62 protein-coding genes and 5 pseudogenes (1 of these 67 only partly in view) are annotated in these 57,474 nt (G+C 40.6%); 31 read left to right on the top strand and 36 right to left on the bottom strand.

Annotated features, from left to right (window positions below; genetic code table 11):
• The 5 genes from ctaD to V7K97_RS01110 form a co-directional block, all read left to right on the top strand.
• A protein-coding gene (gene ctaD, locus V7K97_RS01130) for a cytochrome c oxidase subunit I (protein ID WP_334798866.1) crosses the window boundary here: on the top strand, positions 1–118 show its 3' end. The gene continues 1,568 nt to the left of window position 1, outside the view; 118 of the gene's 1,686 nt are visible here — the last part of the coding sequence; its start codon lies off the left edge, out of view; the stop codon is at positions 116–118.
• A gap of 284 nt (positions 119–402) precedes the next feature.
• Positions 403–999 (top strand): cytochrome c oxidase subunit 3, encoded by a 597-nt coding sequence (locus V7K97_RS01125; protein ID WP_334798865.1) that lies wholly within the window; start codon positions 403–405, stop codon positions 997–999.
• Positions 1,000–1,140: 141 nt separating this feature from the next.
• A complete protein-coding gene (locus tag V7K97_RS01120) occupies positions 1,141–1,626 on the top strand; it encodes a hypothetical protein (RefSeq protein WP_334798864.1) in 486 nt (161 codons plus the stop codon).
• A 199-nt stretch (positions 1,627–1,825) separates the two neighbouring features.
• Positions 1,826–2,437 (top strand): cupin, encoded by a 612-nt coding sequence (locus V7K97_RS01115; RefSeq protein ID WP_334798863.1) that lies wholly within the window; start codon positions 1,826–1,828, stop codon positions 2,435–2,437.
• Positions 2,438–2,493: 56 nt separating this feature from the next.
• On the top strand, positions 2,494–2,964 hold the full coding sequence (locus V7K97_RS01110; RefSeq protein ID WP_334798862.1) for an ArsC/Spx/MgsR family protein: 471 nt from the start codon (positions 2,494–2,496) through the stop codon (positions 2,962–2,964).
• 86 nt (positions 2,965–3,050) lie between these two features.
• Here V7K97_RS01110 and cysK read toward each other — a convergent pair whose 3' ends face one another.
• Positions 3,051–4,010 (bottom strand): cysteine synthase A, encoded by a 960-nt coding sequence (gene cysK / locus V7K97_RS01105; protein WP_334798861.1) that lies wholly within the window; start codon positions 4,008–4,010, stop codon positions 3,051–3,053.
• 1,020 nt (positions 4,011–5,030) lie between these two features.
• On the opposite strand from cysK, the gene V7K97_RS01100 reads away from it, so the two are divergent.
• From V7K97_RS01100 to V7K97_RS01070, 7 genes are all read left to right on the top strand, one after another.
• Positions 5,031–5,453, top strand: coding sequence for a hypothetical protein (locus tag V7K97_RS01100; protein ID WP_334798860.1), 423 nt, complete (start codon positions 5,031–5,033; stop codon positions 5,451–5,453).
• 35 nt (positions 5,454–5,488) lie between these two features.
• The gene (locus tag V7K97_RS01095; protein WP_334798859.1) at positions 5,489–5,770 is read left to right on the top strand and encodes a hypothetical protein; all 282 of its coding nucleotides are present in this window, start codon (positions 5,489–5,491) and stop codon (positions 5,768–5,770) included.
• 2 nt (positions 5,771–5,772) lie between these two features.
• Positions 5,773–6,084, top strand: a complete 312-nt coding sequence (locus tag V7K97_RS01090; RefSeq protein ID WP_334729052.1) for a hypothetical protein — start codon at positions 5,773–5,775, stop codon at positions 6,082–6,084.
• A 459-nt stretch (positions 6,085–6,543) separates the two neighbouring features.
• Entirely contained in the window at positions 6,544–6,906 is a 363-nt protein-coding gene (locus V7K97_RS01085; protein ID WP_334798858.1) for a hypothetical protein, read from the top strand.
• Positions 6,907–7,054: 148 nt separating this feature from the next.
• On the top strand, positions 7,055–8,062 hold the full coding sequence (locus V7K97_RS01080) for an LLM class flavin-dependent oxidoreductase (protein ID WP_334798924.1): 1,008 nt from the start codon (positions 7,055–7,057) through the stop codon (positions 8,060–8,062).
• Positions 8,052–8,426, top strand: coding sequence for a hypothetical protein (locus V7K97_RS01075; RefSeq protein ID WP_322667938.1), 375 nt, complete (start codon positions 8,052–8,054; stop codon positions 8,424–8,426). The genes V7K97_RS01080 and V7K97_RS01075 overlap by 11 nt, the downstream gene beginning before the upstream one ends.
• A gap of 155 nt (positions 8,427–8,581) precedes the next feature.
• Positions 8,582–10,048 (top strand): Fic family protein, encoded by a 1,467-nt coding sequence (locus V7K97_RS01070; protein ID WP_334798857.1) that lies wholly within the window; start codon positions 8,582–8,584, stop codon positions 10,046–10,048.
• A gap of 144 nt (positions 10,049–10,192) precedes the next feature.
• Here V7K97_RS01070 and V7K97_RS01065 read toward each other — a convergent pair whose 3' ends face one another.
• The 12 genes from V7K97_RS01065 to V7K97_RS01010 form a co-directional block, all read right to left on the bottom strand.
• Entirely contained in the window at positions 10,193–11,776 is a 1,584-nt protein-coding gene (locus V7K97_RS01065; RefSeq protein ID WP_334798856.1) for an alpha-amylase family glycosyl hydrolase, read from the bottom strand.
• A gap of 298 nt (positions 11,777–12,074) precedes the next feature.
• Positions 12,075–12,881, bottom strand: coding sequence for a hydrogenase nickel incorporation protein HypB (gene hypB / locus V7K97_RS01060; protein ID WP_334798855.1), 807 nt, complete (start codon positions 12,879–12,881; stop codon positions 12,075–12,077).
• Complete coding sequence (hypA, locus tag V7K97_RS01055; RefSeq protein WP_334798854.1) at positions 12,872–13,213, bottom strand: hydrogenase maturation nickel metallochaperone HypA; 342 nt, start codon at positions 13,211–13,213, stop codon at positions 12,872–12,874. Before hypA ends, hypB begins: the two co-directional genes overlap by 10 nt.
• A 20-nt stretch (positions 13,214–13,233) precedes the next feature.
• Positions 13,234–14,337 (bottom strand): hydrogenase expression/formation protein HypE, encoded by a 1,104-nt coding sequence (hypE, locus tag V7K97_RS01050; RefSeq protein ID WP_334798853.1) that lies wholly within the window; start codon positions 14,335–14,337, stop codon positions 13,234–13,236.
• A 57-nt stretch (positions 14,338–14,394) separates the two neighbouring features.
• A complete protein-coding gene (gene hypD / locus V7K97_RS01045) occupies positions 14,395–15,573 on the bottom strand; it encodes a hydrogenase formation protein HypD (RefSeq protein WP_334798852.1) in 1,179 nt (392 codons plus the stop codon).
• A 235-nt stretch (positions 15,574–15,808) separates the two neighbouring features.
• Positions 15,809–16,084 (bottom strand): HypC/HybG/HupF family hydrogenase formation chaperone, encoded by a 276-nt coding sequence (locus V7K97_RS01040; RefSeq protein ID WP_334798851.1) that lies wholly within the window; start codon positions 16,082–16,084, stop codon positions 15,809–15,811.
• Between the two features lie 70 nt (positions 16,085–16,154).
• On the bottom strand, positions 16,155–18,545 hold the full coding sequence (gene hypF, locus V7K97_RS01035) for a carbamoyltransferase HypF (protein ID WP_334798850.1): 2,391 nt from the start codon (positions 18,543–18,545) through the stop codon (positions 16,155–16,157).
• 63 nt (positions 18,546–18,608) lie between these two features.
• Positions 18,609–19,790: a hypothetical protein gene (locus tag V7K97_RS01030; protein ID WP_334798923.1), complete on the bottom strand. Its 1,182-nt coding sequence runs from the start codon at positions 19,788–19,790 to the stop codon at positions 18,609–18,611.
• A gap of 587 nt (positions 19,791–20,377) precedes the next feature.
• On the bottom strand, positions 20,378–21,217 hold the full coding sequence (locus tag V7K97_RS01025; protein WP_334798849.1) for a NifU family protein: 840 nt from the start codon (positions 21,215–21,217) through the stop codon (positions 20,378–20,380).
• A gap of 119 nt (positions 21,218–21,336) precedes the next feature.
• Positions 21,337–21,561, bottom strand: a complete 225-nt coding sequence (locus V7K97_RS01020) for a hypothetical protein (RefSeq protein WP_334798848.1) — start codon at positions 21,559–21,561, stop codon at positions 21,337–21,339.
• Positions 21,562–21,569: 8 nt separating this feature from the next.
• Positions 21,570–21,836, bottom strand: a complete 267-nt coding sequence (locus tag V7K97_RS01015) for a hypothetical protein (RefSeq protein WP_334798847.1) — start codon at positions 21,834–21,836, stop codon at positions 21,570–21,572.
• 58 nt (positions 21,837–21,894) lie between these two features.
• Positions 21,895–22,863, bottom strand: a complete 969-nt coding sequence (locus V7K97_RS01010; protein WP_334798846.1) for a hypothetical protein — start codon at positions 22,861–22,863, stop codon at positions 21,895–21,897.
• Between the two features lie 891 nt (positions 22,864–23,754).
• On the opposite strand from V7K97_RS01010, the gene V7K97_RS01005 reads away from it, so the two are divergent.
• From V7K97_RS01005 to V7K97_RS00990, 4 genes are all read left to right on the top strand, one after another.
• The gene (locus V7K97_RS01005) at positions 23,755–24,717 is read left to right on the top strand and encodes a hydrogenase small subunit (RefSeq protein WP_334798845.1); all 963 of its coding nucleotides are present in this window, start codon (positions 23,755–23,757) and stop codon (positions 24,715–24,717) included.
• A 357-nt stretch (positions 24,718–25,074) separates the two neighbouring features.
• Complete coding sequence (locus tag V7K97_RS01000) at positions 25,075–26,670, top strand: nickel-dependent hydrogenase large subunit (protein ID WP_334798844.1); 1,596 nt, start codon at positions 25,075–25,077, stop codon at positions 26,668–26,670.
• A gap of 86 nt (positions 26,671–26,756) precedes the next feature.
• A complete protein-coding gene (locus V7K97_RS00995; protein ID WP_100900550.1) occupies positions 26,757–26,966 on the top strand; it encodes a hypothetical protein in 210 nt (69 codons plus the stop codon).
• Positions 26,967–27,380, top strand: coding sequence for an HNH endonuclease (locus V7K97_RS00990; protein ID WP_334798843.1), 414 nt, complete (start codon positions 26,967–26,969; stop codon positions 27,378–27,380).
• Between the two features lie 182 nt (positions 27,381–27,562).
• Here the strand turns inward: V7K97_RS00990 and V7K97_RS00985 are convergent, their stop codons facing one another.
• Entirely contained in the window at positions 27,563–27,838 is a 276-nt protein-coding gene (locus V7K97_RS00985) for a hypothetical protein (protein WP_334798842.1), read from the bottom strand.
• A 167-nt stretch (positions 27,839–28,005) separates the two neighbouring features.
• On the opposite strand from V7K97_RS00985, the gene V7K97_RS00980 reads away from it, so the two are divergent.
• From V7K97_RS00980 to V7K97_RS00970, 3 genes and pseudogenes are all read left to right on the top strand, one after another.
• The gene (locus tag V7K97_RS00980) at positions 28,006–28,428 is read left to right on the top strand and encodes a hypothetical protein (RefSeq protein WP_114083647.1); all 423 of its coding nucleotides are present in this window, start codon (positions 28,006–28,008) and stop codon (positions 28,426–28,428) included.
• A 132-nt stretch (positions 28,429–28,560) separates the two neighbouring features.
• Positions 28,561–28,824: pseudogene (locus V7K97_RS00975) on the top strand (XisI protein); the annotation flags it as partial.
• Between the two features lie 18 nt (positions 28,825–28,842).
• Positions 28,843–29,313: a hydrogenase maturation protease gene (locus tag V7K97_RS00970; RefSeq protein WP_334798841.1), complete on the top strand. Its 471-nt coding sequence runs from the start codon at positions 28,843–28,845 to the stop codon at positions 29,311–29,313.
• Positions 29,314–29,367: 54 nt separating this feature from the next.
• Here V7K97_RS00970 and V7K97_RS00965 read toward each other — a convergent pair whose 3' ends face one another.
• From V7K97_RS00965 to V7K97_RS00945, 5 genes are all read right to left on the bottom strand, one after another.
• Positions 29,368–29,742: a hypothetical protein gene (locus tag V7K97_RS00965; protein WP_334798840.1), complete on the bottom strand. Its 375-nt coding sequence runs from the start codon at positions 29,740–29,742 to the stop codon at positions 29,368–29,370.
• Positions 29,743–29,760: 18 nt separating this feature from the next.
• On the bottom strand, positions 29,761–31,047 hold the full coding sequence (locus tag V7K97_RS00960) for a SagB/ThcOx family dehydrogenase (protein WP_334798839.1): 1,287 nt from the start codon (positions 31,045–31,047) through the stop codon (positions 29,761–29,763).
• Positions 31,010–31,498: an ankyrin repeat domain-containing protein gene (locus V7K97_RS00955; protein ID WP_334798838.1), complete on the bottom strand. Its 489-nt coding sequence runs from the start codon at positions 31,496–31,498 to the stop codon at positions 31,010–31,012. The genes V7K97_RS00960 and V7K97_RS00955 overlap by 38 nt, the downstream gene beginning before the upstream one ends.
• Positions 31,499–31,843: 345 nt before the next feature.
• Complete coding sequence (gene lysS, locus V7K97_RS00950) at positions 31,844–32,983, bottom strand: homocitrate synthase (RefSeq protein WP_334798837.1); 1,140 nt, start codon at positions 32,981–32,983, stop codon at positions 31,844–31,846.
• A 212-nt stretch (positions 32,984–33,195) separates the two neighbouring features.
• Positions 33,196–34,077, bottom strand: coding sequence for an AAA family ATPase (locus tag V7K97_RS00945; RefSeq protein WP_334798836.1), 882 nt, complete (start codon positions 34,075–34,077; stop codon positions 33,196–33,198).
• 450 nt (positions 34,078–34,527) lie between these two features.
• Here V7K97_RS00945 and V7K97_RS00940 point away from each other — a divergent pair, with 450 nt between their 5' ends.
• A complete protein-coding gene (locus tag V7K97_RS00940; protein WP_334798835.1) occupies positions 34,528–34,737 on the top strand; it encodes a TOBE domain-containing protein in 210 nt (69 codons plus the stop codon).
• A gap of 126 nt (positions 34,738–34,863) precedes the next feature.
• Here the strand turns inward: V7K97_RS00940 and V7K97_RS00935 are convergent, their stop codons facing one another.
• The 13 genes and pseudogenes from V7K97_RS00935 to V7K97_RS31880 all read right to left on the bottom strand — a co-directional run.
• Positions 34,864–35,115, bottom strand: coding sequence for a FeoA family protein (locus tag V7K97_RS00935; RefSeq protein ID WP_334798834.1), 252 nt, complete (start codon positions 35,113–35,115; stop codon positions 34,864–34,866).
• A 104-nt stretch (positions 35,116–35,219) separates the two neighbouring features.
• Positions 35,220–35,519, bottom strand: a complete 300-nt coding sequence (locus tag V7K97_RS00930; protein WP_334798833.1) for a 2Fe-2S iron-sulfur cluster-binding protein — start codon at positions 35,517–35,519, stop codon at positions 35,220–35,222.
• 221 nt (positions 35,520–35,740) lie between these two features.
• On the bottom strand, positions 35,741–36,112 hold the full coding sequence (locus V7K97_RS00925) for a HesB/IscA family protein (RefSeq protein ID WP_229553976.1): 372 nt from the start codon (positions 36,110–36,112) through the stop codon (positions 35,741–35,743).
• A 123-nt stretch (positions 36,113–36,235) separates the two neighbouring features.
• Complete coding sequence (locus V7K97_RS00920) at positions 36,236–37,039, bottom strand: HesA/MoeB/ThiF family protein (protein WP_334798832.1); 804 nt, start codon at positions 37,037–37,039, stop codon at positions 36,236–36,238.
• Positions 37,040–37,049: 10 nt separating this feature from the next.
• The gene (gene nifW, locus V7K97_RS00915; protein ID WP_334798831.1) at positions 37,050–37,367 is read right to left on the bottom strand and encodes a nitrogenase-stabilizing/protective protein NifW; all 318 of its coding nucleotides are present in this window, start codon (positions 37,365–37,367) and stop codon (positions 37,050–37,052) included.
• A complete protein-coding gene (locus tag V7K97_RS00910; protein WP_334798830.1) occupies positions 37,364–37,579 on the bottom strand; it encodes a CCE_0567 family metalloprotein in 216 nt (71 codons plus the stop codon). Before V7K97_RS00910 ends, nifW begins: the two co-directional genes overlap by 4 nt.
• A 155-nt stretch (positions 37,580–37,734) precedes the next feature.
• The gene (locus tag V7K97_RS00905; protein WP_334798829.1) at positions 37,735–38,211 is read right to left on the bottom strand and encodes a NifX-associated nitrogen fixation protein; all 477 of its coding nucleotides are present in this window, start codon (positions 38,209–38,211) and stop codon (positions 37,735–37,737) included.
• The gene (gene nifX, locus V7K97_RS00900) at positions 38,208–38,621 is read right to left on the bottom strand and encodes a nitrogen fixation protein NifX (RefSeq protein ID WP_334798828.1); all 414 of its coding nucleotides are present in this window, start codon (positions 38,619–38,621) and stop codon (positions 38,208–38,210) included. The genes V7K97_RS00905 and nifX overlap by 4 nt, the downstream gene beginning before the upstream one ends.
• A gap of 201 nt (positions 38,622–38,822) precedes the next feature.
• Positions 38,823–40,160, bottom strand: a complete 1,338-nt coding sequence (gene nifN, locus V7K97_RS00895; protein WP_334798827.1) for a nitrogenase iron-molybdenum cofactor biosynthesis protein NifN — start codon at positions 40,158–40,160, stop codon at positions 38,823–38,825.
• 160 nt (positions 40,161–40,320) lie between these two features.
• Complete coding sequence (gene nifE / locus V7K97_RS00890; protein ID WP_334798826.1) at positions 40,321–41,700, bottom strand: nitrogenase iron-molybdenum cofactor biosynthesis protein NifE; 1,380 nt, start codon at positions 41,698–41,700, stop codon at positions 40,321–40,323.
• A 118-nt stretch (positions 41,701–41,818) separates the two neighbouring features.
• Positions 41,819–42,166, bottom strand: coding sequence for a Mo-dependent nitrogenase C-terminal domain-containing protein (locus tag V7K97_RS00885; RefSeq protein WP_334798825.1), 348 nt, complete (start codon positions 42,164–42,166; stop codon positions 41,819–41,821).
• A gap of 175 nt (positions 42,167–42,341) precedes the next feature.
• Positions 42,342–43,877, bottom strand: a complete 1,536-nt coding sequence (nifK, locus tag V7K97_RS00880) for a nitrogenase molybdenum-iron protein subunit beta (protein ID WP_334798824.1) — start codon at positions 43,875–43,877, stop codon at positions 42,342–42,344.
• 215 nt (positions 43,878–44,092) lie between these two features.
• Positions 44,093–44,260, bottom strand: a pseudogene (locus tag V7K97_RS31880) (nitrogenase molybdenum-iron protein alpha chain); the annotation flags it as partial.
• A gap of 257 nt (positions 44,261–44,517) precedes the next feature.
• Between V7K97_RS31880 and V7K97_RS00875 the strand changes: the two are divergent.
• From V7K97_RS00875 to V7K97_RS00855, 5 genes and pseudogenes are all read left to right on the top strand, one after another.
• A pseudogene (locus V7K97_RS00875) lies at positions 44,518–45,850 on the top strand (site-specific integrase); the annotation flags it as partial.
• 747 nt (positions 45,851–46,597) lie between these two features.
• Positions 46,598–47,731, top strand: coding sequence for an AAA family ATPase (locus V7K97_RS00870; protein ID WP_334798823.1), 1,134 nt, complete (start codon positions 46,598–46,600; stop codon positions 47,729–47,731).
• A complete protein-coding gene (locus V7K97_RS00865; RefSeq protein ID WP_334798822.1) occupies positions 47,724–48,494 on the top strand; it encodes a hypothetical protein in 771 nt (256 codons plus the stop codon). The genes V7K97_RS00870 and V7K97_RS00865 overlap by 8 nt, the downstream gene beginning before the upstream one ends.
• A 160-nt stretch (positions 48,495–48,654) precedes the next feature.
• Positions 48,655–48,855, top strand: coding sequence for a hypothetical protein (locus V7K97_RS00860; protein ID WP_094327414.1), 201 nt, complete (start codon positions 48,655–48,657; stop codon positions 48,853–48,855).
• A gap of 7 nt (positions 48,856–48,862) precedes the next feature.
• Entirely contained in the window at positions 48,863–49,279 is a 417-nt protein-coding gene (locus tag V7K97_RS00855) for an aspartyl protease family protein (RefSeq protein ID WP_334798821.1), read from the top strand.
• A gap of 52 nt (positions 49,280–49,331) precedes the next feature.
• On the opposite strand, the gene V7K97_RS00850 is transcribed toward V7K97_RS00855, so the two are convergent.
• The 4 genes from V7K97_RS00850 to V7K97_RS00835 form a co-directional block, all read right to left on the bottom strand.
• A complete protein-coding gene (locus V7K97_RS00850) occupies positions 49,332–49,901 on the bottom strand; it encodes a Uma2 family endonuclease (protein WP_334798922.1) in 570 nt (189 codons plus the stop codon).
• Positions 49,902–50,527: 626 nt separating this feature from the next.
• Positions 50,528–51,175, bottom strand: coding sequence for a class I SAM-dependent methyltransferase (locus tag V7K97_RS00845; RefSeq protein WP_334798820.1), 648 nt, complete (start codon positions 51,173–51,175; stop codon positions 50,528–50,530).
• 124 nt (positions 51,176–51,299) lie between these two features.
• Positions 51,300–53,495, bottom strand: a complete 2,196-nt coding sequence (locus tag V7K97_RS00840) for an ATP-binding protein (protein ID WP_334798819.1) — start codon at positions 53,493–53,495, stop codon at positions 51,300–51,302.
• 565 nt (positions 53,496–54,060) lie between these two features.
• Positions 54,061–54,486 (bottom strand): hypothetical protein, encoded by a 426-nt coding sequence (locus V7K97_RS00835; RefSeq protein WP_334798818.1) that lies wholly within the window; start codon positions 54,484–54,486, stop codon positions 54,061–54,063.
• A gap of 416 nt (positions 54,487–54,902) precedes the next feature.
• Here V7K97_RS00835 and V7K97_RS00830 point away from each other — a divergent pair, with 416 nt between their 5' ends.
• The 6 genes and pseudogenes from V7K97_RS00830 to V7K97_RS31860 all read left to right on the top strand — a co-directional run.
• Positions 54,903–55,319 (top strand): hypothetical protein, encoded by a 417-nt coding sequence (locus tag V7K97_RS00830; RefSeq protein ID WP_334798817.1) that lies wholly within the window; start codon positions 54,903–54,905, stop codon positions 55,317–55,319.
• 204 nt (positions 55,320–55,523) lie between these two features.
• Complete coding sequence (locus tag V7K97_RS31875; RefSeq protein ID WP_335151615.1) at positions 55,524–55,700, top strand: SDR family NAD(P)-dependent oxidoreductase; 177 nt, start codon at positions 55,524–55,526, stop codon at positions 55,698–55,700.
• A 75-nt stretch (positions 55,701–55,775) separates the two neighbouring features.
• The gene (locus tag V7K97_RS00825; RefSeq protein WP_334798816.1) at positions 55,776–56,354 is read left to right on the top strand and encodes a hypothetical protein; all 579 of its coding nucleotides are present in this window, start codon (positions 55,776–55,778) and stop codon (positions 56,352–56,354) included.
• 371 nt (positions 56,355–56,725) lie between these two features.
• Positions 56,726–57,025 (top strand): immunity protein TriTu family protein, encoded by a 300-nt coding sequence (locus V7K97_RS31870; protein WP_442938892.1) that lies wholly within the window; start codon positions 56,726–56,728, stop codon positions 57,023–57,025.
• A 33-nt stretch (positions 57,026–57,058) separates the two neighbouring features.
• A pseudogene (locus tag V7K97_RS31865) lies at positions 57,059–57,326 on the top strand (IS66 family transposase); the annotation flags it as partial.
• Between the two features lie 4 nt (positions 57,327–57,330).
• Positions 57,331–57,474 (top strand): annotated as a pseudogene (locus V7K97_RS31860) (IS66 family transposase); the annotation flags it as partial.

Raw genomic sequence — 57,474 nt, 5'->3', positions numbered from 1 at the left:
TAGTTCACCACCCGCAATTGAAAACTGGGAAGTGTTGCCGGTTGTGACTCATGGACCTTATGACTACGGGCATAGTACTGAAATACAGCCATCTGCAACACCGCAAGCTAGTGCTTAGTTATGAAATAACTCTTGTGGGGTGGGCATCCTGCCCGCCGTTGATCTAGGGCATGAATTCAGTAATCAAAAACCTAACCCCCCAACCCCCTTCCCTTCAAGGGAAGGGGGAGCAAAACTCCCCTCTCCGCTTGCCTGACGGCAGGCTGATGCCAAGGTCGAGGGGTTGGGGGAGAGGTTTTTCTAGGATTAATGAATTGCTGCGGGTGAGACACCCATCCCACAAGCAAATCAGGACTGTGAGGAATTGAATTGCCCGACGCTTCACTTTTGAGGGTAAATAATATGACCATAGCTACGACAAGCGAAGATCGCAGTGCAGGACACGAAGAACATCCAGATTTAAGAATTTGGGGACTGTTGACGTTTCTCGCCTCTGAATCTTTGATGTTTGGAGGATTTTTTGCCACTTACTTGTTTTTCCGAGGTACTACAGCAGTTTGGCCTCCAGAAGGGAGTGAAGTAGAATTACTTGTGCCAACGATTAACACCATTATTTTGGTGTCTAGTAGTTTCGTCATTCACTTCGGAGATACGGCGATTAAAAAGAATAACGTCAAGGGAATGCAACTGTGGTATGCAATTACTGCACTTATGGGGGCAATTTTCTTGGGTGGTCAGGTTTATGAGTACTCAACATTAGGATATGGACTGACTACCAACGTCTTCGCCAACTGCTTTTATATCATGACAGGGTTCCACGGTTTGCACGTTTTTATCGGACTGTTATTGATCTTACGTGTATTGTGGCGATCGCGTCTTCCCGGCGAATATTCTGCAACCAATCATACATTCATCGAAATGGCAGAAATTTACTGGCACTTCGTAGACATTATTTGGATTGTTCTCTTTACCTTGGTGTACGTTCTTACTTTGTTTTAAATTGGGCATGGGGCAAAGCAAAGACGCGATAAATCGCCGTCTCTACAATAATCAATATTGCGATTTATTGCGTCTCTTGCCTTAAGCGAACCGTATTGCCTGATATCCCTGATCTTCCTTACCTCCATTCAGGAGTTAATTATGCAAGCTAATACAAACAAATTCTCATGGTTCCAGGTTCCAGAAGATATCAAAAATCTATTGATTTTAGCGGCACAAAACTGGGAGAATACATCAGAATCAGAAAAATATATTCAACAAGCCTTAGCACAAACTGGTGAAAATACAGATGTCTTGGTAGCAGCATATAGATTTTTCTATTATAAGAACAATTATTCCCTTGCACTACAAACAACAATCAAATTATTAGATAAAATTAAAGAACTAGAAAAACTCCCTGATGAATGGGAGCAACTTAAGCCGATATTAGTCAATCGCAAAGAAGACCCACAAATTCGATTGTACTTAAATGCTTATGCTGCTTCTGGATTAGTACTAGCCAAGTTAGGAGAAATTGAGCAAGCAAAAGAAATCAGTACTAGAGTCAAACACATAGACGAAAAGAATGATTTTGGTTCTGGGATTTTGCTAGATATTTTGACACGTCCGGCAGAAGAAGACGATTAATTAGTCAGCAATGAAAAGTCAAGGTGAAAATCATGAACAATTGGTTATCTACTAAATCCTATTCTCTATTAGGATCTGCTACTGATAGGAACTCTATCTTCCCTGTAATTACCATACCTACTAAACTTCCTGCGGGTAATATTCCTAATGTCTCACCGATCATTGTGCTCCAATCTTCTCCGTTATCAATTTAAAAGTTATGAAAGGTAGGGATTGGCTGCTAACAGGGGACGGTCAGCATCAAGCCTGTAAATCTGTAAGAGCCTGGGATTTATTGAGAGAAAATTACCGCCTTTATCGGTTTTTAACTGAGGTGGAAGATGTTCTCAATGGGAGTGACAATGAAGCAAATTGTCTCCCAGAAATTCGGATGCTTGTAAGGCGCTTGATTGTAAATTCCTACTGGGTGCAAAGTCAACATTTAGAGCCTTCACCCCAAACGGGAACCTCTGTTTTACTCCTATATGATGAATTGGGTTTTCCATTGACTGTGCAAACAGTAACATTTGCACCGGGAACCCGTTCAAACATTCATAATCATGGAACGTGGGGAATCGTGGCGGTGCTAAAAGGCCAGGAAAAAAATACTTTTTGGCGACGCACCAATAGCCCAGAATTTCAGGACAAAATTGAAGCAACGGGAGAGCTAACTCTCTTCCCAGGAGATATTATTAGCTTTACTCCCGATGCAATTCACAGTGTAGAAGCAGTGGGTGATGAACCAACTGTGACTTTTAATATTTATGGCGAAACCGATCCGAATGAGAGGTTTGAGTTTGACTTAGGTAGCCATAAAGCTAGGAATTTTTAATTTCATCGGTTCGTAGTTGGCGCTAAAGCGCTAAAGAGTAATTAGGAGATTGTTAAATGGCAAGGGTAATTTTCTATAGCAAACCAGGTTGTCAAGGTGGTACTAAGCAAAAAGTTTTGCTCACAGCTGCCGGTCATGAGGTAATAGCATACAACCTGTTAACAGAACCTTGGACAGTTGAGCGGTTGCGTTCATTTTTTGGCGATCGCCCCGTAGCCGAATGGTTTAATCGTTCCTCCCCCAAGGTAAAATCTGGTGAGGTGGTTCCTGAAACAATTGATGCAGAAACCGCTTTGATGCTGATGCTGAGGGAGCCACTGTTAATTCGTCGTCCCTTGTTAGAAATAGGCGACCGCCGCGAGGTAGGATTCGATGTAGAAAAGATTGATGCTTGGATTGGCTTAAAGCCTGTGGACGACTCCTTGCGAGAAATCAGCGAAAATCTGATGAAGGAGGATTTGCAAAGCTGTTCCCACGGTAAGGATCATAGTCATCAACACCATAAGAAAGGTGGCTGTAAGCATTAGGGGATGAGGGGGATGAGGGGGATGAAGAAGTATTTTCTTCCTCATCTCCCCCTACTCGCTCATCTCCCCCTACTCCCTCATCTCCGTCAGCGCACCCCAGCACTTTCTAAAGATAAATCTTGAAACATGGGTGTGCTGAGGTAACGTTCGCCAAAGGAAGGCTGAATCATCACGATTAAACGTCCGGCATTTTCTGGACGTTTACCTACTTGAATTGCAGCACACAAGGCGGCACCAGAGGATATCCCAGACAATAAGCCTTCTTCTTTTGCCAAACGTCGCCCATAAGCGATCGCTTGTTCATCGCTGACTCTAATTACTTCATCAACCAATTCTAGGCGGAGAACATCTGGGATAAATCCCGCCCCAATGCCTTGAATTTTATGTGGCCCGGCTTCACCACCAGAGAGAACTGGGCTATTGCTGGGTTCAACTGCGATCGCTTTAAAAGTCTTTTTGCGCTGCTTAAGTACTTCTGCAATCCCAGTAATCGTCCCACCAGTACCTACCCCAGCAATCACGATATCTACTTCTCCATCTGTATCTGCCCAAATTTCTTCGGCGGTGGTTTCCTGGTGAACCTTGGGATTAGCAGGGTTGCGGAACTGTTGCAGCATAAAAGCATTGGGAGTATTAGCCACAATTTCTTCAGCTTTGCGAATAGCTCCCCGCATTCCCTCAGCGCCTGGTGTCAACTCCAAAGACGCACCATAAGCTTTCAGCATAGCCCGTCGTTCTTGGCTCATCGTCTCAGGCATGGTCAAAATCAAACGGTAGCCACGCGCTGCTGCTACCATTGCTAGAGCGATTCCTGTATTACCGGAAGTAGGCTCTACTAAAATCGTCTTTCCAGGGGAAATTGAGCCAGCCGCTTCTGCTGAAAGTACCATACTTAACCCAATGCGGTCTTTCACCGAAGCCGCCGGGTTCATTCCTTCTAATTTGACAACTATCCTTGCTACTACTCCCTCAGCTTGAGGAATCTTGTTCAGTTGAACTAAAGGAGTTCGTCCGATCAGTTCGGTTACGTCTTGAGCAATCCGCATTTATTTAACTCCTTAAATCCTAAATCTTAGTACAGAGTATTTACTTGTAACAATAAGCTTTTGTATATTTAATTTGCAGTTTAGTGTCAATGAGTGCATATACTATGTATTCTAGCTAAAGCACAAAATATGAAAGTTTAGGAAGAACTTTTATCAGACGTTCCCATTGATTCTCACCTCAGCAGAGGTCTAACTTGCCATCCTGATATTTTACCATTGGGAATTGCTGATTATTGTCTCTGAGACTGAGATTAAATTTCTGAAATTCTGTATATATGAATAATTTTTCTAATTATTTCCTCTTTGTTATGGAAAGATAATTTACTTTCAAAATATTTAATTGCTTTTTTAAATTTATTAGTCTATCTTGATCGGGAGACATTGATAATTTCTTTTGAGTGCAGATTTTTTCAGGCCTAAATTGCATCAAAAACAGTCATTAACCATTGCCCACATTGCTTTTAGGTTGAGTGCAAAAACACCAGAACCCCACCTCGAAAACACTAGAACCCCGTCTGGAAAACACTAGCACCCATACCCCAATGAATTTTTATAAGACTTATCAGATGAGGATTACAGGCTTTGAGTACTATTCTAATGAATTTAATAATCTTAACGGGGCTGGGGTAAACTGTTTTGTGGAGAGCGGCTGATATAAATCGTATAGGATTTACGCAGAGATTCCCCTCTACCCCCCAACATTCCTGAGCGCAAGCTTAGTGAACTAGGGGGGACTTCTTAATCTCTCTTTTGAGAGCAGGATGAAACCAGGTTCTAGAATCTAAGTGCGTTATTTCTGACTGAATAATCCTACGTTTTGTAAAAATGTTGGTAACTTTTCATTAGTCAGTATTCAGTGGTGATTAGAAAAATAACTGATAACTAACAATTGTGAAAATTACCCGTTACACATATTTTAATATCAAAACTGTTTAAAAGGTAGAAATATATAGCTACTTTGGAGAAACAGCAAAAGATATTTTCTTACTGGGTGCATACTACCTAGCAAGGGAGGCCAAGATGAAAGCCAAACTTTTAAATGTTCTTACAGTTTGCGTCGTTACTTTAGCAGTGCTTTCACCAGAACTAGTAGTATTTGGCATAATTTGGGAGCGACATCTGGAGTTAGTAAAATCTCAGAATTTAGCTGCCGAAGTTAACAACACTAATACAGATGCTCTCACCTTGGCTCCCCAGACAGAGGGTACACATTCCCCTCAGACTAGCATTCAATCCTCTGATCGTAATGTGGTTCATCAAATGCTGACTGTTGCTGAACAATATAAATTTGCCAATATCCTGCAATGGTTCTTCTTGTTAACCCCGATTTGTGTTGGGTTAGGGATTCTCTTTTACGACAGATATCTTGTTCATCGTGCTGCTGTTTTAAAAGAACAAGTTGAAATGTTAGAAAGGCTTTGGCGGCAAAGTATCGAACAGTAACCAATTCACAATTTACTCAAATCAACAAAATTACCATGACAGAACAACGCCAACAACTGTATTTTAATCTGATTGATGAGTTACTCAGATGCCCAAATGGTCAAGAACCAGAAATTTTGGAATCTCAGCCAGAATTGATTGATTCTGGCTTAGTACAAACAATGTTACAAGTAGCAACTATGTTTGCCCATGAAGGCAATCAAGATGGTGCCCAATTTTTATTTTTTGTGGCGCGTGAGCTAGCTAAAGAATTGGGTTTATACCCCGAAGTTCCCAATACTGAAGTTGCAAATGCTGAAGTTGTAAATAAGGAGTAAAAATGCTGTTGACTTCAACGGATGCGGGACAAATAGCTTTAGAACTGCTAATGGCAGATTGGAATATTTCAGAAGAAAATAGAGAGTGGTTCACAATCTTTAACTCTCGTCTGATTGGCGAGAGTTGGTACACCGTAGAACTAGGTGTAGAAGGATTTCCTGATAGGTGGTTTCTTCAAGTCTATGACAATGGAGTGTGCGATCCAAACTATACATTTATTTCACCAATCCGTGGTTCTGAAGGATTTGCAGACTTTGTAAATGTACCGGATATCGTCGCAGAAGTCTTAGTTTGTGAACGCAATGCTCGGTAATAATAATTAAAATTCAAAAGTTAGAATTCAATATTGAGATGTGCTAGTTAAATGCATTCTATTTGAATTCATAATTTTCAACATCATAGTATTTGGGAGCATCTCACCTTAGTCTTGATTTCTCATGTAGAACCATAGATTTTGACCCCTCTCCAAACCTCTCCCCGAAGCGGAGAGAGGCAATGAGAAAGCTATTTATAGTTTTTCTCTATTTGTATGAAACCACCCTGCTTGTTAAGGGGGGCTAGGGGGGATCAACAAATATGTGATACTTCTCAGACATCCTCTTAAAACCAATACTTTGATATTTCATTGAATATAAAGATGCTTTACGCAAATCTGAGGTGATACCAAATAAGGTGCACCTCTTTTTTTATGTAATATTTAATATTTTATTTAAACCTAATCAGCTATTTTGTCATATTTAACTGATAAAATTATGTTATATTAAATAGCGTGATGGACGCTACAGAAATATCAGTTCCAATGATTGCTGAAGATATCTTAGCCAAAGAATTCACCAGAGTCCTCAACCACTATTACCCAAAAGTTGGGGAATTACTAGACGGGTGTTATGTGAAAGTCATCACCTGTTTTTGGGGACGACCTGCTAGACGCTTGCAATATATAGGAATTTATTGCTCTGACGAAATGATTTCCTGTGTGCAAGCTCAAAAAGAAATACTCAGAGAAGTAGCAGACAATATGGGTTTAATCCAGGTTGTCTGCATGAATGCCAAGCGATTATTGCGCGATCCGATGTCGAAGGTCAAACAAAACAACCCACGCCTATGGTTGGAGTTGCAGTGGGTTGCAAATTAGTGATTCATCGCATTAATTGAGAGGGATAAATAGGTTTGTAGTAAGCACTTTAGTCGTCAAATATTTAAGCATTAAAATGCTTATTACAAACCTATCGACCACTAGAATAGCCAGCATCTACGGTGAGTACAAAGTATCAACACAAGTAATGAAAACTGGAATTTTCTGCAATTACGATAATTTTCACCAAGATGCTCGTCGTGCCATGTTTGAGCAAGTCGCGCTAGTAAAACAGGCAGAAAGCTTGGGTTTTGAGTCAGCCTGGGTGAGTGAACACCATTTTAGTGAATCCAATCTCAGCCCGTCGATGTTGCTGTTAATGGCACACTTGGCGGGATTGACTTCAACTATCAAATTAGGCACGGCGGCGGTGTTGCTGCCATTCCATAACCCGATTCGGGTAGCGGAAGATATTGCCACTCTGGATAACCTATGCAATGGACGATTACTATTTGGAGTTGCCAAAGGTGGCCCCTTTCCCCAACAAAATAAGCATTTTGCGACACTCCCAAGTGAATCCCGTCCCAAGATGCTAGAGGCGATCGCATTAATCCAAAAGCTGTTATATGAAACTGATGTATCATTTAATGGCAAGTATTATCAATGCGATCGCTTGACAATTTACCCAAAACCATTGCAGAGTCAAATACCAGTGTATGTTGCCACTGGCGGTGATGATGGTATCGAGTTGGCTGCAAAACATTCCTTCAGCTTAATGGGTGGGCCGCCATTTTCCCTAGAGAGATTGAAGGATACTGTTGCCAAATATCGAGCCTTAAATTCTAGTGGTGCGGAAAACTTTGTGCTGGCACGCTTCTTTTTTGTTGGCAAAACATTTGATGAGGCTGTGAGTGAAGCGTTACCTTTCGTTCGCCAATTTAGCCAGAAAATGAAAGCTAATTCGGCTGAAGTATTGAAAAATAGTGCGAATCCCAACCAAAAACCATTCGATCGCACAAATATTTGTTTCGATGAAGATTATTTGATTGAAAATTCAATTATCGGTGATGTGGAGACTTGTCGAGACAAAATCAAGAAATTTCAGGACGAATTAAATTTAGGTACGCTAGCACTCAAACCCTCGTCTGCGGATTTGCAAAAAAACCTGGACAGTTTGACGCGCTACAACCAAGAGGTGCGAAATTATGTCTTCTAAACTATATTTGCTTCCTCCCGATGATTTGCCTCCCACTGAGGTAACGAAACAGGATGGAATGCTGCAAATGGAGCTAGAACAGTCTACAGGCAGATGCTTTTATCTAGCCTGCGATCGCATTACGCGAGTCCTGTTATCTAATTGTCAGTGGTATCTCACCACAAATGCTACCATCCTCACATTAATTATTGATTGCCCTGACTTAGTATCTTACTGGCATATCGTCAGCAATATTCCCCAGTTGGGTAATAGGTTAGAGCGGTTTGCTAGCAATGGCAAAATTCGCGTTTATCCGCCATTTGGCAAAGGAACGCCATTTGAAATCAGCGTAAATGAAATATCAGCTTATCGAGATTGGCTTTGAGGTAAATAAGCATGAACTGGGAATCACACAAAATATAGCTTATTCACTCTTATCGCTGCCTTCCACCCTGTACTTTTAAAGTGCAGGGTGTTGCAATTTTAGAAGAGTTACAATATAATCCTTGTTTTCTTGTTATTTCAGATAAATTAGAGTGTATGCACTGGCAACCAATAGATAATTTACCGCAAGATTGCCAAAAATTGGCTAGCTCTGAGCTACCACCATTAGTTACTGTCTGGAATGAACAAGCTGACCGCCTTCGCAACTCTGGTGCATTCAAGATTTTTATGGAAAAGATGCGCCGGGAAATAGCAATTGAAACCGGAATTATAGAGCGACTTTACACAATTGACCGAGGTATTACCCGATTACTCATTGAGCAAGGTATAAATGAGGCACTAATCCCACATGGAGCTACAGACCGACCTATTAAGCAAGTTGTAGCTTTAATTCAAGATCAAGAAATGGCAATTGAGGGATTATTTGATTTTGTCGGTGGTCAACGTTCTCTAACGCCGTTTTATGTCAAAGAATTGCATCAGTTACTTACGAGAAATCAGACTAATACAGAAGCTTTAATTCCATCCACAGGACAAATTATTAGTGTTCCTCTGATCCGAGGTGATTGGAAAAAGCAGCCTAATAATCCATTGAGAGCAGACGGTTCTATTTATGAGTACTGTCCACCAGAACAGGTAGCATCTGAGATGGATAATCTTATTCAATGGCATCATCAGCATCAAGAAAACCAAGTTGCACCAGAAGTTGAAGCTGCATGGCTACACCATCGATTTACTCAAATTCATCCATTTCAAGATGGAAATGGGCGAGTTGCTCGCTGTCTTGCTAGCCTAGTTTTTATTCAAGCTAAATGGTTTCCTCTTGTACTTACTCGTGATGATCGTTCAGCTTATATTGCATCTTTAGAACAAGCAGATAAAGGTGAATTTTCTGGGTTGATTAGTTTGTTTGCTAAAAGTCAGAAACAGTCATTTATCCGCAGTCTGGGCTTATCAGAACAAATATTGTCAGAAACAAGGCAGACTCGTACTATTCTCGCATCTATTACTGATAAACTTAAACAGCGTCAGTTATCGTCCATTACAGAACGATGTCAAAAAGCTGAGAGATTTGCCGAAAATTTGTTTGACATAGCATCCAATCGTCTGCAAAATCTTTCTGAAGAAATCAAGCTATCTGTACAAAATTTAGTAGAAGATCCTCAAGTTTTTACAGTATCAGCTTCAGCCGGGGACGAGCGTTCATATTATCATCGTTATCAAATTGTGGAGACAGCAAAACAGCAAGGTTACTTTGCTAATCTCCGAAGCTATCATAGTTGGGTGCAATTGATTATTAGAGTAGAGACACCTACAGTTATTTTGCTTTCATTTCATGTTCTAGGACACGAATATTTAGGCTTACTTGTATGTTCTGTATGTGCCTATCACAGAGATGATACAGAAGAAGGCGATCGCAATATTAGTGATATTCAACCCTTAACGGAATCACCATTCCAATTTTCTTATGCAGATGAAGAAGATAACTTGGTGAAGCGCTTCAATGAGTGGCTAGAAGAAGCTATTATTACAGGATTGGAATACTGGAATAGAAGTCTTTAATGGTCATTAAGAAGATTTTCTGAAAAATCGGATAAAAATTAGAATGGAGATATTTAATAATTGCAGGGGCAAAGCTTCTGGTAAAAAGTTGTAAATTTAAACCCGCTTTTTATCCCAAAGCTTTGCCCCAATGCTGGTGTTTGCTTACGCCAAAATCGCCATTCCTGAAGGAGGCAAATCAATTTCTACAGTTGCGCGACCATCATCGTGATGTTGCACAGCTATAGTTTGGTTCTGCCGTGGATTACGTAAATCGGCATTGCTCCAATCACTTTTGTATAGAAAAGTCATATTTGAGTCTTGAGGATGCGTGTAAGTATCTACCGTCACTTCTGCACGCCGATTTTCTAAGCCGTTGGTATTCAGCACCATTAGCACTTCAGTGTCAAATAAAACTTGTGACCAAGCAACTAATTCACCTTGTCCGGGAATGGAGAAGGGGGAGTTGTGAAAGGATGTTTCGCGCAGGTAGTGATGTCCACGGCGCAGTGCTTTGCCAATTTTATCTTGACGGTTGCGGATACGCGCGATCGCAGCTATTCGCAAATAGGTAGGATGGTCGATATCAAAGAAATGACAGTCTGCTGTTTGAAATGCGCCAAAAGCACCGCCAAACATTGCTTCTTGGATATATCTATTTTCCGCAGACCGTTCACCTTCTATACTGTAATCGTGATCGCCTTCATTACCATCAAAAGCCTGTTCTGTTCCATAATAAATAACAGGAATTCCTGGCATTGTTAATTGCACACCCACAGCATGAGCAACTTGCTCATAGAGATTAGGCACGTTGCTGTATGCGGCAAATCGCTGCTTATTGGCACGGAATGACATATCACCATCATCCAAGATGGAGAGATGATATATTCCAACTTGGCGGTATTCTCCAGCAAGATTGTTTTCGCTATACAAATCAAAAAATTGTTTTGGGTGTACTAATCCCCTTGCTAATGCAGTCAATTCATTAGGGGACTGCACGATATCTAATACAGCAGTGAGATTGCGACCAATAATGTCTATGTACGCACTAGCCATACTACCGGAAGTCATTTCCCCAGTCAGTAAAAAGTTTTCTTTGCCGATGAATTGGGCGTATTCAGCAATTGCTGTGCAGAATTTGCGCGAATCTTCTGGAGAAATGTGCTTGAGGCTATCTATCCGCAAGCCATCGCAGTCTGAAAGAGCAATCCAATATTGATAAACTCTGGCTAGCGCTGCAATTACTTCATCTCTGTTAAACCAGTTATCAGCACTCTGGTTGTATATTACATCGAGGATGACATACATCTTGCGATCGTGGGCAGCATCAATCAAATCTCTTAAATCTTGACGAGTGCCAAAATTGGGGTCAACATCTAAAAATTCTTGGATGCGATCGCTGTGGTAAGCTTCTAACTCAGAATGTTGTTGCCAAGGTGGGTTAATCCACAGCGTTGTTACTCCCAATCGCTGCAAGTAGTCCAACTTACTCTTAACTCCTTTAAGAGTACCACCTACAAACTTTGTCCCTGCTGCCATCCAGTCGGCTTTATCTTTGACTTGGAATTTTGAAGGGTTGGTATGGTTAAAAAGTTCCCTTTGATTTTCATTATCATCACTGAATCTATCTAATATCAATTGGTACAAAAACTGGTCGCGCCAACTGATAGGACTCGGATAAACTCTCCCTCGTGGTTTCAGGTCTATTTCGGAGAGTTGTTGGGGTGTCAATTCTTCAACTTTAGCCATGAGGATTTACGCACTGATTGAAAATGGAAGTGTGCATCTGTAATGTTATAAAAAGTACTTTGAGTTTTCATGAACCCGTAGAGGGATTTTCGGTTTTAGTTTAAACGCAGAGGGACGCATTCGCAAAGCGTCTCGCAGAGAAGGAAAGCGCGGAGGTCCGCAGAGTTTTTATTATAAGGTTGGGTTGAGGAACGAAACCCAACATTTAACGGGGTTTGTTGGGTAATACATTGCCTCAATCCAAGCTACTAATATTCTTAACCTAGCAGTATTGGGTATGGTGCGATCGCTTTAGCAATTACCCTACCACCTTTTCAGTTAGCCATTTATACCAATTATCTAACCCTGCACCAGTAGTTACAGAAACTTGAAAAATCTGAATTTGGGGATTTACTTCCTTAGCATAAGCTATGCACTTTTGCAAATCAAAATCTACATAAGGCAGCAAATCAATTTTAGTGAGAATCATGATGTCACTAGCACGGAATATATGCGGGTATTTTAGCGGCTTATCTTCTCCCTCTGTAACTGAGAGAATTACTACTTTTGCCTGTTCTCCCAAATCAAATAAGGCTGGACAAACTAAATTTCCCACATTTTCAATCATTACAACTGAGTCCAACGGCGGATTCAATTGTTGTAAACCTCTGTTTATCATTGATGCATCTAAATGACATCCTGTTCCGGTATTGATTTGGATAACTTTAGAACCTGTTTCTTTAATTTTTTTGGCATCGTTAGCAGTTTCTTGGTCGCCTTCAATGACGCTAATAGATAATTGATGCTTTAAATCATTAATAGTTCGCGTTAAAAGAGTTGTTTTACCAGCACCGGGAGAACTCATCAAATTTAAGGCGAGAATATTTCGACCTTTAAACCATCCCCGATTTTGGGCAGCTATTAAACTATTTTTTGCTAAAATATCCTGTTCTAAGGATATCGTTGTATTGTGTATTTTGGCATGAATTTGAGGCGCTTCTATATGAGAATGAGTGATGACAGTACCATCTGGTAAAGTGTGATGATGTTTATGTTCAGCTTCACCTGTTTCTATATTAGTAATTTTAATTTCGCTATCATCAGAACAACCGCAGGTTACACACATAATTCCTCTATTTCTATTTCTTTGATTTTCAGTTCTTCGCCAGTAATTAAATCTAATTGCACGCTTTTGCAGTTACAGATACCATAAGGTTTATCTAGAGCAATTTCTGCACCACATTGCCGACATCGCCCTAAACCGGGAATTTCTAAAATTTCTAATGTCGCCCCTGCTAAAACTGTATCTTGAGTACAAATATCAAAACAAAATCGGATAGCATCGGGCATAATGGCTGAAAGTTTGCCAATTTCTAATGAGACTCGCTGTACTTTTGCACCCTTGGCGTGTTCAGTCACAATTGCCACAATATTTTGAGTAATTCCCAGTTCGTGCATACTATAAAATCTATTAAAAATTAACAAATTCGTGGCAATTGGTCGCCTACTAACATATCAACAATCCTTTCAGCACCAAAAACTGTTTTTAACAATACAATACCTGGCGGTGAAGAAATAACTTCGCCAATAATACAAGCATCTTTACCTGCTGGGTGAGATTTCATAGCAGATAAAACAGTTTCTACATATTCACCTGCCACAACTACAACTAACTTACCTTCATTAGCTAAATATAAGGGGTCTAAACCGAGAATTTCACAAACTCCGTTGACTTCTTGACGCACAGGAATAGATTCTTCGTAGAGACGAATTCCCACATCGGAACTGAGGGCAAATTCATTTAAAACTGTGGCTAAACCACCGCGTGTGGCATCTCGCATAGCATGAACTTGAGGACATACATGGAGAATAGTTTCTACTAAATTATGCAAAGGCTGACAGTCACTTTCAATATTAGTTTCTAAGGCTAATTCCCCACGGGCAATTAAAATTGCTGCCCCATGATTGCCTATTTCACCATTAATAATTATGGCATCTCCAGGTTTAATGTTATGGGCAGAAATACTAACTCCTCGTGGGATGATACCAATACCAGCAGTATTAATAAATAGTTTATCGGCAGCACCACGATGTACAACTTTTGTGTCACCAGTGACAATTTGTACACCAGCTTTTTTCGCAGCTAGTTTCATGCTGGCTGCAACACGCCGCAAGGTTTCTACGGGTAATCCTTCTTCTAAAATAACGCTACAAGTTAGATATAAAGGTTTAGCACCACTGACAGCTAAATCATTAACTGTGCCGTTAACGGCTAATTCTCCTATATCACTACCGGGAAAAAATAATGGGTCTACAACATAAGAATCTGTAGTAAATGCTAGTCTATCTCCTAGTTGCATGAGACTGGCTAAATTGAAGCTGGCTTGGTCTTCTAATTGGGAGAGAATTGGGTTATCGAAATTGCTAATAAAAATATCATCAATTAAGTCACGCATGGCTTTACCACCACTGCCATGTGCGAGAGTTATATGAGTATCTTGCACTTTTCCTTGGCGACGGCGGATTTGTTCTATTTTTTGAAATAGGGGATTTTGTATTGAGTTTGTGGGGGAAATATTCATAACTTTTTTTAAACGCAAAGACACGCAGAGGGAAGCGCAGAGGTACGCGGAGTATTATTAGTCTGAGGAGAAGCCGCAAGCGGGGAGAGGTTCTTGAGTTATTTTTGGTTTTTGGGCGATTGTTCTTTTGGCAATTGTGGAGAGTCGCCCGTATTTGTAATAGGCTGCACAAGCACCTTCGGAAGATACCATGCAAGTACCAATGGGTGTTTCTGGTGTGCAAGCTGTACCGAATACTTTACACTCCCAAGGTTTTAAGACTCCTTTGAGAATTTCTCCACATTTACAAGCTTTATGGTCGGCTACTTTGAGATTAGGAATGGTAAATTTAAGTTCGGCATCAAATTCAGCATATTCTGGTTGAATTTTTAAGCCTGAATAAGGAATGTCACCTAAGCCACGCCAATCAAAACTATCTCGGATTGCGAAAACTTTGTTAATAGCTTGTAGCGCTACTGTATTTCCAGATTTTTGGACAATTCGGTTATATTGGTTTTCAACTTCACAGCGATTTTCTACTAGCTGTTGCAATAGCATCCAAATCGATTGGAGAATATCTAAGGGTTCAAATCCTGAGACGACAATTGGCTTATTATATTGTTGGGAAATAAATTGATATGGGTCAGTGCCAATTACCATGCTGACATGGCCCGGGCCAACAAATCCATCAAGTTGTAAGTCGGGATTATCTAATAGTGCTTTCAGGGCGGGAATCACGAGGACGTGATTGGAAAACATACTAAAGTTATGAATTTCTTCGGCTGCTGCTTGCAGAATGGTGAAGGCGGTGCTGGGGGCTGTGGTTTCAAAGCCTAAGGCGAAGAAGACTACTTGTTTGTCGGGGTTATCTCTGGCAATTTGTAGGCTGTCTAGAGGAGAGTACACCATACGGATGTCTGCACCTTGTGCCCTAGCTTGCAGTAAAGTGGTTTTGGAACCGGGAACTCGCATTGCGTCGCCAAAGGTGGCAAAAATGACGTTATGATTTTGAGAGATGGCGATCGCATCATCTAATCTCCCCTTTGGCATAACGCATACTGGACAACCAGGCCCATGAATTAGTTCAATGGCTTGGGGTAAAATTTCTTCGATACCATATTTAAATATGGTATGAGTATGTCCGCCGCATACTTCCATGATTTTGATAGGTTTTTCTAGCTGGTTGCATAATTTGGCGATTTCGCGGCGTATAGCTTCAGCTTTTTCCGGTTCGCGGAATTCGTCAACATATTTCATGGGGATTGGGGAATAGTTAATTTCGCTTTTGTGGTAGGGAGTTTTTTACGAACCGCCAAGACACCAAGAACGCCAAGGAAGAAAGAGGTGAGTTTTAAACCCTTTCTTTACGTGAAACAAGAAAAGTCTATTATTTAATACCATTTCTTTGTGAAGCTGCGCTAAATCTCTTAATTTCTTATTTCTTGGCGTACTTGGCGGTTCGTTCTTTATTTCTTACACTATAGGCACATCTTCATACAGAATTAGTATAAGTACTAATCCCTGCTTGTGCTGCTGCTAATTCTTGGAATAGTTGTAATGTTTCTGCTGCTTCTTGTTCGTTAATTCGATTCATGGCAAAGCCTACATGCACTAGCACCCAATCGCCAATACAAGCTTCGGGGGGATGTTGTTCATCTACGATGCAGGCAATATTTACTTCGCGCTTAACACCAGCAATGTTAACTATGGCTAATTTATGGTTAACGTTGGTAATTTCTACAATTTGTCCGGGGATTCCTAAACACATTTTTTTTTAAGATAAACGAACCGCAGAGGCGCAGAGAACGCAGAGAGATTTATTTATGGGACAAAATTTTTCAAATATCACACTCATCTATTAATTGGGCGGCTGCAATAACTGCTTGTCCTAAAGATAACCCGCCGTCATTAGCTGGAACTAAGCTGTGAGTAAGTACTTTTATTCCCAATATTTGTAATCCTTTGGTAACTTGCTCTAACAATATACAATTTTGAAATACTCCTCCTGTTAGGGCTACCTGACTAATCAGATTTTCTTGAGAAAGATGCTTAACCATCTCCACAATCGCATTTGCTAAACCTTTGTGAAATTTGGCAGCCATAACTGGTTGTGGAATCTGCTGCTGTAAGTCATTGAGCAAAGCTTGCCACATGGGACGCGGGTCTATATAATAAATACTATCTGAAAAGCTAAAACTAAAAGGATATATTAGCGTTTCTTTATGATTATTTAAGCTGCTAACATCTACTATAGCTTCCATTGCGATCGCCGCTTGTCCTTCATAGCTACATTCATCTCGATAAATACCGATAGCCGCCGCCACTGCATCAAACAACCGCCCCACTGAGGAAGCTGGAGGAGAGTTAATCCCTTTCTCTATAAGTTGATTGAGTAGCTTAAGTGGTTTATTTTTCAAGAATTTAAATATTTCCAAATCAGTATATTTTTGTTCGCAATCATCCCAGAGGTTAGCAGCTACTAAGTGGGCATAAGTATTACGCCAAGGCTGATAAATTGCTTGTTCACCGCCAACCATTGCTACTGATTTAAATGTTGCTAGTCGTTTAAATTTCCGGTAATCTGCTAAAAGAAATTCTCCACCCCAAAGTGTAGTATCGTCGCCGTAACCTAAACCATCTAAAGCAATGCCTAATATTGGAGATGAATCTATAGGAATCCTATTTTCTGCCATGCAAGCGGCAATATGGGCGTGATGATGTTGGATTTGATGAATTTTGATTTGATTTGTGTCCGCAAGTTCTTTACCAAGTTTGCTTGAGAGATATTCAGGATGTTTATCAATAGCAATTACTTCTGGTTTATGTTCAAATAAATTTAAATATAAATTTAAAGTCTCTTGGTAAGCATTAAAAGCCGCAGCATTTTCTAAATCCCCTAGATGTTGAGAGAGAATTGCTTCTCCTTCACGCAATAGGCAAAAAGTATTTTTTAACTCACCACCCATTGCTAAAATTTCCGGCACATTGTCAAATCCTGGCGGTAAACTAATTGGTGCTGGTGCATATCCTCTGGCACGGCGGATTGTTTGGACTTTATCGCCAATAACCTGCACAACTGAATCATCTACTCGATTAATAATCTCCCGATTGTGAAAGATAAAATAATCAGCAACTGTCTTTAATTTTTCTCTGGCTTCATCATTATCAATACATTGTGGTTCATCGGCAATATTTCCACTTGTTAAAACAATTGGGCGATTCATCCGCCGCATAATTAAATGATGTAAGGGCGTATAAGGTAGCATGAAACCGAGGGTATTTTGCCCTGCGGCAACTGACGATGCAATATGAAGAGAATTAGGAGTAAATAAACTCTCCACATATCCGTCTTTCTCTTTCACCTGTAATAAAACAATTGGTGCAGCAGAACTTGTCAATAATTCTTTTTCTTTAGCGTTGACAATACAATATTTTTCAATTACCTCAATATCTCGCGCCATTAAAGCAAATGGTTTATGATAGCGTCTTTTGCGCTGACGGAGTTTTTGTACAGTAGTTTCCTGTGTTGCATCACAAGCCAAATGAATACCACCTAAACCCTTAATTGCCACAATCTCACCCTTTTGCAACAGGGTACAAACCGCATCAACATCATCCAACATAGAAAACATAGAAGCAGTAACTGATTTACCATCAGCGCGTTCTAACCAAGCTGTAGGGCCGCAAGCATGACAAGCTACAGGTTGGGCGTGAAACCGCCGGTTTTCAACATCGTGGTATTCCTTTCCACATTCTGAACATAAACCAAATGCAGACATACTGGTATTACATCTGTCATAAGGAATGGCACGAATAATACTCAGGCGAGGGCCACAATGAGTGCAGTTAGTAAATGGGTAACGATAAAAGCGGCTAAAAGGGTCGAATATTTCTTGTTGACACTGTAGACAAGTAGCTGCATCAGGGACAATTTCTGTTTTGATTGCACTATTAACACTACTAGAAATCACAAAATTATGAAAGTGAAATTTACCTTCGTAATTAGTTCTAGTTAGTTCGTTAATTTTTGCTAATGGTGGACATTCTATTTGCAATCTGGCAACAAATTCTGTTAAAGCTTCCTCACTACCAGATACCCGAATTAATACACCTTGTCCATCATTACAAACATCTCCATGTAAACCGCAAGCTTTAGCCAGACGATATACAGTAGGGCGAAATCCTACTCCTTGAACAGTACCGCGAACTCTAATTTCTTCAGTCGCCATATAAATCTGATTTTCAAAAATTACGAATTACGTTAGCGTTGCGGTAGCAAAAAATGAGCGCCATTACGAATTTGTATTAAACTGCCACAGCAATATTCGGTTATTCCCAGAATCAGCTATTACCGCCGTATTACCACAAATTTTTATCCCGTAACACCAATTGAAGCTATCTCGTTTCGGCAGTCCGAAATTTCGATTTTCACCTTTACTTTGAAAATTTATTTGTCCTGCCAAGCCATTAGCTACTACACCTTGCAATGATAAAATTGATTCTGGCTTTCTCCATCCTAACAACCGAGAATTAGCAGTATCTGCAACTACTAACCAATCTCCAGATACTCCCACACCATAAGGCATACTCAAACTACTAGCACTAGGCAAATAAACTCCTTGATTCATTTCTACAAAATCAAAGCTTTTTTGTCCTAAAACCACTGCACAAGGGATATTATTTTCTGTTGGTATTCCCTGCCAAATCATCACTCGATGATTACCTGCATCGCTGACAACCAAATTCTCTCCCCAAAAGGTGATATCGTGACACCAACGCATACTCGCTGCGGTTGGGGAACTACCACCATTTTCATTGCGAGATATCATATCAGGTTGTCCCAAAACTAAATCAGCCGGTTGACCATTTTCTGTTGGTAATTGATGCCAAATCAATACCCTTCGATTGCCCGTATCGGCAACAAATAGCCGTCCTTGATGATAGAAAACACCATAAGGCCAGTGCATTGTACTGGCGGATGCTTGTTGACTTCCGCGATTTGGTTCATTATCGATAAAGTTACCTTGTCCTAACACCAAATCTGCTGGAGCATTGTTATCTTCTGGTAAGTTTTTCCAAATCAAAACCCGATGATTCCAAGCATCTGCTACAGCTAATCCTTCGCCACAAGCACAAATTCCAGTTGGTACACTTAAGGTTGCTCTTCCCGGTGTACCTTTAGCATTTTGTCCTTCATGATAAAAGTCAGGTTGTCCAATTACCCAATCAGCCGGTTGATTATCTCTTGTGGGTAAATTCTGCCATCCTAATAATCGATGATGTCCCGTATCTGATACCCATAATGGTCCAGTTTTTGATAACAAACAAGCAGCACGAGGCCCGAACATTGTTGTGCGACTGGGTGCTACAGGTATCACTAATTGTTCTGGTTCAATATGATTACCTAAAATCACACTTGAACCATCAGTTGATAGAGGTAAATTTTGGTGATTTACTGTTTTTTTTAGTGGCAATTTTAGTTGAGGAGTAATTGTAGATAAGTTATCATTAATATCCAAGCTTATCAGTCTAAAAAGATGTGTATCAAAAATAGCAGATTATCACTCATTCCAATTAATAGTTACATAAATTAGTTTCAAGCTAACATCCTTTTTAAAGCTAGATTAGTTTTTTATTTCAAGTTTTAAAAGGGTGGTCTGTACGAGTAAGCAAAGTTATATTGACAATAGATATAGGACTACTATCAATACTGTTCGGTTAAGGCAAGAGACGCGATGAATCGCCGTCTCTACAATAATCAGTCTTTCGTTTTGATGGCGATTTATCGCGTCTTTGTGATCTCGAATTTTCATCAAAAAACCTTAACCGAACCGTCTTGGGACTACTATTTGATTTTTAAAAAGATAGGTAGGGTATGTTAGCCACAGCATAATCCACCAAATCCTTACGAAGGGTGCGTTACAGATTTTATCGTAACGCACCCTACAGTACTTAATTATGTTCAGAAATCAAATAGGAATCCTATAGAGTTTAATAAGACTATTTTCAACTCTATTGAGAATATAATAACCTTATTAACATGGTGCGATCGCACTAGGTTTTACATTTGAACAAAAACATTATCACCCTTAATCCTTACTGGATATGACTGCAAAGGGACATCAGGTGCAGTTAAACATTCACCTGTCTCTAATTTGTACTGAAATCCGTGGGAAGGACAGGTAATAATACCATTTTCAACCTTACCCTTTTCTAAGGCAGACCCTAAATGAGCGCAAGCATTACGGTAACATATTACTGTAGTACCTTGACGATGTAAAATTAGCGAATTACCAGCAAGTTGTACTGCCAATACACCAAATTCAGGAACTTGCTCAATAGTCGCTACTTTGATCCATGTAGAAGTTATTTTTGAAGAAAATGGACTGGTTAAACCGGAATTTACGTTGTTAACAGTAGGTTTGTTATTGAACGCAACTACTTTGCTAATTTCGGGACAATGGTTTTTGATTGCCTGTTCTACTCCCTGAGATAAAGTCAAAGTAGAAGCCGGACAATTGCTACAAGTTCCTATTAATCTAACTTCTACTGTATCTGGCGGCTTAATTGATACTAGTTCTACATCCCCATTATGGCTTTTTAAGCCAGGGCGAACTTCTTCAAGGGCTGTTTGAATTCGCTCTGCTAATGGTGGTTTTGGTGGTTTTACTAGTTCGTGATAAAGCAGTACTGCGTATACTACTTCATCAGTAACAGCATGACGCAAGGCTGACATTGATTCTTGCTTGAGGCTTTTAATTAAACTAGTCAATGCTGCTTTATGCAAAGCTTCAATTGCTCTTTTTAGACCTACTGCTACACACCGTTGGCTTTCATCCCACTCGGATATAATTGCCTCAAAACGGTTAATTTCCTGAACTAATTCTTCAAGATTGGGCATTGGTTAGAAGAATTTTAGATTTTGGGTTCTGGATTTTGGATTGAACAATATAAAATTGCAAATCCAAAATTGGCTATGAGGCATCGGGCATTAGTCATTAGCTTGAGAAAAATGACAAATTACTTCATTTTGAAATCTTTCAGGAGAAATGGCATAATCATCCCTGCCACTAAGCTAGATAATGTTATTGGTAAGTAGAAAGGAATGTTGGCTTGTGCGAGTAACACTAGCAGCAAAGAACCTACAACAGTAGCAATAGCAGTTTGCTTGACAAAATGCATGGGGTCGCGCAGCAACTTTCCTTTTAAAAATAACTTAGCAGAAAACCAACCAATTTCTAACATATTTCCTCCTAATAATTCGTCAAAAGATTTAGTATGGCAAGCCCTAATAGGATGGCAGGAATTACGCCAACCGGAGCAAATAATGCACCAAGCATTGCTGAGAAACCATAGCCTATATCTTTTCCAGCTAACACTATTCCACCAATGGCACCGCCAACCATAGATAAGGCTGTTGCTATCACTATCCACACTAATCCTGTTGCTATGTTCAAGTCACCATCTGCTAAACTTGTGAGAAAATCTCTCACAGCAGGGGTTGTTAAAATATCTATCATGCTGTTTTGTTCTGCTTATAATGAGGGGAGTGGGGAGATGAGAAAGAATAATTAATGCTCAATTTCCGATTTCTACTTCAATATCTTGTAAGGCTTTGGCTACTATCTCTGCTTGTCCAATTTGTTCATGTTGGGTAAATATTTCTAAAGCTTGTTGATAGTAGCTACGTGCTTGGGAGAGATTTTTAGGATTACCAGCTTCTGGTTTTTCTGAGTCGTCGGGTAAATTAAATAAGGCGTTGGCTTTGTTTGAAATTGTGTTAGCGTACTCTAGTGGTGTGTCTTTGAGATTGCGAACTTTTAGCGCTTCATCATAAGCGACGATCGCACGCAAGTTATTTTCCACAGGATGGGAACTGACTAAATATTGCAAAGCGTTACCTAAGTTGTTTTGCAACATCGCATATTCTCTGGGATGATCAATCAGGTTAATATGCTTCAGCGCCACCTCAAATGACTGCACTGCTAACCCTTGACGCAAGTATTCCCGTTCCGATGCTAGGGGCATAGAAAGGTAAGCGATCGCAATATTGTTATATAAAATCGCGTATTCTTGGGGGTAATCCTCCCAGCTAAACACCCGCAAAGCCTCATGATAAGCCTGGATGCTGTCGGTTATCCGCGCCAAATTAAATGGTACAAGGGACTGCAACACCAGCCCAAAATTCATCTGCGTTTCTGCTACTTCCTCAGGCGTTGCTAATTGCTGTAAAATTGGCAACGCCTCTTCATAACCCACTTTTGCTTGCAGCAGCAGTTGGTACTCAGCATCGGGAATTGCCTGTAACGTCCCTGCCATGCCTACTTGTGCCCTGGCTTTCAGCAGGGGATACTCCTCACCACACATTTCATCAGCCCGGTAATATAACCCAACTGCATTCCGCAAATCTTGGGCAGTTTTGGGCTTTTTTTGAAAACCCTGTGCTATCTCAATCAGCATCTGAATTTTTTCTTCTGCTGTGGCTGACTCCGATGCAACAGCTGCTAACGCAGCTTTCACTACTGAATCTGTAATGCTGGGGGTCATAACTCTGCCGTACTCTAGCCAATTAGGAATTGAGTCCAACACCCATGAATGATCGAAACACGCGATCGCATCTCATCACGGGCCATACTGATTTACGCAGGCTTCGAGTCCTTTAGGCGGAATTCCCCTTTTTTGAAACTGGGGACTGGGGAAAAGTTTTCCAAATACCCAATCTCTAAAATATAAAACACCCTATTTCTAAAATTCTAGGGGGAAATTGCTAATATTAATGTCAGCTTTAAACACCTAATATTTTAAAAATGTTTTTTGTATCATTACCGTATACAATTTGAATATTATTTATTGAATTGTTGACATACATATATTTAGTCTATTCTAAATAGTCGCCACGGATCATCGAAGTGTAAAATATATTCATTAACTGTAAAAAAATTCCCTTGTTAGGTTTGGATGAACAACTTGTTAGGCAAGCTGCACAACCAAAATCTTAAAAAAACTGATATATAGCTGACGGGGTGCAAAGTCTCGCACCCGAATATTTTGCTGAATTTGACTCGGTTATTGCATTAAAATCTGACTGCTTAAAATACTTATACTTCGCACTAATTAACAGCTAGCAGTAATGATTACAGGGTTTTAGCAGTAACGAATTCAGTATCCTAGGTTATTTAACGTCAGTAAGTAAAAAATAATAATTTTGTTTTTACTGTTTTTTATTTGTTAAGTCTGTTACGAGTATAACAAACATACTAATTTAAAATAATCTCGTCAAACTTTTAGCTATTGTTAATGATTAATTCTTTTTTAATGAACGAGAATTAAATAAAAAAATATCTTAGGATTGAAAGATAAATATTGATAACCAGGTGAGACTTTACAAGCATTATCACCTACATCATGCATGGGAAACAATAGAAAAACGCATAGCCGATGACTAACGTACTATGGCTACAAGGTGGTGCTTGTTCAGGCAACACCATGTCATTTCTCAACGCCGAAGAACCGACAGTTTGTGATTTGATTGCCGATTTTGGCATCAAGTTACTTTGGCATCCATCTTTGGGATTGGAACTGGGCAATAACTTGCAAAAACTACTGCGGGATTGCATTTCTGGCACAATTCCTTTAGATATCTTGGTATTTGAAGGCAGTGTTGTTAACGCCCCCAACGGCACCGGCGAATGGAATCGGTTTGCCGATCGCGCCATGAAAGATTGGTTAGCAGACCTCGCTAAAGTTGCTAAATTTATCGTAGCCGTGGGAGATTGTGCCACATGGGGAGGAATTCCCGCTATGTCACCAAACCCCAGCGAATCGGAAGGTTTGCAATTTCTCAAACGTCAAGAAGGCGGCTTTTTAGGGAAAGATTTTGTATCGCAAGCCGGATTACCTGTAATTAATATTCCCGGATGTCCCGCCCATCCTGATTGGATTACGCAGATATTAGTAGCGATCGCCACTGGACGCATAGCAGACATTGCTTTTGATGAACTAAATCGCCCCCAAACCTTCTTCAACACCTATACGCAAACAGGTTGTACCCGCAACGTCCACTTTGCCTACAAAGCATCAACCGCCGAATTTGGTCAGCGCAAAGGTTGCTTATTTTATGACTTGGGTTGTCGCGGTCCCATGACTCATTCCTCCTGCAACCGCATTTTATGGAACCGCGTCTCTTCTAAAACCCGCGCTGGAATGCCTTGTCTCGGTTGCACAGAACCAGAATTTCCCTTCTTTGACCTCAAACCAGGAACCGTATTTAAAACCCAAACAGTAATGGGAGTTCCCAAAGAATTACCGCCAGGGGTGAACAAAAAAGACTACGCCTTACTCACAATGGTGGCTAAAGATGCAGCACCACCTTGGGCAGAAGAAGACTTTTTTACAGTTTAGGGCATTGGGCACTTGTACTGAGCGCAGTCGTTGGCGCAGCCTAAGAAGAGAAGTATGGGGCATTAGTCATTTGTCCTTTGTGATTTGACCAATGACTATAACCCAATACAGTTCAGAATGAGCAACAAAACACTTGTAGAGACGGCGATTTATCGCGTCTTGAAAACCCAAAATTGTTGCCAGTAGCCCTTAACCCAAGCGTATTAGACTATAACCGTTTCACACTCACCTCAACAATAAATCAAGGATTTAGACCATTTTACAGGGAGGCGAGTGAATAATTACCAATGACGAATGACGAATGACGAATGACGAATGACGAATGACAAATGACCAATGACAAAGGACAAATAACAAATGACAATTCAATCATTAGATATATCGCCCGTTGGTAGAGTTGAAGGGGATTTAGATGTCCGAGTCGATATTGAAAATGGGCGGGTAGTCAACGCTTGGACACACGCCGAATTATTTCGCGGTTTTGAAGTTATCTTACGCGGTAAAGACCCCCAAGCGGGATTAATTGTCACGCCTCGAATTTGCGGTATTTGCGGCGGTTCTCACCTAACTTGTGCATCTTGGGCATTAGATACAGCCTGGGAAACAGAAGTTCCTCGCAATGCAATTTTAGCTAGAAATCTCGGTCAAATTGTCGAAACAATTCAAAGTATCCCCCGCTATTTTTATGGACTCTTTGCCATTGATTTAACCAATAAAAAATACCGCCATAGTCGCTTTTATGAAGAAGCTGTGAGACGCTTTGCTGCTTTCACAGGCAAATCTTATGAACTAGGCATAACAATTTCCGCTAAACCTGTAGAAATTTATGCACTATTGGGTGGACAATGGCCGCACAGCAGTTATATGGTGCCTGGTGGCGTGATGTGCGCCCCAACACTAACAGACATTACCCGCGCTTGGGCGCTTCTCGAATATTTCCGCACCAATTGGTTAGAACCAGTGTGGTTAGGTTGTTCTTTAGAACGCTACGAACAAATCCAAACTTATGATGATTTTAGAAATTGGTTAGATGAAGACCGAAATCATCGAGATTCCGACTTAGGTTTTTATTGGCGCATGGGTTTAGATATCGGTTTAGATAGATATGGCGCTGGTGTTGGTAAATATGTCACTTGGGGATATTTAGCCCATGAAGATAAATACCAAAAGCCGACTATTGAAGGGCGAAATGCGGCAATGATCATGAAAAGTGGAGTGTATGACAGCTTCGCAGACACTCACGTTTTAATGGATCAGTCATTTACCCGCGAGAATACAACTCACTCTTGGTACGATGAAGGGACAGAAAATATTCACCCTAGCGATCGCACCACTAAACCCACTGCAATTAATACCAAAGACTTTGATAACGCCTACTCTTGGTCGAGTGCAGTCCTTCACAAAGACTTCGGACGTTTGGAAGCTGGCCCCTTAGCCCGTCAATTAGTAGCCGGTGGTAAGCATGGCGAATCTTGGCAACACTACGACCCCTTCATCCTCGATGTCTTCAAACAAATGGGTGGCGCTAGTATTCATGTGCGGCAGTTAGCACGAGTTCACGAACTTGTCAAGTTATATCGTCAAGCTGAACACTGTTTACGCGAATTCAAATTAAACGACCCTTGGTATATCAAACCCAAAGAAAAAGATGGACGCGGCTGGGGTGCAACAGAAGCGGCGCGGGGTTCTTTGTGTCACTGGGTAGAAGTAGAGGGCGGTAAGATTAAGAATTACCAAGTCATTGCCCCAGGTACTTGGAATATTGGTCCTCGTGACGGTGAAGGAATCCGTGGACCTATTGAAGAAGCTTTAATTGGCACACCCATTTACGATTCTAGCGATCCGGTGGAAGTTGGTCATGTGGCGCGATCGTTTGATTCATGTTTGGTGTGTACAGTTCACGCCCATGATGCTAAGACTGGTGAAGAGTTGGCACGTTTTCGGACTGCTTAATTCTCAATTATCAGATTGTCTAGCATAACCCACATTGAGTTACACTGGCTCTACAAGTGGTTGCAATTTTACTAGACATACTTTGTATGGTTGAAATTATTCAGATACCTGTTGAACTGACTCACTTTCAACTTCCTGAAGCTGTCCAAGAGCGTCTGCAATTTTTACTAGATCGCCAAGATGTAGGCGAGGCACTTACTCAAGAAGAACGACGAGAAGCAGAAGGGTTGGTTGAGTTGGCAGAATTTTTATCTCTGCTGCATTTACGTTCAAAGCGTGTAATGCAGCAGGGATAAATGGTAACGATTTCAGTTGCTTTACGTCGATTGGTCATCCAAAGAGCAGGCGATCGCTGTGAATATTGCAGTTTATCTCAAGCTAGTCAAGCAGCTACATTTCATATTGATCACATCACTCCTGTGGTAGCAGGTGGTACAACAACAGCAAATAATTTGGCACTTGCTTGCGTGTCCTGTTCATTACGAAAGGCTGCCCGACAAATGGTTGAAGATCCAGAAACACGAGAAAAAGTACTAATCTTCAACCCTCGCCAACAAGTATGGAAAGAACACTTTCAGTGGAATGGTGTAGAAATTGTCGGATTAACAGCCACAGGACGAGCAACCATTAATGCACTCAACATGAATCGTGCGATTATGCTGGCGATTCGAGCAGAAGAAGAACTCCTAGACCGTCATCCACCAAGTTAGTCAGATCGCGTAGCGTGTCGGAGGCGTTCGCATTTGTTATTTCAGCGATCGCATTGGACAACGCTTACTTACAGCTTACTGGATCGCTCATCTAACTGAGCGTAGGCGTAGTCCGTCGTAGACATCGCCCTTGCACCACTATGACAACCAGACTAAACTTAGTTTACAGACTTAGTTTAATCTTATACCTTTCTTATAGTGTGCCTTTGTCTACACAAATAGACAAGCATCTCAATGAGTGTAAAAACACACCTTGCCCTGGCGAATGGAATGATGCCTCCGGTACGCCAAGGGCGAAGGCGGCTATACAGACAAAACCCACCGACCTGGGTTTCAAATTCTTTGAGTCCGCGTAGGCGGACTTGGTTTGTGTAGCCGCGATTTCTAATCGCCTGGTATTTTTGCAAAGGTGAGATGCTCCCATACCAAAATGCGTAGGCGTAGCCCGTCGGAGACATCGCTCCACCAACTCTTTTAATTTGGCAAAAATGTCGTGATAACCAATGGACTATTCCCAATGAATTATATTCAAAAGTCGTAGCGTAACACACTAAAACTTATAGAAACAGTGCGTTAGGCTTGCGTTAATGCATTTGCATAAAACAGCAATTTACACGGTAAGCTTGTGTCTGATTTAGCGCTACATAATTATCTCCCTCGCGTTCCCGATGCAGCATTGCAAGAATACATAGAATGGTGTGTTTTAGAGCAGGCTCAAGCCGCAGAATGTAACTTTACTCCCGATAGAAGTAAGTTAGATAATCTGCCACCAGAAGACTACGTTCCTAAACTTGTCGAGCAGTTTATGAAAGTTAAACCAGACCCAATTAAAGCTGGTTTGGTAGCTGCGATCGCTGGTAAGGAAGCTGACAAACACGCTTTATCCGGTTTAGCGATCGCAGCCGATTTTGTATCTCTTTATGTCAAGTATTTAATTCCGAAAGAGGGAAGTACTAAAGAACAGGCTGAAGAGATATTAACTCAAGCATCACAACATCAGTATGAGAAACTGACTGAAGTTGCCAAGAAACATGGTGTAGATTTATAGTTTCTTACTGATAAATTAATTTTCAGAGGCTTTGTCTGTCATATCCCGCATTTCTCACAAGCTTGAAATGCAGAGGGGCAGAGGGGCAGAGGGGAAAGAACTTCTACAAATCTCTCCCCTGCTCCTCTGCTCCTTTTAGCACTCGATGATGAACGCGATCAATATCTATGGTTTCAGATTGGCTGGCAAAAAAATCGCCGAATTAAAGGTATTACTGTACATATTCGGATTAAAAATCACAAAATTTGGATCGAAGAAGACTGGACTGAAGAAGGTATTGCCACCGAATTATTAAACGCAGGGGTTCCCAAAAGTGATATTGTGTTAGCTTTTCATCCTCCAAGCGATGCCTACGGCGGTAAACTACGCGCTTTGACTGAATTTGCAACTGCTTAAATAATTAAATCTCATCCCATGCTCACTATTATTGGTTGTGGAAATCTCAATCGCAATGACGACGCAGTAGGCGTAATCATCGCCCAACGCTTACAAAAATATCTAGCTGAAAACCCTCATCCTCATGTGCGAGTATATGACTGTGGCACCGCAGGGATGGAAGTAATGTTTCAAGCTAGAGGTAGTAAACAATTAGTAATTATTGATGCAAGTTCAACTGGTTCTGAAGCGGGTGCTGTGTTTAAAGTTCCAGGAAAAGAACTCGAAGCTTTGCCAGAACCTAGTTATAACTTGCACGATTTTCGTTGGGATAATGCTTTAGCCGCCGGACGGAAAATCTTTCAAAATGACTTTCCCGAAGATGTCACAGTTTATTTAATTGAAGCGGCAAATCTTGGTTTTGGACTAGAGTTAAGTCCTGCTATCAAACATTCTGCTGATTTAGTTTTTGAAGAGGTAGCTGCACTTATCAGCCAAAATAATGAGTAGAAATTTGAAACTCCTAACTCTTGTACAGACGCGATTAATCGCGTCTCTCTTGTCTTATGCCCAATCCCGATAAACAGAAAGTTCATCTACCCTCATTTCAAAAGGTACACCTTGACTCTCTGGCGGACAAACACGGATTTTAGCACTGCTAACAATTCCGTAGAGTAATGTCCCCATTGGCACAATTTTTTGTAAAATACGCCAATTAGTAACTTGATCGGGACATTCAATTACCAATGTCAGAGCATTGGCGTGGGTTGTGACATACCACCGACAATCAGACAGAAGATTTTGAATGGTGCGATCGCAAGCGTCATAAAAGTATCTGCTAATAGAATACTCTAGTTGTTGCCGCAGTATAATATCCGCAGATGTCGGTTGCATAGGATGTGAGTCATCACCATTAAAGTAATACATATTTCTAGCCATCTCTCTTTAGCTTCCTGTTTATCTTCCAATCACCATTCCGTAAAGTACATCTTTATTCGTTTCTAATAATTCTTGGGTTTCTTCATCATAATAAGCACCAATTCCACTACACTGAATCCCCAAATAATTACTAGTTAAATAAAGTCTCTGTCCAAGAAAACCAGCTATTTGCATAGCAGTTTGATAATTTAAATAATCTGACACAAAAAATAAAGTTACAGCGCCATCTCTAGCAATAGCTTGATTAATACATAAGTAACCCGTCTTTTCGCTAAAATTACCTGTTTTAACCAGATGCGTACCTTTATATAACCCAGGTGTCATTCCATCTACCCGATGCACCACGGAGTAAATTTCTATTTCCTCATAATTTTCTGTCGGTATTGACTGCTGAAGTTGTTGCACTACATATAAATAATCTTCTTGAGAAATAGACTCTTTCCGGAAACGTCTAATAGAACGTCTATCCCAAACAGTTTGATAAAATTTATCCCGATCAAAATCAAATTGAGGATACTCTAATTTCTGCGGGCGACTCTTTTGTAGAGTAGTTGCTTGATAAGTATCTTCAATAAATTTATTAGATTCAAAATAATCTGTACCACAGACAAAAGGAACTTTTAGCCTTAAACGTCTGATTTTCTTGTCTTCTACTTCTCCTGACACCGCACAACCAGTAATAAACTCCTTATTCTCAAAACCCAAATCTGAATTGAGCGCAAGTTTATCAAAGTCAAAAACTAGTTGTATATCTCGGTTGTGGAGAAAAGCTGAAGCAGCAACTGCACCTAAATGGTGTCCGCTATCTAAAAAGCAATATCTTATGCTTCTATTTTGATATTTCCAGCTAGACCTATAATAAACACAACTAATTAAAAAGATGAATCCGTTGATACATTTACCCGGTATAATATAACTCTCTAACCCATCATCAATTAATTCATAGATGAGAGTTAGACAATTATTCTCAACTTCTAGATGATATATACCATCGACTATTCCCTCAATCCCACGAACCTGTACGTAAACTTCCGTAGGATACAGAGCGCCTGCTGATGGATTAACCCGTAATTTATAAGGGCCATCTTTGTATACTTTTTCTAGTGTTATCGTACTAGTTAATGAGATAAAAGAATGAACAGGATTATTGAGATTTAATTTCACTCTCCGATAAAATTTGGGATAAACTTTAAATGGAGATGGCTGTGTTGAAGCATCTACATAATTTGGATCAATTTGTACCGATAAGTAAGAATGCTTGGTAGCGTCATGATAAGCTTTGCCCGACATCTGACTTGATGGCATTTTTAATTATCCTTAAAACTTCTACATTGCTAGCAAAATCTATTGCTTTATAATCGTCTAAGTTTTTTAAATATAAATTAGGATGATGTTGTAAAAGTAACTTGACAACTTCTGTTTTTCCGGCTGATGCTGCGTACATTAAAACAGTTGCACCGTTATCATTTTGGTTGTTAATGTCAATGTTGTGAGCCAGCAGTAAATTAATTAAATCGTAGTGATTACCAAAACAAGCAAACCACAAAGCATTGTTGCGATCGCTATTTCGAGCATTGATATCCACACCTGCATCAATTAGTTCTTTGACGACTGCATAAACTCCTTCTCTTGTCGCTTTCATCAAAGCCGTATCGCCATTTTCACCTGGCTGATTTAAATCGCTAGGATTATAGCCTTTTGTTATTAGCCATTGGGTTGTTGCTTCACTCAAATTTTGACTGTTGGTTCGATTCATAACTATTCCTTAGCTGACTTTATTTGTGACAGGTTCCTAATATAAATTTGCTTGGCAAATAGAATGGTGAGCAATGCCCAACATTATTGGAGAAATGTTATGTAAATTCTTTTAACTTACATATATGCTATCAACTTTATAAGTTTAAATTCTGAATCATTTATAAAGATAGCTAGATATTTTAATTAAAAAAGCTTGAGAAATAATGGAACAGCAGTAATTATTACAGTTTTATTTCATAAAATAAATTAATAGGAGATATGTTATAAAGGTGGATTTAGATCCCCAGCTTCTTCAAGAAGTCGGGGATCTGTACTTGGACAGTAAGTGTATATATTTCTAAATTTACTGGCAATGATAAGAATATAAGATGTTGTCTACATCTTCGATGGTAAGACTTTGTTTATCAGCTAAAGTTTTCAAATTATGGGTAATATCTTTAAGTTGAGACAAATTAAAAGAAAGTCCTAATTCATTAGCCCGGTGATTCACCGCCTGTTTCCCAGCCAATTTATGATTGATTAAAATTGAGCGAGTTACACCAAAACTCCGGGGATTAATAGCTTCATAAGTCTCAGAGTTATTGAGCATAGCCTTAGTATGAATACCAGCTTTATGACTAAAAGCACTCTCTCCAAAAATACAGTGATTAAAAGGAATAGAAATTCCAACTTTTCTGGCCACTAATTCATGCAAGTAAGCCAGTTGTTCCAACCGATATTTAGATTTAATTTGCTCTGGATTGGTAGCATATAGCCTAGCGATGAATCCAGCTAGTGAGGTAATACCATTGCGTTCACCAATTCCCAGAACAGAAGTGTCAATATGAGTTGCTCCCGCTTCCAATGCTGTATAGCTGTTAGCATTTGCACATTCTGTATCATTATGTCCGTGAAACTCAATATCTAAATTGGTAAACTGGCGCAAAGTCTTTACTAATTCAAATACTTGCATCGGGGTACTAATTCCTACTGTATCGGCAATTCCTATGCGGTTGACAACTCCTAATTTTTCAATCTCCGAGTAAATTGTGATTAAATCTTCTATGGAAGTGCGTGACGAATCCTCAGCAGAAAACCGTAACTCAATATCGGGAGCTTGCTGATGAATAAAAGTTAAAACTTCAGATGCTAAATCAATAATTTGATTAATATTTTTACCATGACTGAACTGACGCATCAAAGAAGAACTACCGATAGTTAAATTAATTCCAGCTACGCCTGTCGCTAAGGCAACTTTAGCATCTTCTAAGTGACAGCGAATGTGAGTTAATATTTTGGATGGCAAACTTAACCGAGCCAATCGTTCACAATCCCGTCTAGATTGTGGTGAAGCAATTGGTGACGTTAATTCTATATATTCTACTCCAAATGCAGCAAGTGCCTCAGCAATTTCGAGTTTATCATCTAAAGAAAAATTGGCTTTGACGAATTGTTCACCTTCACGGAGAGTGCTTTCTACAATTGCAAATTTAGATAGCGACATTGACTGCTCCTTTGTATTAATAGTTGACGATAATGTTTACTTATTAGTAAAAAAATTGTAGGTTGGGTGGAGGCTTTGCGTAACCCAATATCCTAATATATGTTGGGTTGCGCTCCGCTCCACCCAACCTACGTCTAATGCACTATTTGAAGCTTTCATACCCTACGTGTATTTCAAAAATAAAATAGGAGTGCTATAGTTGACAATAATGCTTACTTGTTAGTTTTTATATCAACAGATTTGCATAATCGAGAAATAATGACTTTGGCTGATTCTTGGGGACTGGCTATAGCATCAATTATAAGAGAGCGATCGCTTGTATCCATCGCTTCTAAAATCTGTTTCGTGGCAACCGAATCATAGTTCTGACTCTCTTCCACAAATATTTTTAGTTTATCCCGCAATTCTACATCTGTAACAACTCGTTTGTTTACAAGTTCTAAGATTTCTTGTTCTTCTCTAGGAGTAAAATAGTTAGAAGCCTCTGGTATGCCCAAACTAGCAAAATTCGTCAGTGCTTCTGGGAAAATTTGCCTATTATCTTCTAAATTTTGATTAGCAATCTGATCAAAAGGATCATGACGTTTTAAAAGCCTTTCTAAACGCACCATGTTTGGTGCAGTCAACATTACAAATTTAGCATTTTCTAACGCTTTAGCTGCATAGCAAACCTCATTTACACCACGCAAACTATCAAAAACTAATATGGAATTGACTTCTTGGGGATTGACGTGCAATGAAGCTAAAATGTGACCCATTCCACCAGGAAAGTATTCCCGATAAAGGCGAGCATAAGTTAGGCGTTGAATCCGGCAATGTGGTTGCACGACTTTCTCTTCCATTTTTAACATCGGCGCAATTATTAAGCGTTCGGTTAAAGCACGACGATTAGGTAAAAGTGTAAAATCTAAACCTTCTTCAGCCAAAGCTTTTGTGATTGTACTTTTTCCCACCCCAGTCATACCCACTATGATTAGTAAAGGAAAAGTTTTTATTGGGAACCAGTCTTTAGGAACAGGGAATCCTACGCCTACACCTGGACTTAAGTGTTCAAAAAATAGATTTTGCCTTGTTGTATTAACTAGCTGCTGCACAATATAAACCTCTTTTTTTAGCCTGATAAAATAAACTTTTAACAGAAATATTCAAAGTTCTTCGTTCTTAAAATAAATGACGCGATAGTTTTGTAGTAAAAGGCTTTTCAGACTACTCTAATGCTGGGCGTAACTATTTTTGAGTTAGTATAAATATAAAAATATTGTCCAGTCCTCGGTATTTATACATAAAAAAATCGCCATATTAAATTGATGATAATATTCTTGATAATACCTATTGATATTATTTTTTTGAAAAATTGTTTTATCCTGAGTTTTGCAGCAAATGACCACGCCTTATTGTAATGATCATCAATCAAACAGAGGTATCGCCGTTAGTTAAATGAGAATTATTTCAAAATTATTAAGATATCTTAAATAAAACCAGTTTTAGTATTAAAATTTGTTAGCTTGCTAAAGTGTAAATGGTTCAACTTGGCAAATAAAAATATGGAAATTAGCGCTCGTAATTCTCTCAAGGGTACTGTAAAAAAAGTTACGCATGGTTCAGTAAATACTGAGGTAACTTTAGAAGTAGCACCAGGAGTAGAGCTAGTGTCAATCATCACAAAATCATCAGCAGAAAAGTTAGGACTTGTAGAAGGTAAGCACGCTCATGCTGTGATTAAATCATCAGATGTGATAGTTGCTGTTGATTGAAAAAGAGGCAGATTTTCTAATCATATTTGATTTGTGAGAATTCAAGGCTATAGATCCCCGACTTTTTAAAGAAGTCGGGGATCTTGTTTTTGATTAAGTAATGCTATACATAAAGATTAATTAATTTTAATTATCAATAATGCGAACATAAATAGTGCCAATACTTTCTATATCTAGTGCCAAATCTGTGTTTACAATTTTGATAATCAAAGAGGGAAGGTGTTGTTTTAAAGTGATACTAGTTCCTGGTGTTACTTCCATTGATATCAGTTTTTTCAAGATTGTTTCGTCGTGACTTTTACAGAAGGTGACGATTCCTCGTTCTCCCGTTCTCAATAATTCTAATGAACAGCCAGTCACACTAAAGGGTTTAAACATTGTAATGATAAATTAGGAATTTTGAAGGGTAGAAGGAAGTATATTTTCATCCTTCATCCTTCATTTTTTATTTGGTTGCTCAAGACAACAACCGAAGTAATAGTTTAGACGAGATACGCTTCTTGATGAGTCTTAATTGTGCAATTAGAACGAGGATAAGTTACACAAAGTAGAGCGTATCCTTTAGAAACCTGCTCGTCATCTAAAAAGTTTTGATCTTCTTGATTAATTTCACCTTCGACAACCTTGCCAACACAGCTAGAGCAGGAACCGGCGTGGCAAGAAAAGGGCAACTCAATACCATTTTCTTCTGCTGCTTCTAAGATGGTAGTCTCTTCGTCAACTTCAATTGTGGTGTCTAGGTCTTCTTTTTTGTTGATTAATCTAACTTGGTACGAAGCCATTTTCCGATTCTCCTCAAACGTTATACAGTTGGTTCAATTTCTGAAGTTTTTGAGCAACATATCCTACTATTTGCTTTCCTTCTTGTTACAGAGAAGCTAGGCTTTAGCTAGTTTCTCTATTAAGGTTGAGAGATGCAAAGCGAACGAGAAGCTACCTCAAGGCAAGGCGATCGCATCTATAGAAAGCCTATACAAGCAGACTTGGCGCTAACGGAATGATGTTAGCTGCAAGGTACACCAGTAGGCGTACCATCGTCTGTTTTAAAGGACTTTCCACAACCGCAGGTATCAGTTGCATTGGGGTTGATGAATTTAAAACCGCTTTCCATCACTCCCTCAACGAAGTCAACGATAACTCCGTCTAATAAGGGCGCACTTTTGGCATCAACGTAAACCAGCACTTTGCCTTGCTGACTTACCAAATCATCTGGTTGGGGTTTGCTGGTGATATCGATTGCATATTCATAGCCACTGCAACCACCATCTTTTACAGAGATGCGGACACCTTTAGTTGCGCCCTCAGCGTCGGGTGCTGAACCTTTGAGAAATGCCCGCAGATGAAATTCTGCTTTTTCTGATAAAATAACGGCCATTAAGTCTCCTGATTTGTAGCGATTAGTTGTTCTGATTCAGGTGTGGATTGTCATTTGTCAGTTGTTATTCACTAATGACTCCTGTACAGACGCGATTAATCGCGTCTCTACTCATGACAAAAATCAACTATTTTGTGCAATGCCTGTGGGTTCCATCGAATTGGCTTGCGCGTGTCTCCAAGGCGCACTATTGCCGCATACTGGACAAGAGCGATCGCGGTGAGAACGACGTTTAGCAAATTCCATCCGATTCAGATCGATGGTCAGCAATTGCGATAATAGAGGCTGACTAAACCCGGTGATCAGCTTGATCGCTTCCAAAGCCGTGAGACAAGCTAGTGTCCCAGAGACAGCGCCGATAACTGAAAAGCCGCGCTGATCCCAATCAGGCTTCTCTGGAAACAAACAAGACAAACAAGGAGTCACACCAGGAATAATCGTCGTTAGGTAAGCCTCCATCCCATTCATTGCGGCTTCCACCATTGGCTTACGCGATCGCACACAGGCTTCATTTAACAAATTGCGCTCTGTAAAGTTGTGGGCGCAATCAAGAGCCATATCAGCAGATTGCACTAATGAGTCTACATTTTCCGGGGTGATGTAATCATGAACTGCTTCCACTTGGACATCAGGATTAATCGCATCCAGAGTTTCTTTAGCTTTGAATACCCTTGGCTTACCTACCCAATCATCAGTCATGAGAACCTGACGATTCATATCATCTAGCCGCAAGTCACCACCCCGGACTAAGATTAGCCGCCCAACGCCCGCTACTGCTAAGTAAAGCGCCGCCGTACCGCCTAATCCTCCCACACCTGTAACCAAAACTGTCGCTGACTTTAGGCGTTTCTGTGCTGTTTCGCCAAAATTCGGAAGCATCATTTGGCGACGATAGCGTTCTAATTCGGTAGGCGTTAGGTTAACCAATTTATACCTCCTAATCAGAAGTGATTTCTGTCAGTGTGACTACATTTTTCGGCTTATCGTTAAACACTTTGAACAGCTTTTGTTCATAAGCTGTCGATTCGATAAATACCTGATAAGCTTTTTGCAAAGCCAAAGAATATTGATTTAATTTCTCTTCTTGACTCAAGTCAGGAGAATTATCATCAATTTCGTGGATGTATTGAGAAAACTTTTTCAGAATATGTAAACGATTTACATTTACAACTTCTAAATCGTAGGACATATTAAAGAATTGAAAAAATTCTTCGGCATCTACGAGCTTCTTGAATTGATCAATAGTTCCAGTCATTTAGCATTCTCCAATTTTTTCAGATTTTGCTTTAGTTCATCTAACTGGCGATAGATTTCATAAGTTGCAGCCGCAACATCCATAAGTTGTTTGTAATCTGCTGGCAGGCCTTCAGCTAGATCATGCAGATCCATTTTCATTTGACCCGCTTTGCTGTTAAGCCGTCTGATTTGTCCTTGTAGTTCCTCAATGCTCGTTTCTTCTGCTTGCACAATCAGCCACTCCTTATTTTTAAGTTAGGAGTTAGAAGTTAGGAGTTAGGAGTTATAAATATAAATTAGGAACTGTAAATCATGAATTATTAGTTAAGAGTTAACTTAACTCCTCATTCTTAATTCCTAACTCCTAACTCCTCACTCCTAACTACTTAAACTTTGCCAACTTCAGGAAAGCGTTTCGCCAAATCAAGACCTTTTTTGACGTAGTTTTCTCCCTCTTCTGCTAATTTCTCTAGGGAGTCAAAGCCAAAGCGTTGAGCATCTCGCAAGGTTTTTACAGCTAGCAAAAGACGACCTGAAAAAACTAGCGCCCAGCCAAATCCTTCATGGCTCAAATCAACTACAACCTGGGATATCAAACCTGTTTCTTGTTCAATCCCAGCAGCTACAGCCCGAAAAAATGCCATAATCCGGGCTTGAGTGATCGGATCAACTTCACCCTCAACGGAGATTTCCCGTTTCTTTTGTTTGGTGACAATAAAGGGTTTGAGAATTAACTCATCCGACCAACTACGATAAACTCCATAACTGTCTTGACCACGAATTTGTTTGATTAATACCTTCAGGAAAGGTGAGTTCAAGACCTCAGTTGTAGCAGTTCCATTCACACTATTATTTGTGGTCATACTGTTGCTTCGTTTTCAATTTCATCGGCAAAATTTGTAGTTTTTTGCTGTAAAGCTTTACGTAACCAAGGTGGAGGATTACCTTTGAGGGTTTTCACTAGCTTATTTAGCACTTCACTAACTTCTTCTTCTGGCGATCGCGCCTTCACTGGAGTAACACCTTTCTTAATTAACCGAGCGGCGGCGCTACCACCAATTGCCACAACATAAATAATTGTGCAGTCCTCTAGAGCCGCAAGTTTTGGTGCAAGTCTACTCTCATTATTCTCTTCTTGGAGTTGATCATCAAAGTTAAGAGTCTCTAGGAATCTATATCCTTCATCCGAGACTTCATAAACATCAATTTCGTCTGCTGCTCCAAAATGAGCATTAATATGAACTCGGTCACTCGTGGTGAAGGCAATTTTCATCGTAATTCTCCTCTCTAAAGTTTTGAATTTTGAAGCGATCCGGTTCAGTTAGTGATATTTAGCCTCGGAAGATCCCCCCAACCCCCCTTCAAAAGGGGGGCTAAATTCTCTTCTTTTTAAGGGGGCAAGGCTTGCTCTATTCCCTCTTTTTTAAGGAGGATCAACTTTTAACTGAACTGTTTTGAATTTTCAAGTGTGAATTCAAAACTCTGCGCTCACAATTCCGAACTCTTGGAACTGCTTAACTCTGGCTTCTTCTTGTTCTAAAAACAGGTTGCCGATGCCAAACACAAGTTCCATTGTGCCTCGATAGCCAACCTTGGTAAATTGACCATTACCTAAGCGGTCATAAATGGGCAATCCGAGACGGTAAAGGGGAATCGAGAGCCGTTTAGCGATCGCACCAACATTCGAGTTACCAATCAGCAAATCAGAACCGCCTGCTAGACTCTCAAAGTCTTCTAAATCGCCGATGGTGATGCTTTTAACTGGGAGTTTTTCTAAGAGGTGCGATCGCGTGGTTGTCACCGCCCCATGAATTTGCGCTCCCATCGATTGCAGGAAATGCACTGTTGACCACAGCAAATCTGGTTCTAGCGCTAGAGAAACTCGTTTTGCACCGAAGTAAAAGTGGGTGTCCAGCATCGCATCTTGCAACTGACGACGTTGGCGGCGGTATTTTTCAGGTACGCTGTTACCGCTCAGAATCGCCAATGCTTGGATAAATTCATCTACTGGTTCTAATCCTGTCAGTTCGCCAAACACTTCATAAGGTGTGTCAAAGCGTTCCTCCAGAATCTTTGCAGCCCCCCGCATACTTTCACCCAATGCCAGGGTAAAGGCAGAACTACCCACTTCTCGTAGCTGTTTTAAGGTAGTCCCACTGACTGTAATCGCACTATAACCATCCTCTAAGTGTCCATCTAAGGAAGCACCAAGGTCAGGTACAAAGATCGGCACTAATCCAAAGGACGTAACTATCTCTTTAATTTCCTGTACATCCCCAGGTGTGAAAGCAGAACCCGCCAAAATTGTGACTTGTTCAGTTCTGATTTCACCTGCGCGAGGAATTTCCTGAACTATGCTTTCCACAGCAACGGCAAAGCCATCTTGCAACGCACCTTTAAAATCTGGGGTAGGTGCAAAAACGATCGCTAAATCATTCAATTCGGGATGGCGATCGCGGATTTCCTTCAGAAAACCCTCAATGTCATCTCCTCTAGTTTCAGTCAACCCAGTACTACATAAACCAATAATTTCTGGATTAGCTTTTTCCACCAGAGTCAGAATTGCTTCTTCCACATTCTCTTCACCACCCAAAATAGTGGTGACTTCCGTCATCGCTGTTGTCGCTAAGGGAATCGCTTCCCGGAAATGCCGCACCAGCACAACTTTAGCGAAAGCAGTACAACCTTGGGAACCGTGGAATAAAGGCATCGTCCCTTTCAATCCCAAAAAGGCTAAGGTTGCACCCAAAGCTTGACTTTGCTTAAGGGGATTAACAGTCAGTGCTTTGTTAGAAACGGTAACGATCGCCATTAAACTACCTCTTCATTCCACAGGGCGGACTTTCTCGTTCCCTGGCTCTGCCGGGGAATGCTGACAATGAGGCTCTGCCTCATCTACTCTATAAAGAAGGGCAGCAGCCCTTCAGGAATGCGTTCCCAGCGGGAGTCTGGGAACGAGGCTAAAGCCACCATTAAACTTCCTCCTCGTCCCAAGGGGCGGGTTTGCGTATTTGTTCCCAAATGGGGCTATAGAGAGCTTCGTATAATTCCCGCGCCATCTCAATCATTCCCACATAACCTGCATAAGGATGGTGGCGTTCTTGGTTGATATCAAGGAAAGGAATTCGAGCTTTCAAAGCGGTGTATTGGTTGCGACCACCAGCAATCAGCATATCTGCGCGAGTGTCATTAACCACTTGTAGCAATTCCTTAGCGTTGCCCTTCTCCAACATGATCCCATCATTGCCGAGCAACTTCTTGATTTTGGCTTTATCTTCCTCAGTACTTTTCCGAGTACTGGTAGCAACAACTTCAATGCCTAAGTCCCTAGCAGCCGAAATAATCGACCAACTCTTAACACCACCTGTATACAAAACAACCCGCTTACCTTTGAGTCGAGCGCGATAGGGAGCTAGTGCCAAATCTAAAGCAGCCGTTTCTTCGGCAATCAGCTTTTCTGTGCGTTCTTGTAGATCGGGATCGCCTAATTTAGCAGCGATATTTCGCAGACAACGATTCATATCATCGATGCCGTAGAAAGACTCTTCAATGTAGGGGATGTTGTAACGCTCCTCCATCTTTCTCGCCATATTCAGCAACGCTCGTGAGCAGATCATGACGTTGAGCTTGGCGCGGTGGGCATAGCGAATTTCATCGTAGCGAGCATCGCCCGTAATTTTAGACAAAATACGGATGCCTAACTTTTCTAACAGTGGTGTTACTCCCCACATTTCCCCGGCGATATTGTATTCACCGATTAAGTTAATATCATAAGGCGTTGTATGTTCCGGTTCTGCTGTTCCGACAACATATTCTAATAAAGCTTCACCGCCAAAACGGTTGCCGAGATTTTTACTGCCAATGAATCCTGGGGCAATGACGGGAACAACAGGAATACCAATTTTCTGGGCCGCCGCTTTGCAGACAGCATCCATATCATCGCCAATTAAGGCTGTAACGCAAGTGGCATAGACAAATATTGCTGCTGGTTGGTAGCGCTCTTTGAGTTCCAGAATCGCTTTGTAGAGTTTCTTTTCGCCACCAAAGATGACATCATTTTCACCCAAGTCAGTAGTAAAGCCCATTTTGTAGAGTTGCGGGCCAGACGACAGACTACCACGACTGCCCCAGGAATTACCAGCACAGGCGATCGGCCCGTGGACTAGATGCGCTGCATCTGCGATCGGCACTAAAGAAATCATTGCACCATCAAAGGCACAGCCCCCTTGAGCCGCGCCAGGTTGTGCCTGTTGAGCGCATGACTTGTTTTTCTTTTCGGATTGTTTATGCTGATTATGCTCGCATCCTGTCTCAGTCAGCAGCTCGTTGATTTTGCCTTGGGTGCTTTTCATCTCTCTTCTCTTAATTGTTAATTGTCCTTTGTCATTTGTCATTTGAATTGACTATTGTACAGACGCGATTAATCGCGTCTCTACCAATGACTAATGACCAATGCCCAATGCCCAATAATTAACAAATGTATTTCGTGACATCCTCTCCACATACATCAGCGAGGTAAGATAGAGCGCGGAAACGCAATCCTACAAATTCATCATATAAAGGATTGAGTTTACATAGTGGTGGGATATCAATAGACTTCCCAAATAATTTAATTTGTCGCTCAAAGGGACAACAACAAGGAATTGTTTGGCAAATTAGATGAGCGATGCGATTATTTTTAACCTGAATTTCATCCACCACACGGCGCAACGGATTAAGAAGATTGTGGAACCACCCTGGTTTTTTCTGGTTAGGTGGATGGTAATTAGGATGAGGATGAGTGTGAGTATGTTCGTGAGTGTGATTGATGGTTTCCATTTATAAATCCCTTGGGTAAATGCTAAATTGGGTACTGGGTATTGGGTACTGGGTACTGGGTATTGGATATTAGGTATTGGGTATTGGGAAAATTCTTCCTTAATTCCCAGTCCCCAGTCCCTAGTCCCCAGTCCCCAGTCCCTAGTCCCTAGTAACCTGTGTTTCTACACAATTTCTAACGAATCAAGTCGTAGGAAATATCTGTCTTAGAAGGAATGTTGGTGTTGCGATCGATTTCTTCAAACAGGGTATTTACAACCCAGTTAAGCAAGTTGATCACACCTTGATAACCAATGGTGGAGTAGCGGTGTAAGTGGTGACGATCCATGATGGGGTAGCCAATTCTCACTAAAGGAGTCTTGGTATCGCGCCACAGGTACTTACCGTAGGTGTTACCGATGAGCAAGTCTACGGGTTCGGTGAACATCAAAGAACGCAAGTGCCACAAGTCTTTACCAGGCCAAACAGTTGCATTCTTACCGAATGGGCTAGAAGCAAGCAGTTCTTTCATTTCTGCTTCAAATACTTCGTTGCTGTTATGAACCAAGACATGCACAGGTTCAGCACCCATTTCTAGCATAAAGCCAACTACGCTGTATACTAAATCTGGTTCGCCGTAGATCGCAAAGCGCTTGCCGTGAATCCAGGAATGGGAATCAGTCATGGCATCAACTGCCCGACCGCGTTCGATTTCCAATTCTTGAGGAATGGGGATACCACTCAATTCGCTGAGTTTCATCAAGAACTCATCAGTACCTTTGATACCCCAAGGACGAGAAACTGAGGTTGGTTGCTTCCACTCTTTTTCAATGTATTCGCGGGTTTTGAGGGTAGAGTGTGCTTGCAGAGCGATCGTTGCTTTCGCATTAATTGAATCTGCGGCATCTTCCAGCTTTGTACCACCTGGATACATATCGAACTCACCTGTGTTAGGTGAATCTAGGTAGTCGCTGTTGTCGGCTAGAATTGTGTAGTCAAAGCCGAACAAAGAAGCAATCCGCTTGATTTCGCGGTTGTTACCTACGTAGGTGTCAAAACCTGGGATGAAGTTGATTTTACCATTGCTGGTTTCTTTCTTATGACCTGCGGTCAAGTTAGAAAGAATTCCCTTCATCATGTTGTCGTAACCAGTGATGTGGGAACCGACAAAGCTAGGGGTGTGAGCGTAAGGTACTGGGAAGGTTTGAGGAACTGAACCAGCTTCTTTAGCGTTGTTGATGAAAGACTGCAAGTCATCACCAATTACTTCTGCCATACAGGTGGTGCAGACAGCAATCATCTTGGGCTTGTACAGTTGGTAAGAGTTCGCCAAACCGTCAATCATGTTTTGCAGACCACCAAACACGGCTGCATCTTCAGTCATTGAAGAAGATACACCAGAGAATGGCTCTTTGTAGTGACGGGTTAAGTGGGTGCGGAAATAAGCAACGCAACCTTGAGAACCTTGAACGAAAGGTAGAGTACCTTCAAAACCAACAGCAGCAAAGATTGCTCCTAGTGGTTGACAACCTTTAGCAGGGTTAACGGTTAAAGCTTCACGAGCGAAGTTCTTTTCCCGATAATCCCAACCCTTTGTCCATTCTGCAACCCGTTTTACTTCTTCGGGGTCGTGACCATTTTCAAACTGCTTTTTGTTTTCAAATAGCTGTTGGTACTCTGGTTGGTGGAATAACTCAACGTGATCTTGAATTTTTTCTGGATTCTGAGGCATTTCTGGATCTCCAAGCTTACTGAATTCTTTTACTGATTGAGGAGGGAGAGACGCGATTAATCGCGTCTTTACAAGGGAGATGGGAATATGATTCAAAATTCAAAATGCAAAAATCAAAAGAAATTTTAATTTTTCAGTTTTGAATTTTGGATTCCCAACTCCCCCCTGGGGTTTTAGCCCCAGGTTATCCTTACTTATCGCTCTCTCCCATTTCTCTAGACGGCAGCCTTAGCCTTAGCTTCAGCCTTCTTAGCCTGAGCTTTTTCATTCCAAGGAGCGCCAATTAATGACCAGGTTGGGCTGTTGAGTGCCAAGTCCATGTCGCGTGCGAAGATAGCGAAGCCGTCATAACCGTGATAAGGACCGGAGTAATCCTTTTTGTGGTTTAATTCTTTTCAACAGCCTAATGTTTGTAGTAAGCAATGTCTCTGCTAAACATTGTTTTCTGAGAACACATTTATTTTTAGCCTAAATATAGGCTAAAAACACAGCGATGCATAATCAGTCCTGAGCGATTAGAAATCGCGGCTACACAAACTCTCGTCCGCCTACGCGGACTAGGGAAAAATTTAGCGTTTGTGGGCGTAGCAGTACCATAGGTTAACCTGCGTCGGTAGGGTTTTGCTTGTGTTTATGTTTATCTCTGCAATCACAGCAACAAAGAGCGCACGATGAAAACGAAAGTACTATTGGAATTAGAGAAAGTGAATCTGCGTTTGAAGTCTGCAAAGGCAAAGGTGACAATTAGAGAATCGAATGGAAGTCTGCAATTACGGGCGACGTTACCAATTAAGCCGGGAGACAAGGATAGTAGTGGTACTGGGAGAAAGCAATATAATCTCAGTTTGAATATTCCTGGTAACTTGGATGGACTCAAGACGGCTGAGGAAGAAGCTTATGAATTAGGAAAGTTAATTGCGCGTAAAACTTTTGAATGGAATGATAAGTATTTAGGAAATGAGGCAATTAGAAAAGATTTCCAATCTATAGGGCAATTACTTGCAAAATTTGAAGAAGAGTATTTTAAAACTCACAAACGCACAACTAAAAGCGAGCATACTTTTTTTTATTACTTTTCACGAACCAAGAGATTTACCAATCCTCAAGATTTAGCAACTGCTGAAAATCTGATCAGTTCAATTGAACAAATCGATAAAGACTGGGCTAAGTATAATGCCGCTAGAGCGATCGCAGCATTTTGTGTGACATTTAACATCGAAATTGATTTATCTAAATATTCCAAAATGCCTGAGAGTAATTCTCGAAATATACCGACCGATGGGGAAATAGCTGAGGGAATTATCAAGTTTGAAGATTACCAAAATAACAGAGGTAATCAAGTTAATCAAAATGTTCAAGATAGCTGGCAGCTTTGGCGCTGGACTTATGGAATGTTAGCAGTTTTTGGTTTACGTCCACGGGAACTTTTTATTAATCCCGATCTTGATTGGTGGTTGAGTCAAGAAAATTTAGATTTGACATGGAAAGTTCATAAGGATTGTAAGACTGGTGAGAGACAAGCATTGCCATTACATAGACAATGGATTGAGGATTTTGATTTGAGAAATCCTAAATATTTAGAGATGTTAAGGGGTGCGATCGCTAAAAAAGATAATACTAATCATGCGGAGATAACGGCGTTAACACAGCGAGTTAGTTGGTGGTTTCGCAAGATAGGATTAGATTTTAAACCCTATGATTTACGGCACGCCTGGGCAATTCGAGCGCATATTTTGGGGATACCAATTAAAGCTGCGGCGGATAATTTGGGGCATAGTGTGCAAGTTCACACCCAAACTTATCAGCGTTGGTTTTCGTTGGATATGCGGAAGTTGGCAATTAATCAGGCTTTGAGTAAGAGGAATGAAGTTGAGTTGATTAGGGAGGAGAATGCAAAGTTGAGGATGGAGAATGACAAGTTGAGGTTAGAGGTTGAGAAGTTGAAGATGGAAATGGTTTATAAACAAAGTTAAATTTATTGATAAATCATATCATGTCTGCTTAATCAAACTGAATAAAAAATGTTCGTACTAAGGGCTTTAGTTCCAGTTTTAGGGACTGAAGTCCCCACTACAAACTGTTTATTATGGTTGATTTGGTGGACTTCATATCATACCAAGTTTAGATAATTTGCTATGATTTATGCATAAAAATCATCAAAATAAACTCATTGAGATATTTATGTCGATACAAGAAAATATTCCAAAATATAGGTTATGTACAGTAAACTCAGTTAATATAGCTGAAGCTTTAGATTAGTTTGCAGATTTTATCAAAGAAAAAACCTCTTATAAAGATAAGGAAGCATATCTGTGTATTGAAGGATCTTTGTTAATATTGCATTGTTCTGGGATAAAAAACTTAGTATTCATTGAGATACATTGCAGCGTGATTGTAAAACCAGGAGAAGGTGAGATTTCTTGGGTAGCGATCGCAAAATTTAACCATTTTTGCACTGTGCAAAAAACCAATATAAAAATACTGAGGAATAGCTCTGTCATCCCTTCTTACAATGGTGCTATAATGTCAGATTTTTTTGGCTCTTTGCCATATAAAAAAGCACAACACTATGCTTATTATCGATACCGGACAAGTAAGGTAAAGCATGAGTATAACACTGATTTTTACAAAACCCAATCAAATCATTTGTCTTAAATTATATAATGGAGTAAGCAATATAAGTCCAGTTTGATTATTTGTGAAAGGATGTTAACAATCAAATGCTAGAAAAGGTAATACTTCATAATTTCAAAAGCCATAAACATACGGAACTTAGTTTTGATAGTTCCCGATTACATGGACTAGTAGGAAAAAACAGTGCTGGTAAAACAACAATATTACAAGCATTACATAATCTCAGTAGGCTTGCTGCTTCACAATTCAAAAGTATTTTTCAGTATGAAAGATCACCTCAATTCATTACAACAATTGGGGAAAAAGATATTTCTGTTACTGCAAGTGGTTTTTGGGGATATACCAATCGGCAGAATTGGCAAGCTTCCTATAGTTGGAAGCAAGAAAACAATGATTCTTGGTATCCGACAGCATCATGGAACATAGATGGAAAGCCAGGAGATTCGGAAGGATGGTCAAGTTCTTTAAGTGAATCTCCATATCCAATTCCTCAATCTCTGAAATATGCTGTTTACCTGAAGTTAGTTGCAAGTAATCTTGCTAAAGCAGCTTACAGTGAAGAAATTACGCCGAGGGTTGAGTTCGACGGTTCAGGATTAGCACCCACTTTAGATTTTTTGCGTAACGAGGCTCCAGATAAATTTCGATTAATAGAGGAAAAGTTAAGCCGCATTGTACCAAATGTACGCAAAATAGGCATAAAGCGATCAAAAGTTCCAGTTATTCGCAAACGTTTAATCGAAGTTGATGGGAAGTCCATTTCCTATGAAGAAAGTCAGGAAATGATAGGACAAGAAGTGATATTAGACATGAATACAGGTGAGCGTATTCCAGCCTATGCAATTAGCGAAGGAACAATGCTAACTTTAGGTTTACTAACTGTGTTAATGAACCCTAATCAACCTAATTTAGTTTTTCTGGATGATGTGGAGCAAGGACTTCATCCAAAAGCACAACGTGAGTTGATGACTGTTTTTAAGGAAATAATTCAATCTAATACTAATCTGCAAATTATTTTTTCTACTCACTCTCCTTATATTATTGATGAGCTTGTTCCTTCTCAAGTACATATATTAAATAATAGTAATTCAGGTTTTACAATCTCCAAGCGTCTAGATGAACATCCTGATGTGGAATGGGCAAAACAAACTTTGACAACTGGTGAGTTTTGGGATGCCGAGGGTGAAGATTGGGTTTTTGCAGGAGAAGTCAGTGTTTGAGATCATTGTAATAGTGGAAAGTGGTGCAGATTCACGAACAGCTACTAAATTAGCCGAGCGCGTTTTGAAGGAGCAAATCGATTGGTTAGAGCCTGATCTAATAAAACATATATTCCACTGGAGAGGCTTAGAGGAAGGAACAGAATATTCCTGCTGGAGCGACGTTGATAAAATCATTGATGATGCAAAAGAAAAAATAAGATATAAACCTTCAAGATTTCTGGGTCATCATAATAAAGGTGTACCGTTTAAAGCTGATGGAGCAATATCTATTAAGGTTCTTAAGTTGGTAGATTTTCTTCAAAGAACACGACAGATTAAAGCCATTCTCTTTATCCGTGATTTAGACAATCAACCAGAGCGTAGAGAAGGGCTTGAGCAAGCACGCTCAGAACATATCAATCGACAGCCTCAACTAAAAATTGTTATTGGTACAGCTAATCCAAAACGTGAAGCATGGGTTCTCAATGGGTTTCTTCCGTCTAATCAAGAAGAACAAATTCTAGAAAAAATCAAGACTCGATTGAATTTCGACCCTTGCATAGACTCACACAGACTACGCTCTACCTCACAGAAAGAACCTGATCGAATTAGAAATCCAAAAGTAATTGTTGAGCAGCTAACAGGCAAAGATATGAAACGCGAACAGCAGTGTTGGGAAGATACGAGTTTGAAAATTCTACGTGAAAGAGGTGTTCATACAGGCTTAACAGCCTACATCCAAGAAATTGAGCAACACTTGATTCCAATTATTTTGTCTTAGTAAAAAATTCAGATAATTAGGAGTACGATCGCATCCCTAATATAAAGTCCGTTGTCGCAAAGCGCAACGCAGCACGATCTCAAATTTACAAAGCTGATACCGCAGCCTGATAAAATTTGTGGAAAGATAGAAATATTGATTCATTTCCAGCATGACAATTATGAACGCCGTAGAGCTATTTCCTACCCTGCGAAATTTAACTCGTGCAGACAAACTGAAAGTGATGCAGTTTCTAGTTTCAGAATTATCTAGGGATGAGGAACCATCATTAGAGCAAGGAGCAACTTACCCTATTTGGTCGCCACTTAATTCTCACGCAGCTGCACATCAACTTGCTCAACTGCTAGAGTCAGACGAGTAAATGCACAATGGTTAATCCTCAAAGATTTTCCTTTACAGAGGGATACGATACATTTGGTGTTCCCGATGCGCTGCCAAAGCTACCATTAATATTAACTTATCGTAACTCATCAGTAGACGTTTCCGGCTTGTTAGATACTGGAGCAAGCGTCAGCGTTCTGCCATATAGTATTGGTGTCCAGCTAGGGGCAATTTGGGAAGAACAGACGATTTCTGTAACGTTGGCTGGTAATTTGGCTCCCGTTGAAGCAAGAGGTTTGCTTGTATCTGCTCAGATTGGAGCGTTTGAGCCTGTTCGCTTAGTTTTTGCGTGGAGTTTGTCTAATGATGTACCTTTGTTGCTAGGACGTATGAACTTCTTTTTGGAGTTTGATGTGTGTTTCTATCGATCGCAACTAGTATTTGATGTGTGTCCACAGTCGTAATGCGATCGCATCCCTAATGTAGGCTGCGTTGTCGCAAAAAGCCAGAGTTATTTTACTCAAAAGCAACGCCGCGATAAATTTCCGCCATCGCCAATTCAATACTAACTGAATCTAAAGAAATAGAACGCTCCAAGCCGCTAAATTCACTGAGCAACCAACCTTGAGCCTGTTTACTATAACGTTCCACAAAAGGTTCATCCTGCTCGACTAATAAATATTCGCTAAAACTCGCAATTGAGCGATACATCCGAAATTTACTGAGTCGGTCGTAATCTGCGGTGGAAGGAGATAGAACTTCAACAATCAGCGTGGGATTCAAGACTTCATCTAAACGTTCAGCATTTAATTGCGGTTCACCGTCAAAAATCATCACGTCTGGATATACCCCACGTCGATATTCAGGAATCCACAGCCGCAAATCACTGTTAATTGCCTCGAATTGAGTGTCACGCAGCAGAAACTTGAAAAAGGCAAAAATGTTTCCACCGATGCGGCTGTGTTTAAGGGTTCCTCCTGCCATAGGTACAATTTCTCCATCTCGATATTCGCTGCGTCCTTCGGCTTTTTCTTCGATCGCCCGATATTCATCCAAGCTGTAGCGGCGCGAGATAGTAGAAATCATAGGTCGTAGGCGATCGCCTTGGCTATAAGACAACAATATTATTTTGTCACAGATTTGATTGTGAGGTGATGTCATATCTGTGTCAAAAACAGTCAAAATACATTACACCCCACCCCCAACCCCTAAGAGCTTGCGGGGAGGGGAGACAAAGCGTAGCTTTGGCGGGGTGGGGTTCTTCGGGTTTAATAAGTAATCAAGCGGACATGATATTACAAGCTAATCACCAACATTTAAAAATGTTCGTAGTCGGGACTTTAGTCCTGATTTTGTAAAGCAATGAAGGGCATAGCTGCCCTTATATCAAGTTCGGGTGATTACTTATAATAAAAGCTATCAATGTAGGTTGGGTTGAACGGTAGTGAAACCCAACATGAACAACAATAAAATGTTGGGTTTCGTTCTTCAACCCAACCTACATATATTATAAGTGTTTAACCAAACCTGATAAGCTGATGTGCAGCTAAATTTTATAACAAGAAAACCCAAAAATATTGTAGTGCGGGCATCTTGCCCGCGTCCAATATACAAATTAAATACACAACAGCTTATTACCGCGTAGCATCTCGTAGAGAGGACTTTAGTCCTCTCTACAAAACAAAATTATAAAAGTGCGATCGCACTTGCTTTTAACCTTTTGAGTTTTTTAGCAGTAATTGACAACTACATAAAAACGGGTTTGGACTTTCTGTGCGATCGTCCACAAGCACTTCAATGGGAAGGTTACTGTTGTAAATCAATTTGTCATAATCCATCAATGCATTCCACTTGATTTTGCCAGTGGGGAAGCCTAGCTGTGAAGCTGCATCAGCTATTAACTCTTGCCATTTCTGAGTCTCTGGATCTTGCGATTTGGGGTAATCGAGAATGGCAATCAATGCACCAGGCTTGGTAACTCTTATGATCTCCTCAAGAGCGCGGACTGGATCGTTAAGGACACAGAGCGTATATCCTGACGCTGCTGCATCAAAGCTATTATCAGGAAAATCAAGATTGCAGATATCCGATATCTTGAAGGTGATGTCTGCGGATACGCGCTTTTTACGTGCTTCATCCATCATTTTATGAGAAAGATCAACACCGACGACACTTACACCCTCAGGATAGGCTGGAAGACTAAGACCTGTTCCTACCGCAGCATCCAATACGGTTTGTCCTGGCTTGAGTTGCAAGGAAGCAATTAGAGAATCGCGTCCGATGTCCCAGTAACGGCTGAGAGTTGCTTCATAATCCACTGCTGCCTGATCGTAGGTTTCAACCACTTGATTTATCTGCATAGATTCTTTAACAAATAGGACTACTCATTTAAGTATCTGTTCAACTGTGGGGTGTGTTAGCCCCCAATCCTTGTATATTATACTACTACTTAGATAGCATTGACAATTATAAACCAGTATCAAGTTAAACCACTCCGTGAACTTTTAGCCGGAGAGGAATCTGAATGATAAACTCGGTTCCAACTCCCGAAGTTGAGATGCACTCCAGTTTGCCGCTATGCTTTTCTGTAACGATTTGGTAGCTGATAGACATACCCATTCCAGTTCCTTTGCCAATGGGTTTAGTGGTGAAAAAGGGATCGAATATTCGTTGCTGAAATTCTTGAGAAATACCGACTCCGTTATCAGCGATCGCTACTTCTAACCACGTTGAATTAATTACCGACGTGCGAATCTTAATTTGACTGGGATTGTCCTCGATTTCCTGATAGGGATGCTTGGTATTATTTTCTTCTAAGGCATCAATGGCATTCACTAAAATATTCATAAATACCTGGTTGAGTTGTCCGGCATAGCATTCTACTAGCGGTATAGCGCCGTAGTCTTTGATCACCTCAATTTCAGTTTGTTCTGATTTAGCTTTGAGGCGGTGTTGCAAAATCATCAAGGTACTGTCGATGCCCTCATGAATATCAACGCTTTTGAATTCCGCTTCGTCGATGCGGGAAAAGTTTCGCAGCGACAACACAATTTGGCGAATCCGCTCGGTGCCTACTTTCATGGAAGACAACATTTTTGGCAAGTCTTTCTGCAAAAACTCCAGATCGATATCTTCAGCAGCGATTTGAATTTCAGCAGCAGGGTTGGGATTATACTGCTGATACAACTGCACAATTGCTAATAAATCTTCGGTATATTGTTCCATATATTCGAGGTTGCCATGAATAAAGTTGACTGGATTATTAATTTCGTGTGCGACTCCAGCAACTAGTTGTCCCAAACTAGACATTTTTTCACTTTGAATAACTTGAGATTGAGTGCGCTGCAATTCCCCCAATGTATTTTTTAGTTCATTAGTGCGTTCTTCTACCCGGTTTTCTAGTTCTTCCTTGCTTTTCTCTAAGGCAGTAAAGGATTCGTGCAATTGTCCTGCCATCTGGTTGAAAGAGTTGAACAGGGTATTAAGTTCTTGAATGCTGCTAGTTTTTACTGTCTGAGCTAAATTGCCGGATGCCATTGCCTCGCTTGCCCGATTCAGGCGGAGAATCGGGCGTACAATCCAATGAGAAGTAAACACGCCCATCACCGAGGCAATGACTAATGCGCCAAAACAAAGGGCGATGGTGGTGCGTGTGTTGGCGTTAATTTGCGCCATGAATGTGTTTTCTGGCACACTCACCACCATCAGCCAATTTAAACCATACTTGTCATGCCAAGGTACAACATCGACAAAATGCCGTTTTCCTTGCACTTCAAGTTGAAAATCTGTATCTTGGGTGATAGACCCAAACCCAGAGGTTTGGAGGTGTCTGGCAATGTTCTGTATGATTGGGTCAGAACTATCGATGGCCTGCAATCGCCGGATCTTTTGATTGACGAGGACAAAAGGCTTCTCTGTACCGGAACTGGCAATTAATGTGCCATCTCGCTCTAAAAGAAATACCTTCCCAGACTGACTAATATTCAAACTGCGTAAAAAATCGCTGAGTTTCAGCAGGTGAATGTCCGTTGCAATCATTCCTAGTAAGCGATTTTGCGAATCATAAATCGGACGACTGGCAGAAGCGCTGATATAAGGGCCTGTTGGAAAATTTGCAGTGACAATTTTTGCCCAAATCGGTTTACCAGCAGCAATGGGTTGGGTATACCAAGATTCAGTGAAATTGTTCCAAGTCCACCGAGCATTGATCTGAGTTCGATTACCTTGATTATCTGTGGCATAAGTAGAAGTATTATTGGTCAGCTTGGCAGTCCAATCATCAATGGTGATCGTCTTGCCATCATAACGAGCCGCTCCCAGCCCCTCACCCGTTGTGAGTCCAATACCAATATAAGTTAGGTTATATGTCTGCATCTGATCCCAGAAATACTTACTAAGGGTTTGACGATCCCGCACATCCAGTATTCCCCTGCGGATGGCATCTGCATTTATTTGATTCAGGGTTTGCGGAATGGAAAGATAAGACTTTAGGTGTTCATCCACTACCTCAGTGGTACGATCTATTAACTGTTCTGCTAGGTCGTTAACTGCTCTTTGTCCATTTTTAAAAGACAAATAACCTACTAAACTAACAGCTCCAAAAATTTGGATCACAAAGGGAACAACAAGAACAATCTGTAATGAGAATGCTTTACCTTTCCTGAGATAGTGAGTTTTCATTGCTGGCAACTGGAAGTTGTGCTAATTTGATTTGGTTCTATAGTTCCCAAAATGTCCACATACTCACGCCGGTTTAAATTTTTTTGTTAAATCACAGGCAATAATCCGTTTATTCAGCGTAGTACTGATCCATGTCCCGGATACTATATTTATACAAATGATTAATCGCATTTAGAGGATGTTTGAAAAGTCCTTTTGTGAGTACCAAAACGTTATATATATGACTTTTCACGGTATCTGGAAAACCTCACTTCTATTTCTCTCTCCTAAAAGGAGAGAGACTTTGAATTTCCCCCCTTCCCTACTTCGCGTAGCGGCACGAAGTGCGGGAAGGGGGTTAGGGGGTTAGGTCAATCGTTAGCTTTTCCACATAAAGTGAAAAGTCAGGTTCTAGATCCCCCTAAAGTCCCTCGATAAATTGGGGGACTTTGATTCCAGTTCCACCCTTTTTTAAGGGGGGTTAGGGGGGATCAACAAGTGCCCAAAATCACAACAAATTACTTTTTAAACAACCTTTTATAATGATTTGGCATTGCTGACAAAATTTCGAGTAATAGCGCATATTCTAACTTGTCGATGCTGGTTTCTTTCCATTCTTGCTTTCCACACTAGCAAGGAATGACGGTTGCTCATTACTGGTAGTTGGCGACTCGCCTCGCAGTCCCTTCCGGCGCTGATTTTTAGGAATTCCTCCCGCCATACCGTACTCTACACTGCTTTTGCCATATCGAGTTCCCACTGCCATTAACATGTGTTCTGCCATATCTCCCAACTCGTCTTCTGTTTCCAGCATTTCACGATACAGTTTATCTAAGCTGGAAAGGGCACTATTATATGCATTTTCTTTAGTTCGCATCGTTTCGATCAGGGTTGAGAAGGCAGGTAAGGTGAGTCCATTGCCTAAATCTATATTCGGATGAATTGAGTTTATACTAGCTGCACGCCGCACTGCTTTTTCTAACACTAGAGAAGTTCTTTTTCTACGAGCCATGATCTACACCTGGTAATACAGTACGGTTAATATTCTTTACCTTAGAAAATTGACCTATAGATCAGCCTGAGAGAATTCCGGCAAATCTGCAATAGTTTTGCTACAAGTGCGATCGTTGTCATAAATGCGCGAAATACCTAAATGAGAAAGCAAACTGGGGTTTGAGAAAGTAAAAGCTGATTTTGAGAAAGTAAAAGCTGATTTTGCTTGCGGAAAACACTAAAATCAGTAAGTAAAAGCTGATTTTGAGTAAGTAAAAGCTGATTTTACTTGCGGAAAACACCAAAATGAGTAAGCAAAAGCTCATTTTGAGTAAGTCATAAGCCATTTTGCTAACTAAATTCGTTTTTATATATATTTTTGCGCTGCATTGATCAGTTATCGACAGCACTGCTTTATGTAAAGTCACGAGTTGATTGAAAGTTGATCCTGATGTCGATCATGGGTATGCATTAACCAGTGATGGCGATCGCAAGGACAATGTACTCGACTGTTTAAGACTTATCGGTTATAAACGAGAAGTTATCTGCATGTTTATTGCGTCTACCAAACTTGAGCAACTCAATCATTTACAATGTTACTTATGGCTACCAATCCCCAAAAGCCGCCTACGCTTCAATAAAAAAGCAGGTATAGGTAGAATGTATCTAAACTGCGATCCACACTTTCGGACTGTAAAAACAATTACTTACTGGACGGAAACAAATCGTTATGCAAGTGATCTACCAATGCCTATTGACCTATATTTAGATGAACTTGGTTTAGATCAAGCAAATCAAAACATTGATAGATTATTTGACTTGGCAGTGAAACTTAATTTAGAAAGAAATTGACTTGTAATAGACTATTGATACTATAGTAATCTTATATGATTTGTGAAAACTCGCGTTGTTAAGATCCCCGATTTTTCAAACAAGTTGGGGATCTGCGGTTTGCAATTGTCACAAATCAACTATTCAAGTCCCGTTTGAGTGTAAATGTATACTCTACAGTTTACAATGGCTTGCATATAACAATATTTTAATTTCTGGAAGTCAATGATAAACAAGATAGTTCTGATTACAGGCGCTTCTAGCGGAATTGGCAAAGCTACAGCCGAAAAACTTCTTGATGATGGTTATCTCCCTATATATGCAATCCGAGATGTAGTACGTTGCGCCGTTCCAACAACACACCCTAGCAATATTAGGAATTTGATAACATTAACAAAGTAAGCGATCGCCTCTTACCCAACTTCGGCGATATCTACGATGGGTTACGCCCTCTTCAACAGAGAGAACAAAAACACTATGGCAAAGCGGAAAAAAAGCAATCTCCAGTGGATTAAGGAAACTCTTGAACTAAAACCCGATCATCGCTGGGAATCTCCATCAGGCTACAAGATTTTTGTCGCAGATAGAGGCGCTGTTCGCTTCAATGTTCCCCAGAATTGGGTTTTTGAGCCACAAGAAAAATCTTTCAAGTTCATGGATAAAAAACCACCCAACGATGATTGCTGCTTAGAAGTATCTTTCAATCGCCTCCCACCCAACGACTGGAGCCAGTTTCCGCTAAAACCCACCTTGAAAAAAATCATGGAAGACGATAGCCGGAACGTCATTTCCAAGGGAGAAATTGTTACCATCAAGCGCCAAACCGCCAGGATTGTCTGGACAGAAATCAAGTTCATTGACACTCAGGAAGAACCACGGGAAGCTTTTTCGCGGACTTGCATTGGTTTGGGGTCTAATGTTCAGTGCTTGATTACATTCGATTATTGGGCAGATCAAGCAGAACAATTAATACCCATTTGGGATGAAGCAATGCGTAGTCTCACATTAGGGTTGTATATCCGTGACCCCATGACTGGTCTAGCTTTCCCAGACTGAGCCACAAGGATGAATCGTGATAATAAGTTAAATTGAGGCTTGCTTTCAATATCGGGAATGAATCTAAATCCACTCATATCATGTCCGCTTGATTACTTATTAAACTCTAAGAACCCCACCCCGCCAAAGCTATGCTTTGTCTCCCCTCCCGAAGAGCGGGGAGAGGATTAAGGGGTGGGGTGCAATGACTGTGGGAATCATAACTAATTATTCGGACATGATATCATATCATGTCCGCTTGATTGCTTATTAAACCCGAAGAACCCCACCCCCGCCAAAGCTATGCTTTGTCTCCCCTCCCGAAGAGCGGGGAGGGGCTGGGGGTGGGGTGTATTGACTGTGGTTAGCATAACTAATTATGCGGACATGATATCACACAGCTAATTTTAGAACGAGGTTTTGACCGATTTCAATCAGGATCAAGATCGCGTTTCGCTGCTTTTCGGCTGAAATATACACTGACCTACTGTGAACCCAGTGATAATTCAGCTATGCGTCTTGACTTTGAGAGTTCATTACATCTTGGTAGAGTAACAGTTTGGGAGTCAGGAGCTTGTGAGATGGATATTTTGGAAATATCTACTGGTAACAATGTCTTTTATGAAAGTCACCAGTTCAATAACGAAAAAGAATTTCATCGAACCGTAAGGATTCAGGTGGCAGGGTATTGACAAAGGGGACGCTTGAGGGAGAGTATCACAAATATGAACCAAAACCTGCCTCAAAATTTAGACCGAGAAAGCTTGAACCAGTTATCAAAAGAAGAACTGGTAAAGATAATTATTGAGCAGGGCAAGGCAATATGTGAGTTACAGAAAACAATCTTAGAACTACAGCAAGAAGTAGAACGTTTAAAAGTCAGCCGAGAAATAGAATAGTTCTACCTCATCGAAACCACCATCTGGGGATATTCTAAAAAAGAGCGAAAACAAAAAAGCATCCCTGGACGGAGAATCGAATCATCCCAAAAGGAATTTTAGGGACTGAGTATGCAGGGGTACTCAGCAGCGATAATTTTAGCGTTTACAACGGCTATCCAGCTTTTGCCCAGCAGAAATGTTTGGCTCATCTACGCCGACACTTCAAAAAACTAATTATTCTTCCAGGTCTTCACAACCAA

Source organism: Nostoc sp. (genome assembly GCF_036917815.1).
Taxonomy (GTDB): Bacteria; Cyanobacteriota; Cyanobacteriia; order Cyanobacteriales; family Nostocaceae; genus Nostoc.
Note: the sequence above shows the minus strand (reverse complement) of the source record. Positions and strands in the feature narration are given on the sequence as shown.

Coding starts and splice junctions, on each gene's coding strand:
- V7K97_RS01125 (WP_334798865.1), top strand. CDS start 403: ATGACCATAGCTACGACAAGCGAAGATCGCAGTGCAGGACACGAAGAA.
- V7K97_RS01120 (WP_334798864.1), top strand. CDS start 1,141: ATGCAAGCTAATACAAACAAATTCTCATGGTTCCAGGTTCCAGAAGAT.
- V7K97_RS01115 (WP_334798863.1), top strand. CDS start 1,826: ATGAAAGGTAGGGATTGGCTGCTAACAGGGGACGGTCAGCATCAAGCC.
- V7K97_RS01110 (WP_334798862.1), top strand. CDS start 2,494: ATGGCAAGGGTAATTTTCTATAGCAAACCAGGTTGTCAAGGTGGTACT.
- cysK (WP_334798861.1), bottom strand. CDS start 4,010: ATGCGGATTGCTCAAGACGTAACCGAACTGATCGGACGAACTCCTTTA.
- V7K97_RS01100 (WP_334798860.1), top strand. CDS start 5,031: ATGAAAGCCAAACTTTTAAATGTTCTTACAGTTTGCGTCGTTACTTTA.
- V7K97_RS01095 (WP_334798859.1), top strand. CDS start 5,489: ATGACAGAACAACGCCAACAACTGTATTTTAATCTGATTGATGAGTTA.
- V7K97_RS01090 (WP_334729052.1), top strand. CDS start 5,773: ATGCTGTTGACTTCAACGGATGCGGGACAAATAGCTTTAGAACTGCTA.
- V7K97_RS01085 (WP_334798858.1), top strand. CDS start 6,544: ATGGACGCTACAGAAATATCAGTTCCAATGATTGCTGAAGATATCTTA.
- V7K97_RS01080 (WP_334798924.1), top strand. CDS start 7,055: ATGAAAACTGGAATTTTCTGCAATTACGATAATTTTCACCAAGATGCT.
- V7K97_RS01075 (WP_322667938.1), top strand. CDS start 8,052: ATGTCTTCTAAACTATATTTGCTTCCTCCCGATGATTTGCCTCCCACT.
- V7K97_RS01070 (WP_334798857.1), top strand. CDS start 8,582: ATGCACTGGCAACCAATAGATAATTTACCGCAAGATTGCCAAAAATTG.
- V7K97_RS01065 (WP_334798856.1), bottom strand. CDS start 11,776: ATGGCTAAAGTTGAAGAATTGACACCCCAACAACTCTCCGAAATAGAC.
- hypB (WP_334798855.1), bottom strand. CDS start 12,881: ATGTGTGTAACCTGCGGTTGTTCTGATGATAGCGAAATTAAAATTACT.
- hypA (WP_334798854.1), bottom strand. CDS start 13,213: ATGCACGAACTGGGAATTACTCAAAATATTGTGGCAATTGTGACTGAA.
- hypE (WP_334798853.1), bottom strand. CDS start 14,337: ATGAATATTTCCCCCACAAACTCAATACAAAATCCCCTATTTCAAAAA.
- hypD (WP_334798852.1), bottom strand. CDS start 15,573: ATGAAATATGTTGACGAATTCCGCGAACCGGAAAAAGCTGAAGCTATA.
- V7K97_RS01040 (WP_334798851.1), bottom strand. CDS start 16,084: ATGTGTTTAGGAATCCCCGGACAAATTGTAGAAATTACCAACGTTAAC.
- hypF (WP_334798850.1), bottom strand. CDS start 18,545: ATGGCGACTGAAGAAATTAGAGTTCGCGGTACTGTTCAAGGAGTAGGA.
- V7K97_RS01025 (WP_334798849.1), bottom strand. CDS start 21,217: ATGCCCAATCTTGAAGAATTAGTTCAGGAAATTAACCGTTTTGAGGCA.
- V7K97_RS01020 (WP_334798848.1), bottom strand. CDS start 21,561: ATGTTAGAAATTGGTTGGTTTTCTGCTAAGTTATTTTTAAAAGGAAAG.
- V7K97_RS01015 (WP_334798847.1), bottom strand. CDS start 21,836: ATGATAGATATTTTAACAACCCCTGCTGTGAGAGATTTTCTCACAAGT.
- V7K97_RS01010 (WP_334798846.1), bottom strand. CDS start 22,863: ATGACCCCCAGCATTACAGATTCAGTAGTGAAAGCTGCGTTAGCAGCT.
- V7K97_RS01005 (WP_334798845.1), top strand. CDS start 23,755: ATGACTAACGTACTATGGCTACAAGGTGGTGCTTGTTCAGGCAACACC.
- V7K97_RS01000 (WP_334798844.1), top strand. CDS start 25,075: ATGACAATTCAATCATTAGATATATCGCCCGTTGGTAGAGTTGAAGGG.
- V7K97_RS00995 (WP_100900550.1), top strand. CDS start 26,757: ATGGTTGAAATTATTCAGATACCTGTTGAACTGACTCACTTTCAACTT.
- V7K97_RS00990 (WP_334798843.1), top strand. CDS start 26,967: ATGGTAACGATTTCAGTTGCTTTACGTCGATTGGTCATCCAAAGAGCA.
- V7K97_RS00985 (WP_334798842.1), bottom strand. CDS start 27,838: ATGTCTCCGACGGGCTACGCCTACGCATTTTGGTATGGGAGCATCTCA.
- V7K97_RS00970 (WP_334798841.1), top strand. CDS start 28,843: ATGCTCACTATTATTGGTTGTGGAAATCTCAATCGCAATGACGACGCA.
- V7K97_RS00965 (WP_334798840.1), bottom strand. CDS start 29,742: ATGGCTAGAAATATGTATTACTTTAATGGTGATGACTCACATCCTATG.
- V7K97_RS00960 (WP_334798839.1), bottom strand. CDS start 31,047: ATGCCATCAAGTCAGATGTCGGGCAAAGCTTATCATGACGCTACCAAG.
- V7K97_RS00955 (WP_334798838.1), bottom strand. CDS start 31,498: ATGAATCGAACCAACAGTCAAAATTTGAGTGAAGCAACAACCCAATGG.
- lysS (WP_334798837.1), bottom strand. CDS start 32,983: ATGTCGCTATCTAAATTTGCAATTGTAGAAAGCACTCTCCGTGAAGGT.
- V7K97_RS00940 (WP_334798835.1), top strand. CDS start 34,528: ATGGAAATTAGCGCTCGTAATTCTCTCAAGGGTACTGTAAAAAAAGTT.
- V7K97_RS00935 (WP_334798834.1), bottom strand. CDS start 35,115: ATGTTTAAACCCTTTAGTGTGACTGGCTGTTCATTAGAATTATTGAGA.
- V7K97_RS00930 (WP_334798833.1), bottom strand. CDS start 35,519: ATGGCTTCGTACCAAGTTAGATTAATCAACAAAAAAGAAGACCTAGAC.
- V7K97_RS00925 (WP_229553976.1), bottom strand. CDS start 36,112: ATGGCCGTTATTTTATCAGAAAAAGCAGAATTTCATCTGCGGGCATTT.
- nifW (WP_334798831.1), bottom strand. CDS start 37,367: ATGACTGGAACTATTGATCAATTCAAGAAGCTCGTAGATGCCGAAGAA.
- V7K97_RS00905 (WP_334798829.1), bottom strand. CDS start 38,211: ATGACCACAAATAATAGTGTGAATGGAACTGCTACAACTGAGGTCTTG.
- nifX (WP_334798828.1), bottom strand. CDS start 38,621: ATGAAAATTGCCTTCACCACGAGTGACCGAGTTCATATTAATGCTCAT.
- nifN (WP_334798827.1), bottom strand. CDS start 40,160: ATGGCGATCGTTACCGTTTCTAACAAAGCACTGACTGTTAATCCCCTT.
- nifE (WP_334798826.1), bottom strand. CDS start 41,700: ATGAAAAGCACCCAAGGCAAAATCAACGAGCTGCTGACTGAGACAGGA.
- V7K97_RS00885 (WP_334798825.1), bottom strand. CDS start 42,166: ATGGAAACCATCAATCACACTCACGAACATACTCACACTCATCCTCAT.
- nifK (WP_334798824.1), bottom strand. CDS start 43,877: ATGCCTCAGAATCCAGAAAAAATTCAAGATCACGTTGAGTTATTCCAC.
- V7K97_RS00870 (WP_334798823.1), top strand. CDS start 46,598: ATGCTAGAAAAGGTAATACTTCATAATTTCAAAAGCCATAAACATACG.
- V7K97_RS00860 (WP_094327414.1), top strand. CDS start 48,655: ATGAACGCCGTAGAGCTATTTCCTACCCTGCGAAATTTAACTCGTGCA.
- V7K97_RS00855 (WP_334798821.1), top strand. CDS start 48,863: ATGGTTAATCCTCAAAGATTTTCCTTTACAGAGGGATACGATACATTT.
- V7K97_RS00850 (WP_334798922.1), bottom strand. CDS start 49,901: ATGATTTCTACTATCTCGCGCCGCTACAGCTTGGATGAATATCGGGCG.
- V7K97_RS00845 (WP_334798820.1), bottom strand. CDS start 51,175: ATGCAGATAAATCAAGTGGTTGAAACCTACGATCAGGCAGCAGTGGAT.
- V7K97_RS00840 (WP_334798819.1), bottom strand. CDS start 53,495: ATGAAAACTCACTATCTCAGGAAAGGTAAAGCATTCTCATTACAGATT.
- V7K97_RS00835 (WP_334798818.1), bottom strand. CDS start 54,486: ATGGCTCGTAGAAAAAGAACTTCTCTAGTGTTAGAAAAAGCAGTGCGG.
- V7K97_RS31875 (WP_335151615.1), top strand. CDS start 55,524: ATGATAAACAAGATAGTTCTGATTACAGGCGCTTCTAGCGGAATTGGC.
- V7K97_RS00825 (WP_334798816.1), top strand. CDS start 55,776: ATGGCAAAGCGGAAAAAAAGCAATCTCCAGTGGATTAAGGAAACTCTT.